This is a genomic window from Marininema halotolerans, assembly GCF_900116235.1.
In the GTDB taxonomy this organism is placed as follows: domain Bacteria; phylum Bacillota; class Bacilli; order Thermoactinomycetales; family DSM-45169; genus Marininema; species Marininema halotolerans.
In genome coordinates this window covers 1-57,671 of sequence record NZ_FPAA01000002.1, presented here as the reverse complement: position 1 = coordinate 57,671, position 57,671 = coordinate 1, and the positions used below count along the sequence as shown (strand labels likewise).

Here is a 57,671-nt window from a genome sequence, read left to right as displayed (position 1 = left end):
ATCCATAATGGAGGAGATTGATTGTGGAATTGCCATGCAAGGGTTGTAGGGGAGCATGCTGTGGTCCGGTTCCAATTACAGGACCTGAAGTGAAGAAAATTAAGAAGAAAATTAAATCGATGCCTGTGAAAATGCGGAATGAACTTAAAAACCAGCAGCGTTTTTATGGGACATGCATTTTTTATGATCAGGATAACGATAAGTGTGGGATTTACTCAGCAAGGCCAGCAATTTGTGATGCATTTGGTCATTATGCCAACCTGGTTTGTTTCCGTAAACCAGAAGCGGTAAAAAAGGAACATTGGAGTCCGAAGGAAGAACCAGCAGGTATTCTTTCTGTCGATTTCAAGTGGGAACACTTTGAGTAAGTTTTAAAACTGAGAAAAGGGGCGCCTTAGATATGGCGCTCCTTTTTTATGAAGTGAGCGATGCTGAATTGATTTTGTACCGGAAGGAAGTGGGGATGATGAAAAGAGGAATAACATTTGAGATTCCTGAGGGTCAGATGCAAGCCTGCATCGAAAATGCTGTGAAGGAGGCAAATAACGAGATTAATTCAGTTCGCTAGGATAATGCGGATTGAGAGAAAACATGAGTGGAGTGCAGAGCGTTCCTAGTAACCATTCCAAAGTATTATTGATATCACCAGACAAAGGCAAGTTGTATAATTAGTAGAAAATCATTGTGATACACCAGGGAGGACATCACCCATGAATAAAGAAGAAAAAACGGTTGGCTGGGACGCGATTGATGCAGCGTTGAAAACAATCTACCCTGAGGATGAGCCTAAGCACTACGCGCCGATGATTCCCTATTCTCTAGGGGGAGACGAGCCGTTAAATGGCATTAGTGTTTATGAGCGTATCGAGCCTATCCCCCACTGGCATTATGTAACCTATGGCTTTTCTGAGTTGTTTGAGAAGGAGAGCGAAAATCCAGCGGTCAGTGGGTATGGTTTTGAATTCACCTTTCGGTTGAAGAAAGAGGCGGTGCATTCCGAACCGCCAATGTGGGTCAGCCATTTTTTGAACAACCTTGCTCGGTATGTGTTTTCTTCTGGAAACGTGTTTGAGGTAGGCCATCATATGAACCTGAATGGACCCATTGTGGTCGATGAAGAAACGGAAATCCAGGCGATCACCTTTGTTGATGACCCTGAGTTAAAGCCAATTAATACTCCCAATGGTCGGCTAGCATTTCTTCAGATCGTAGGGATTACGTTGGATGAGGAAACGGCAATCAAAGCTTGGAATAGTCAGAATGTGATGGATTTATTGCTTCCTTACCTCCCACGCTATATGACGGACATTTCTCGTACGTCCCTCATGGAGCACGATGAGGTAAAACATGCAGTCCGTCAGGGCATTGAGAAGGATGGTTCCAGCACAGCCGCCCTGATTGTGGATTCAATGAAATGGAAGAAACAGAGAAAGTTCTTTGGGAATTCCACATACGAAGTCACACTTGGAGCTTACAAAGTGGGAACGATTGCTCAAGTGATTAAAGGACGTCTTCCAAAAGGAAAGAGCCTTTGGCTACAATGTGAGGATCAGTACGTGAAGTTTCTACCCGCAGAAAAGAATGCGGTTGAAGTGCGTGATGGGATTTTGCAAGTGAAAATGGAACCACAATGCTTTGACTCCTTTCTTCACTATTTGATTCCCAAAGAAAGTACGTTTGATTTACCAGAGTTCAAAGGAATTCAATTTAAAATTATCAAGTCATATATCAAGAACCACGAGGGTGAAGTTATTGAAGTGATTGGTTAAACAAGGGAAGCAATAAGTAAACCGCTATATCGGACGCTACACTTCTCTACAGGAATTGAGATATTGAGATATCCATTCGTTGATGGACTCTAGTGAACGACTCTACGATTCGAATCACACATTTTTCCTATAGTAACTCAATTGTCTAACCCGCTTGTTCATCTACTACATACACTGGTGGTGAAGCTCTGATTTAGAGATCAAGCAAGGGGAGTAGATGATAGAATGATCAATCATCATGTAACGGATACAGAAAAAAGTAATTATTATTTTAATATACCTAAAATCTATGTTAAAAAAGCATATTATCTTACGAAAGAGAGAAATATAGTAGGGATCGATGGAATAACCATTGAAGAATTCCAATCCAATTGGAACAAGAATATGTACAAGATATGGAGAAAACTTTCCTCTGGAAATTATCATCCACCTCCTTTTGTACGGGAGACTATCGATTTTAATGGGAAAATTAGAGTCATGGCGATCCCTACAGTATCCGATTCTATCGCACAATTTGCCGTTCGCCTTTATCTAAAGGATAAAATCGGATCGATATTCTATAATGAAATGTATCCTGTAAAATCGCAAAAATACTACCGGTCCGTCGTATTGGCTGTAGCATCCGCTCATAAAAAATGCCAAAAATATGACTGGGTACTACGTCTGGATCTAAGGAAATTTGGGTATTCCATTAATCAGCAACGGCTTTTACAAATGATAAGTATCCATTTAGATCCACAGTGGGTTGTACTAATTAATCGCTGGTTAAAAAATTGGCAAATTGATAGGAAAAGTTTTCAATTTGAAAGAACAAAAGGGATTGTACCTGGCACTAGTATCGGTAATTTATTGGGTGATCTCTACTTACATTACGCGTTTGATCATTGGATGAAAATTAACTTTGCGCATATCCCTTTTGAGAGATATGGGGATGATATTCTTTGTCATTGCAAAAATGAGCAACAAGCCCAGCAGCTATTGAGAAGGATAGATCAACGACTAAGACGATATCAATTGACTCTGAATAACGATAAAACAAAAATTATATATTGTAAGGATGGTAGAAGAACGGGCACATATCCCAATACGCACTTTAATTTTTTGAAGTACAGATTTCAAGCAAGGAAAGTAACGACACGGAAAGGGATATCGAAGGTGGTATTTTTCCCGTTAAAGTTCAAAAAACAATGAGGATAAAATCAATCCCATTCAATAAAGAACCCTTTTCCAGCGACGAGTCCCCGATGAGGGATCTGTCGTTTTTTAGCTTGTGCGTGCTTTTCTGAGGCCCGAAGTTAAGTAGTATAGGTGGCTTGGAGGAACTGGAAGCCTAATATAAAGCACATTTCTCTTTTTTGTGTGCTGCTCCTATTGCATCCAAACCCCTATAGAAGGTTCGTGTGCCAGGCGCAATAAAAACGACAGATTCGACCCCAAGGGACCTCTGTCGTTGAATAAGTTTCAGATGCAACGTATTCACCTTCTATAAGAAGGAAGATGGTACGCTTATTTCCTTCTTTTTGCACTAGAACCTTTTTTTCTTCTGCGTTTCGTACCAGAGCTTCTGCCTGGTGAGAAAATAAGCTTTTTGGTTCCTTTACGCGTCGTTACTCTCCTGGCTTCAAATCTATACTTTAAATAATCAAAAGTTGTATGAATATAATTACCTCTCCTTTTACCGTCTTTACAGTATACAATCTTTGATTTATCGCTATTTACCATCAAATGATACTTACTTAGTCTTTTTCTGGTTTGTGAAAATAGTTTTTCTGCCTGCATCTTACTTAAACAATGACAAACCATGTCATCCCCATATCTTTCAAAAGGGATATGCGCAAAGTTAATTTTCATCCAGTCATCAAATGCGTGATGTAAGTAGAGATCCGTCAATAGATGGTGAATACTTGGTCCTGCTAAAACCCCCTTTGTATGATGATAACGAACGCCCTTATGATCGATTTGCGGATTATTCAGCCATCGATTTAGTAATATCATCCATTTTGAATTCACATGCCTACTTGTCATTTGTAAAAGCAATTGTTGGTTAATGGAGTTAGAAAAATCTTTTATATCAAGACGAAGTACCCAGTCGCGCATCTGACAGTGCCGATGAACAGATGCTACGGCTATCTTCACAACTTTAGAATAATTGTGCTCTTCACCAATAAACAACCCACGGTGGAAAACGGATTTAAGCTTCTCTCTTAGATACAGGCGGACCGCTAGTTGCGCAAGATAGTCGGATACAGTAGGATTTCCTAAAACTCTACTTTTTCCATTTTTCAATATAGTAACTCTTCTATAAAGGGGCGGCTGGTAATTACCAGAAGAAAGGTTCCTCCATAGTCGACAAATATTACTGTTCAAATCAGACTGAAAATCCCTCAGTGTTTTCCCATCAATTCCTACTGCTATTTTTTTTGTTAGTTTCGCTTGATAATACGCTTTCCAAACATAGGACTGGGGTATATTTAATAAATTAATTTCGTTCCTTGGGCACGATAAACGATTGGTCACCCTATCATCCACTCCTCTTTGAATCCCGAATTAATGTTTATCTCTACTATATGTAGTAGACATACTAACGGATTGGATGATAGGGACCGAGTTGAATTTTGGCTAATCGAGCCATATAATTACGCTGTGAAATGCACTAGGGTATCACTTTGTTATTGTACAGACCAATGACAGCAGATAGATAAACAAAATGGCGATCGATCCCTAGGTAAGGGATGTCCGTCGTGGTAGTTTTAGATGACGGAGTGGGATGAAAAGTGGAATGGGGGATTTTTAATGCGTGAAATAGAGGTTTATTGGATAAAAGACATTAAGAGGATTACTAATGATTTTTTTGAATTAATAGGTGATGTTAGTTGTCTTGTCTCTATTAATAGTAATAATACGGAAGATGTTGCGGAGGATATATGTATCGAGCAAAAAAAATACCCGATAAACCTCATAATAGATGCGCATCGATCTGATTATGATGAATTGGATGAGGTGCTTACTGTGCAAGACATTAAATATTGTACGCATACAGTGAATTGGCGATATAAATATTATGATATATGGCTACAAAATGAAGATCATGTAAAGGTGATTTTTCCAATCGCTGCTAGGATAGCGCTAGCAAATCAATTTGTTGTATGGTCATTCCTCAATACTTTAAAATTTAATTACGAACCTAAGAGAAAAAATCTATCGATACTCATGGAAGAAGAATCAACGATTATGTGGTTTGATTATGATTGTGACGGTATCTATTGTTTGTCTAATCAAAAGGAGTGGAGTAATCTTAATGAAATAAGAGAGATCATGCCGAAAAATACTATGATTATTGACTAAACTACGGCATCCTCTTTAACTTCAATAACTCAAAGGAATAATTCACTGAAAAGTGCAGGATTAAATGATCCTGCCCTTTTTAATATCAATAATCTTGACCACAGGCTGTCATCACAGTAGTTATGCCAAATCGTTCTTGCAATAATTAAATGAACGTAGTGGGATGAAGAGTTAGTACGGTTTTGTAGGGGTTCGTGTGGAGTAACAAGTTAGGGTGTTCAATGCATGATAAAAAAGATAATCCCTAGAAGATATCTTCTAGGGATTATCTTTTTTAATTAAATATGGATAGGGTATATGTTGCATTGATGTTTGGGAACAGTCTCACAGTTTTGCTGGAAGTGGATCGGTTGAATTTACCCCCCTCTGTTATCAAGAATAAAATAGAATGATCAATGTAACAGCGAGCGTATTCCATAGTCCATGTGCCACCATGGATGCGGTCAATCGTTTTGTGTACAGGTAGAGTAGGGCGTAGGCTGTGCTTGGGATGAGAAGGTCGATCCATTCGACCAGGTTGGAGGGTAAGTGTCCAGCGGAAAAAAATATAATGGAGAGAATAGCAGATAGGTAGACAACAACGCGTGAATGGTTAAACGAAGCACTGAGGGCACCGATAAAGAAGCCCCGGTTATACAATTCTTCAGTGAGTGCACCGCCAATGACTCCAAGGGGAAGATACCATAAAATATTGTGCCAGTCGTGTTCTAACATCGTTAAAATTCCTTTGATATCCGCACGTTCTGCACCGCCTGTATGGGGAAAAATCCAAGCAAATTGTACAATGGCCCAACAAATGGCGACGATAGCGCCTAAGAGCGCGTCTTTTTTCCAGTTGTGTGCGGTCCAGCCTATGTCTCGAAAACGCAGTTTCAAACAGCGGAGCCCAACATATAGAAGTGAAATGATGCACACGGCTTGAATCAAGGCAATCAGGGTCAGGTTGCTACCACGAAACCCTCCTAGAAAACCCATCTGAAAGGGTATTTGAGACAGTACATAGAAGAGGAACCCCACAATGATAACGAAGAGCCATATGCTGATCTTTTTAATCAATTACCCCACCTCTGCTTTCTCTGGATTGGAATGCGATTTGGGATATTTCCCCCCTTGAATGGGCACTTCAGGCTTTGGAGAATGCCACTTTACATAATAATATGAAAAATCCACCGTGATAACCCCCTGAAGGGAGGGGATGAGGTCCTTTGAGGCTTTAACTGGTTCGAAGTAATATGCCCATACGGGTAGAAGAGATAACCACCCTAACAGGATAAAGCCGATTGGGTCTTTTCTTCATCCCCGTTACCTAATGTTTGATGGGAAGGTTGACTGTAAAGGTGCTTCCGTGACCTAACGAACTTTCTACCTCGATATTTCCGCCAAGTGTTTTGACAATCTCCTGTGAAATATACAGTCCGAGTCCAGTCCCGCCGTATTTCTGATTTCTTGATTTATCCACGCGATACAGTCGTTCAAAAATATGCGTTTGTTCTTCTTCGGATATGCCGATGCCAAAATCTTGAATCGATATTTGAATAACATCACCGGTACTCTTTCCCTTTACCTTGATGGGAGTACCAGGTGGCGAGTATTTTAGAGCATTGGCAATCAAATTGTAAAAAATGCGATTGACTCCTTCTTCGTCCGAGCAGACAAACAGTACCTCATCATCTAAATCAATCTCGATGGGGCGATCTTCCAGTTTGATTTGCACTTGAAAGCTGTTTAATGCAGCGACTAAGGTTTTATCAATCCATACTTTTTTACTTGTTGGTTTTTGTTTTTTTCTTTCTTGGGTAACCGTAAGGTCTAGTAATTCAGTGGACAACTGACTTAACCGCATGGCTTGGTTTTGTATGGATTCAAGATACAAAAGCTTCTCATCGCCACTTACCATATCATCCATGATGGCATCAATCTGAGACTTTATGGAAGTGATGGGTGTTTGGATATCGTGGGATAGCTGAGAAATCATCGTGTTCTTTTCATCTTCGGATTTTTTAATCTGGGCAAAGGACTCTGCTAGTCGTTCGGTCATGTAATTAAAGTCCCGGGCAAGCTCCGCTAATTCCTTCGGTGAACGAATATTGGCAATGGGCTCAAAATGACCTCGGGCCAGTTGATTGCTATGCTTACTTAACTTCGTTATCGAACGAAGTGTAGGTAGAAAAAGCAAATAACTAAAAAAGAACGCAATGGTGCAAGCGACCAACATGATTAACGAGACAATATAAGCGATTTCAGTTTGAAAGATCATATATTTTACACTAAAAAAGACGATTGTCATGACTAGAATAAGTGCAAAGGCATAAGATGCAAGGATTAAATTACGTAATTTCAACCTCATTGACCTCCATCTTATAACCAAGTCCCCAAATGGTCTTAATCACCGGGTGGGGTCGCTCAGCGGATATTCTTTCAAGCTTTTCGCGCAAACGATGAATATGAACACTTAAGGTATTGGCATCACCATAATAGTCAGCACCCCAAACCTTCTCATAGAGCTCTGACTTCGAATACACTCTTTCCATATCCAAGGCCAATACCCACAACAATTCAAATTCCTTTAACTTTAGATCGAGTGGTTCACCATAGAGAGTAGCTGCCCGTTTATCATATTGAATGGTTAATGGGCCCCGATTGAGTACTTTACTGGTATTTTTATTTATACGACGTAAGATATTCTTAATACGTAACACCAATTCACGCGGGCTGAAGGGTTTCGTGATAAAATCCTCCGCCCCAAGCGTTAATGAATACAGGCGATCCTTTTCTTGGGTTTTGGCACTGATAAATAAAAAGGGGATTTCTTTATCCATATCGAGCACTTGCAAAATAAAATCATATCCATCCACTTCAGGCATCATGATATCCGTCACAATTAGACTAATTTCATGGTTTTGACATAGGCGAAAGGCTTCTTTTCCATCCGAAGCAAGTAATACCTTGAAGTTTTCCTTTTCAAGATAACGCTTTGCCACATCAAGGATGGTTGGTTCGTCATCTACAATTAATATGGTATCATCCATGAGCGACACCCCTTTTTTCTATCGTATCAGAAGCCAGCGTTGATACAAGTACGTAACAGGCCCATCGAGAAATGGACCTGTTACGTACTTGTGGGTAAGAGAAGATAGGGTGGTTGTTAACTTCCCAGAACCTTTAATTTTCTCCATCGGTTTCGCCCATATTCATAAAGGCTTTGGATGGTAAAGGAGTTGGCTTGCTTTACACTCCATATTAAAAGGGTCGCTGACATTAACTGAATTGGATAAATGTAGATCATGTTGGCTAGCCAGTAATTCAAATTCATGAAAATGGCGCTTAAGAGCGCAGGGAAAGTGAGGATGCCTGTGATTAAACCTAAACCGACACATATCTCTCCCCATGGGATGATGAAATTAAATAAAGCGGTGTTCGGCTCGACAAATTGAAGCATGAACGCTTTAAACCAAGGTGGGGAAACGGTATTATGAACCACTGCATCGGTAAGGCCCACCATGGTAAATTGCGCTTGTATCTTAAAAATGCCTTCTTTTAGCCAACTGATACCCAGCCCTATTCGAATCAATGGCATGAGAATGCGACCCATCCAATTCCACTTGTTCATGAGAGACTCCTCTCATTGTAGTCACATTAGTTTTGCTTCACCAAATGATACATGGGCTTTATCACAATAAATGACCACGGTATCGTAATCATCGGGGTTCATCCCTTTTAATGAAAAGCTTTGTTCATCCATCTTCAAATCAACGGCTCCTAACGACTTACCCATCGAAACATCGCCACCTTTGGTTAAGTACACGTGGAGGTCTGGCCCTTTCGATGTTTTAAAATCACTTAACATTAATTGATCCTTACTGAACTTCACCATACCGGAAACCATTTTCTTATTTTTACCGTGAAATTCCCCGGTCATCATGGAGGATTCCGATTTCATCTCCATGTCCTCATCCTTTTTCATCTCCATGTCCTCATCCTTTGAATTCTCCATCTTACTTGTCATTTCTGTCTTGGTTGATTTTTTCGCATCCGCATTGCTCATATCAGTGTCATTTCCACACGCTGCCATAACACCTGAAAAAGTTAGCATTAAAACAAGTAATCCTACTTTTGTCTTCATAAAGGGTCACTCCTTTGGTTGTTGAATACAGCTCATACGATATCAGATCGAATTTACCTAACATTGATCTAATTCTTAATTAGTTCTTAATTGAATCCTAAACCTTAGATAACACCCTCCCAGAAGTAAGAAAAGGACATTGCAAATGATTAAACCGTGAATGGCATACAAAAATAGTCGTCCAATTCTCGTGACAACCCAGAAATTACGGGTCGTTAAGAGAAATGACGACTTTTTGAATAGGTAAAGAAAGTCAGGATTGGTTCCCTGGATTACCTCCCACTTTTAATGATTTGAAATGCCTTGAGCCCGATCATGATAGAGGGGATACACGTATTTCCGTCAGGGATGATCGGTGCGACGGAGAGGTCAACCACTTTTAAATGGTTCACCCCATAAACATTCAGGTTTTGATCCACGACCCCTGTTGCTTTGCTTCGACTCATTCTACATTGACCAGCATAGTGATAAAAGCTGCAGAGGGAAGCATTTGCATACTGCAGAAGTTGTTTGCTTTTTTCAACAGGGTCATTGATTTGAAAGACTTTCTCAGGTGGGAACACGGCTTTATATATGCCTCCGGGATCCAACTTTCTCGCCTCCTGAAGGACGCGATACACTTCGAGATAGGATTGCACAACAAAGGCGACTTCTGCTTGATTTTGAAGAGGATTAAATCGAACTTCTGGATAGGCCTCTGGATCGCTGTGCGCAACGATTGCAGAGTTTTCTCTTCCGGGATCGAGATTGACAAGTGCAATACTCATCACATTCGTTGGCTTCGCGGAATTAAAGTCCCAATTGTTTAATTTCACCTCTTCTTGCGGAATGAGAATCGCCCTGGGTAGGCTAAATAACTGTAGTTTTCGACTGGTGTTTTTTCGTTTATTTAAAAATGCACCGAATACATACGGGGCGACGGGGTCCGCATTATTTACTTGTAAGAGGCGACTGGTTTCTACTTCAATTCCCATGGCGATTCGGTATTGAGACTGCATATTTCGTCCGACATTCTCATTGACTACGATGGGTTTAATTCCTGCACGAAGGAGATCTTGTCTTCCTCCAATCCCGGAACGTTGAAGAACAATCGGGGACCAGATGCCTGCAGATACGATCACTCCTTTTCTAGCAAATGCCGTTTGTGAGTGGCCATTCTGAACAAATTGAACACCGGTGGCCACGATTTTTCCTTTCCTTTTTCGGAGCAACACTTTGTTAACGGTTGATTTTCCAAAGATTAGAAGTTGGCGACGAATGCCTCGTTCGATTGGGTTAAATGGATTGCTTTGTGTGACGATGTTGCGATTTAAATAAGCGGTGGCGGTACTTGAGCGAAGAAAGAGGTTTCCTACTTGCCGCTGGGTCAGTTGCGATTTAGTAAACGTACATTGACTAATCCCGGTATTATAATCTTCGACTATTGGGGCACCCGTCACGTTATGAATGGCAGTTGTAAAGACATTAGCGATGGTTCCTTTGTTAGGTAAATTTTCTTGTCTGACATATAAGGGACCATGCCTACCGCGCTGAAAGGGATTTTGTGTTTTTCCTGTATAGGTTTCCATTTCTTTAAACAATGGCAATAGACGATTATAACTCCATTGGGGTCCAACTCGTTGTGCCCAGCGATCATACAAGGCTCTGCTCCCGCGTACCGCATACATCGCATTGATCTGTGAACTGCCTCCGATTAAACGTCCACTCCAATAGGCTAATTGTCGGTCGATGACCGGCGATTCCGGCGAAAATATATTGTATAGAAACCGATTATTAGTAAAATTTTTATAAGTAAAGAGTAAGGCAGGATTAATCGTTTCCGTCGTGAGGTTGGTACCTGCTTCGAGTACGAGAACGGAAGTCGAGGGGTTATCCGTCAATTTTTTCGCGAGTGCTCCCCCAGCAGTGCCCGCACCGATAATAATATAATCCACACGGATCATCGTAACACCCCCTTCCTTAATGTATTGCGATGCTACAAATAAGGTTTGTGTATTCGCTGATAGAGGAGTGATGGGTGAGGGGGTAGAACCGAGGGGTGTAATGTGCAGTACGATAGGCGGGTTACCTCTTGTACGGTGGGCCTTCGTTGACGTAGTTACCATTGACTTTCTATCATTCTCATCATCCATGCCTACCCAAAATCATTAAAAAAACGTGGATTGTGATAGCAACGATTGGCTAAAAAAGCAGGGATTTCCCATACCAGAAGGGAGTCCATGCTCTTTAGCTGTATTTTGCAATTGTTACTAGTCAGTCGCTGTGTTTAAGAAAAAGTATATAAATCGAAGGACAATTTGTGGTAAGGATAGAGTTATCACACAAAACCTTACCAGAAATAGAATTGTCAATACATTGAGCAGTTGAACGTTATAGAACACTCTTCTCATCAGGCGTGTTGATTAGGCAGTATATTCCAGGTGGAGTGAACGAAAAACTACATGGCCCTCTTGGAAATTACGGCGTGCAATCGATGCATAAATATTGAAAACAATAACTAAAAAAGAAGTCTCTTTGTTTATAATGGATGAGTAGCTTTCAAACTCCAAACCCAAAACAAAGGAGACTTCTTTCATGAAACCAGATACCATTCTTTTTGACCACGCCTGTTAAGAACACACACAACTAACGTGATGTGTTATTGTCTTAGATATTATTATACAAGGGAAGATTACTTTCCGCAGGAACATCCAGAAGAATTTGCATTATTATTAGGAGAGATAGGCCTACCGTTTCTATCAAATGGCACTGTTATATTTACTAATTTTCCATTGCGTGTAGTCTGAATAAAGGCTCTTCTTTTATTCTCGTTCCTAAAATTAGGGAATCGAAATACTGTTTGTATAATCTTACCTTCTGATGTGCTGGTAAAAAGTATATACTGAAGAAACTTACTTGGTTTTAAAACAGTACCTATTCCTCCTGCACGGTTACGAAAGAATGCAACATCAGCATTAGATACTATAGAAGCCGGGCCCATACAGAAAAAAAATATACAATAACATGGCTCACCACCACAACTTTCTCTGAATGGGTTACATCCACCATCAGGACAAGCAACACGCCTTTGCCTTAAATTTAATATTATCTTTCTCACATCGACTGAAAATCTACTCATAAAATCACCCCTTTGTCTTCTAGTAGATGCATAAGGTGATACATTTGCGTGTGCTGGCATCTAATTATTAAACAAATGCAAAAAAAGCGTACCAGCGTTTATGAACTTCAAGAACACAGGCGTGTTGATCATTCATGTTATCACTAATCTACTAGCGTTCACCCCGCAGATGGTGGCTGATTTATATAAGGTCCGCTGGTCCATAGAACTCTTTTTCCGCTGGATTAAACAACATTTGAATGTGAAAACGCTGTTTGGACACAAAATGCAGTCTATGGGTAACTTCTCGGTGCTTGTATTGCCTATGTTCTCATCCATATGCTCTACTATTGGCAGAAACCTAAACGATTTCAAACCACTTCGATGCTCGAGTTTATGCGTAGTTTATGCATGTCCCATCTTCCAGCGGAATGGCTCCGTGCTCTATTCGATTGCCTGTATTCTCTCCGTTTTCAGCTTCCAAAAACAGGCTAATCAACACGCCTGTCTTCTCATATATCTCTTCTGTATTGAAGAAGTATGGTATTAGGTATCATTCAAATGGGCACTTGTTTAGATGATTTGATCAATTGGATAATAACGGGAGGATATATGAAAAAAGTTATTAAACGAAAATTATTAGTTACTATTTGTATGGTTTTTATTACATCACTATATATTTCTATCATTCCTTGGGAAGGATTACTCGCTGGATTTGGAACGCGGGTTTCCATTTTTATAGCTTTTCTCTTTTTTTCATCTCCTTTTTTGTTTCTATATGCATTGCCTGTTTCTATATATTCTGATTTTGTATCAAGAAGCTATCGATATCGATGGCTAGTATCGTTACTTATTCACATCGGGTTCTCAAGTATTTTATTACTCATATCTCCTATACTTTTTTCCAAGGAAGCAATTAATTATTATACATTTGATTATAAAATATTTTTATATGAATATACTTACTTTAATTTTATTGCCTTTCTATACTGGTTAGTTGATGAATTTTTTATACGATTATGGGACAGGAGGAGAAAATAAACTAAAAAGTGAGTGTTTTTGTGTGATTAGTGCAATTTTTAAAGAAATAAATAGTAGATTGTATTTGTGTACAGTATTGGAGTGTGAACCAAATAGTTCTTTTTATAAATGAAGAAAAGCAGATAACCCTTAACGCTTTTTGGAAGGGAAAAACAAACTTAACAATCTGTAAATCAAATTGGAATTTGTAATAGATAAATTTAATAAGATAATGAAGGAGGGACGTAAATGAAAAAAATAACATTAAGAAAATTATTAGTTACTATTTGTATGGTTTTTATTACATCCTTATATATTTCTTTATTTGCTAATGAATCAATACTATCTACATTCTCAACACGAGTTTCCATTTTTATAGCTTTTCTCTTTTTTTCAGCCCCTGTTTTGTTTCTATATGCACTGCCTGTTTCTATATATTCTGATTTTGTATCAAGAAGCTATCGATATCGATGGTTAGTATCGTTGCTTATTCACATCGGGTTCTCAAGTATTTTAATACTTATCTCTCCTATATTTATCGTTAAGGGAGGCGTTGGTTTTGAGGTATTTGATTCTGCATTCTTTTTTTATCTATTCATTCCTTTGAATTTTATTGCTTTCTTATATTGGTTGCTTGATGAATTGTTTCTACGATTATTGGGAGAGGGAAGGGAACACATCAAGAAATGAGTACGTTATTGTCACTAACGTAATTTTTGCAGGGGCAAATAAATCATCTTATCTTGTGTAGAGTGTTGGGGTGTGAACCGATCGAAGAATACCACGGAGGTAGAAACGAATTCATAGTGGGGTAAGGCGATTTCATCCATCATTTTGGGTAAAATTGTACTATGTTAAGATAAACCAAACATTAACGAGAGGGGGAAATCCAATGACTGAACCGAACCGATTGATCAAGGAAAAGTCCCCTTACCTGCTCCAACATGCATACAATCCAGTGGATTGGTACCCTTGGGGAGATGCGGCCTTTGAAAAAGCGAAGAAAGAAGATAAGCCCGTTTTTTTATCGATTGGTTACTCAACCTGCCATTGGTGTCATGTCATGGAGAAAGAATCCTTTGAAGATGAAGAAGTGGCCTATCTACTTAACGAGTGGTATGTTCCGATTAAGGTGGATCGGGAGGAGCGTCCTGATGTAGATCATCTGTATATGACCGTTTGTCAGGCACTCACGGGCCATGGTGGATGGCCGTTGACAGTGATCCTAACACCGGAGCAAAAGCCTTTTTTTGCAGGGACGTATTTTCCAAAAACCCCGCGTTATGGTCAGCCTGGGTTGATGGATATCTTGCATCGGGTTGCACAGGTGTGGAAAGATGAGCGCGAACAAGCAGAGAATGCCGGGGAGAAAATTACCCAAGCGCTTCAGACACAGTTGCTACATTCAGAGCAAGGGGAGTGGGCGGAGGAGGTTCTTGCGGAAGCCTATCATGAGTTCGCCTCTACCTTCGATGAACAATGGGGTGGATTTGGTGGAGCTCCTAAATTTCCTCGTTCCCATGATCTGATGTTTCTCCTACGCTATTGGCTGACTCATAAGGATTCCAAGGCATTGAGCATGGTGGAGAAGACCCTTGAAGGGATGAGGCAAGGGGGAATCTATGACCATATTGGCTATGGCTTTGCCCGCTATGCAGTGGATGAGAAATGGCAAGTGCCGCACTTTGAGAAGATGCTGTATGATAATGCGCTATTAGCTTATACATATTTAGAGGCGTATCAAGCAACGAAGAAGGAGACCTACGCCCAGACTGCTAGAGAAATTTTCACCTATGTCCTGCGGGATATGACGGCGCCTGAGGGTGGTTTTTATTCCGCAGAGGATGCGGATTCAGAAGGAGTCGAAGGGAAATTTTATGTCTGGACCCCGATGGAAGTGAAACAAGTACTGGGCGAGGTGGAGGGTGAGTTTTTTTGCCGTTGCTATGATATCCGAGAGGATGGGAACTTCGAGGGCAAGAGTATCCCCAATCGGATTGGCCAATCGATGGCATCCTTGGTGAGTCAGTTTAATATGACAGAAGAGGAGCTAAGTACCCGCTTGGAAGAAGGACGAAAAAGGCTATTTGATGTTCGGGAAGGGCGTCTTCGTCCCCATAAAGATGATAAGGTGCTCACCGCATGGAATGGTTTGATGATTGCGGCTTTGGCAAAGGGAGCGCGAGTGCTTGGTGAAGAAAAATACGCTGAAGCAGCGATCAGGTCCCTCACCTTTATTGAGCAAAAACTTGTGCGGGAAGATGGGCGCCTGCTCGCTCGTTGGCGGGATGGGGAAGCTGGAATTTTAGCCTATCTCGATGATTACGCTTTACTTTCCTGGGGATTGATTGAGCTTTACGAGGCGACATTCCAACCGCAGTATATACAGAAAGCCTTGAAGCGATCAGAGGAGATGCTCGCTTTGTTTGCTGATGAGGAGGAAGGGGGTCTCTTTTTTACCGGAGGCGATAGTGAACAATTATTAACCCGTACCAAGGAGACCACGGATGGTGCAATGCCCTCAGGCAATGGTGTAGCGACGCTAAATCTTCTGCGATTGGCGCGGATCACGGCGGATCCAGCCTGGGATCGACGGGCACAAAGGCAACTATCCGCCTTTGCCAAGACGATGAGCAATGCTCCCATGGCATATACCTTTACGTTGATGGCGGTTCAATTTACTTTTGCAAACCCCATGGAGGTTGTGATTTCGAGCAAAGCGAAGGATGCAACCACAAAAAAGATGCTCCGACTGGTTCAAGAAGCGTTTTTGCCAAATGCGATCCTTCTCTATCAATCAGAAGAGTTAAAGGATGAAATTGCTCACATCCTTCCCCACACCACCGAACAACTTCCGCTTGTCGAACAGGCAACGGCGTATATTTGTCAACAATATGCATGTGAACGCCCTATGACTTCCTTATCTGAACTGGAGGGACGACTCATTGGGAGATAGCTGGTCTGCCTACTCCCTCTTGTCACTTGATAGGAGTTCCCTAAAAAAAATGGGGGAAGAAAAATTCAAATTGGATGGCGAAAAGGGCGTAAGGGAAGGGCTGTTTTACAGATTGTGGTCTCCCTCATTTTCGCTGGCGAGTGGTTTCGAAAAGGGGCCGTTATACCTTAGCGGAGATAGAGACAGTAGACAATTCCCTATCAATATGGCAAAACAGGCGATTGAAAGGGGGTACTCGTCCCTTTCGATAAGGAAGCCTCCTACGTATTCTGTTACGGAAAACGCGATAGGAGGAATTGTCCATGAGTGGAAATTGTGGGGCTGGAAACTCTTACGGAAATTGCGGTTGGGGTGGCTGGGGTCTTAGACGTTTATTACTCTTCTTGTTAGTGATCGCTACGATCTTCTGTGTATTTGATGGTGGTTATGGCGGCGGCGGCGGTGGCGGCGGCTATGGTGGCGGCTGCGGCGGCTGGGGCGGCGGTTGCTGGTAAGCTGCTTGAAAAGGGGTCTTCCTTAACAGGGAAGACCCCTTTTTTATTATAATTAAAAGCGTTGCTCTTCCATTTTGGAAGGAGTAAACTTGTAGTGATATACATAGTGTTATTACTGTAGGGGGGCGATGTTTTTGCAAGATAAACTAAACGAGTTAAAGCGACATTTATCGGAAGCTTACGACTTATGGAACATTGGTGCATTGTTAAATTGGGATCAATCGACCTTTATGCCGAAGAATGGTGCGGCAGCTAGGGGACGACAGTTGGGATTGATGGGGAAGATTACGCATGAAAAGAGAACGGATCCCAAAATTGGCCGTCTTCTTGATGAATTATCCTCCTATGAAAAAAGTTTGCCAGCGGATTCCTTTGATGCCTCATTGATTCGTGTGGCTCGTCGTCAATATGAGAAGGACCTTCGGGTGCCGGCTTCCTTTATGGCAAAGATGATGAGTCATTTTACGGATACGTACCATGCTTGGGTAGAAGCTCGCCCAGCGAACGATTTTTCAAAAGTGCAAAATCACTTAGAAAAAACCCTTGATTTTAGTCGGCAATATGCTGAGTTCTTCCCGCATGACCATATTGCGGATCCCTTAATCGATGAATCCGATGAGGGAATGACAGTAGCGACTGTACGTCCCTTATTTGCGGATTTACGTAACCAGTTAGTTCCCTTGGTAAAGAAGGTGGCAGAGCAAGGGGCGATTGATGATTCTTGCGTAATGAAGCATTTTCCCGAAAAGGACCAGTGGGAATTTGGTCTTCAGGTGATTAAGCAAATGGGATATGACTTTGATCGCGGACGACTCGATAAAACCCATCATCCTTTTATGACCAAATTTTCTCTTGGCGATGTTCGCATTACCACACGGGTGAAAGAGAATAACTTGACGGAAGCCCTTTTCTCTACCATTCATGAGACCGGTCATGCTTTGTATGAACAAGGAATTTCGATGGACTTTGAAGGCACTCCCTTAGCAGAAGGCGCTTCTTCAGGTGTCCATGAAAGCCAATCACGTCTTTGGGAGAATCTTGTCGGTCGTAGCTATGGATTTTGGGAGCATTATTATCCGAAATTGCAAGCGACCTTTAAGGAACAGCTTGGAAATGTTCCGTTAGATTCCTTTTATCGCGCGATCAATAAAGTAGAACCTTCATTGATTCGTACCGATGCCGATGAGTTAACCTATAATCTTCATGTGATGATTCGGTTCGATCTGGAGTTGGATCTTCTCGAAGGAAAACTAGCGGTAAAAGACCTGCCAGAAGCTTGGCGTGCACGGTATAAGAGTGATTTGGGAGTATTTGACCCAAGGGATGAAAATGGTGTACTTCAAGATGTTCACTGGTATGCTGGTTATATCGGTGGGGCATTCCAAGGCTATACGTTAGGAAATATTCTCTCCGCACAATTTTATGATGCGGCCTTGCGTGCAAATCCGAGTATCCCCAATCAGATTCGAAATGGTGAATTTGGTTCGTTACATGGATGGCTGAAGGAGAACCTGTATCAATACGGTTCGCAATACTCACCTTCAGACCTGATACAGAAAGCGAGTGGATCTCCGCTCACTGTAAAGCCTTATATTGCTTACTTACAAGAGAAATTCGGAAACTTATACCGAGTATAATCAATAACGAGGTGGGGGATTTGCCCCACTTCTTTTTTTATAGGACGACAAGCGATCTCCTTTGATCACTGCTTCAAAGTTGTTTCCTGATCAGGTAGAAATTAAAAATCGATGATGAGGGCGGTGATCATGTACAATATAAAGAAAATGATGCGGGTCATCACGTGAAGGAAGGGAAGACTTGGAATGCCTAAGCATGAATTTCGCCTTACCGCGGATTGGTTTGGAGGAAGAGCGGGTGAGGGCCACATTGCTGCTGGGAATCTTAACACGAAAATATCGATCCCAGAGGTGATGAAGGGCCCGGGGATTGGTACAAATCCCGATGAAATGATGATTGGTGCAGCGGCAACGTGTTATTTGATTACGCTAGCAGCTATGCTGGAGCGAAAGAACATCCCCGTATCGAGCCTGACCCTTGAGACGATCGGAGTCGTCAGTGTGGAGATGACAGGCCAAATCTTCGAAAAGATGACCCATCGACCGCATGTGATTCTTCACTCGGGTGTCAATGTGGAACAAATGGAGGAAGCGAGAGCTGCTACGGAAGCTGCAGAAAGGCGATGTATGATCTCCAATGCCATGCGGGGAAATGTGGCGTTAGCTGTTGAGGCTACGGTGGTCATTGCATCATCAAATGGAGATTGAAAGCATAAAAAAAAAGACCCACATACCTGGGTCTTTTTTTGTTACTCGGTTACTTGGCTCTTGGCACTTTTCCCCTTTTGACTTGTAAAATCAACAAGTCGACCGGAGTCGTGGAGAATCCGATAAGCGAATCCTTCGGCTTCTTTTTCCTTTAGAATCGCAAATCCTTTCTCCTTGGCCTCATGATCATTTTGTGCCTCGATGGGTTGATCGACGAGCTTCTTTCCTTCATTGCTGTAGGCGGTAACATGATACATGGATCGGAGCCCCCTTGTGTTAAGTCATCGTTGACAAATATAAGGTGTGAGGATGAATATTTCCTATGTGAGAGAACAAGGTCGCTATACTCATCTCGATTCATCGTTCTATCATCATACCAAAAAGGCCGAATTCATGCGAGGGGGGCCCTTATCGCGGACCGGGTTTAAATCTCGTAAAAAAAAGTTCATTTTCTGTTAAAACAGAAAATGAACCTAGATGCTGGATACGGTAAGGGGGTTACCGTTGATACCAATCTAACGTTTCTATACGAATGATAGGTTAATGGGATGTAAATGTTTTGTTGATCTTTCTTGATGAGAGGGAGTGGCTAGGGTAAAGTGAGAAGAAAACGGATGGGTAGGGAAGATCCAAGGAGGGTTACCATGAGTATTGAGGTGACAGCAAGAGCTCTACAGTGGTTTCAAAGGGAGCTATCCCTGAAAGAAGGGGATGCCCTTCGCTTTGATGTACGGTATGATGATGCACATTCATCTGGAAGGAATCCTCATGGATTCTCCCTGCGATTGACAATGGAAAAGCCACGTCGTCCAGGGATTAAGACCATCGTAGAGGGAATTACCTTTTATATTGAGGAAGACGAATTGTGGTTTCTTGATGGCAATTCCCTTCGCGTCGATTATGATGTCGAGGATGATGAACTGTTATATGAGATCGAAGATCCAGTGTAACAGCCCTTATGTTTGTGAAGGGGGTTCCTTCGGGGGTGTGGTACTTGAAGCGACATCACCGATGGTTTTCGTTCGCGATTTCCTAAGGCAGAGTGCACCAGAGATAATAAGTAGAATTCCTGGGAGCAACCAGAGAATAAATGTGAGGCAAAAACCAAGAATGCCTGTAATGAGATGAATGACCCCACTTAATACATGATTCTTCTGAATCCGTGAGGGCATGGAATAAAGAATGGAGGCACCTGACAGGAGCAAGAGCAGAATACCTTCAATTAAGATGATATTTGAATTGATCGCTGAAAACTGTTCGAAGTCAACGAGGGTTGAGCTAATGTAGGCCCCAAAGATCATCAAGATGGCTAAACAGGCGCCAAGGATCCCACCGATCAAACCTAAAACGAATTCACTTGTACGGTTCATCATCTTCTCCCCTTTAACGGTAACATAGGTTTTCAAAACCATGATTGTTCTTATGCGATCGTGTTGCCAATTATGAACGAGCGACTTTGAATGTTGTACCATATCCCCCAGCATCCCTCCTATCTGTGTGATAGGAGGGATTTGTCGGTTGAATGCTACATCAAGGTATGAGGATAAGGGAATGATGGTGACAGGTTCGGTCAGACTATTGTTAAAGGAACATTCCTCGTTGAGTTTATCCTTGAGAAAAATGATAAAAACGATTATTATGGACGTGAGGTTGTTTTAATGTTCGTCTTTAAAGGGGGTAGGAGGGGTATTATGGAGCGTTTATTTGGTCTTGTGGATCGTGGAACGAACATTCCCCGGGAGATCTTGGCTGGATTAACTACGTTTTTAACCATGGTGTATATTGTCGTGGTGAATCCAACGATACTGGGTAAAGCGGGAATGGATTTTGGTGCGGTTTTTGTGGCTACAATATTAGCTTCAGTGATCAGTACCTTAATCATGGGGCTTTTCGCTAATTATCCCATTGCCATCGCACCGGGAATGGGACTTAATGCGTACTTTGCTTTTAGCGTCGTCGGTCAAAGTAAAATTGGTTGGGAAACCGCCATGGGGGCTGTATTTGTTGCTGGGGTTATCTTTTTACTTCTCTCCTTTACAAAGTTTCGAGAAGCACTCATCCATGCGATACCTTCCAGCCTGAAATATGGGATTACTGCAGGAATTGGGTTGTTCATTGCATTTATTGGCTTAAAATCTTCAGGTATTATCGTCAATGACGAAGTGAACTTAGTTGGTTTGGGTGATTTTCATCATCCGATGACCCTTCTTAGTTTAGGGGGATTGGTCATCACTTTGATCTTGATGACCTTGCGGGTTCCGGGTGCATTTTTTGTGGGAATGGTATTGATTGGCCTGTATGCTTGGATTGCTGGTTTCTTTCATATGCCATCCACGGTGCTGACCTTACCACCGAGTATGTCCCCTACCTTTGGCGCAGCCATAAGCTCTTTGCCTGCGGTGTTTGATCAGGGGTTATATGCGATCATTTTTGCATTTTTGCTAGTTACTTTATTTGACACCACAGGTACAATGATTGGAGTGGCTGAGCAAGCAGGGCTGATGAAAGATGGGACTTTTCCCAGAATGCGTTCAGCGTTAGTTGCTGATGCGGCAGGCATGACGGCAGGGGCTGTGATGGGTACAACGCCAACGAGTGCCTACATCGAGTCATCGACAGGAGTGGCTACGGGGGGGCGTACGGGGCTTACTGCGGTGGTTGTCAGCCTATTGTTTATGGGGACACTTTTTTTTGAACCATTGGTGGCTGCAGTCGCTGCCTTACCAGCCATTACAGCGCCTACCCTTATCATCGTCGGGTGTTTGATGATGGGAGGACTTTCAAAGGTACAGTGGAATGACTTTGATGAGGCCTTCCCAGCCTTTATCACCATGTTAAGTATGCCGCTCACGTTCAGTATTGCTACAGGGATTGCCTTTGGCTTTATTTCCTACCCCCTCTTAAAAATCGTGCGGGGACAAGGGCGTGAGGTGCATCCACTTTTATATCTCTTTATGATCTTATTTATCCTGCAAATGGCGTTTCTTCCTCATTAAGAAGAGGGTGAAAGAGGCTGATTCCCAGGAATCAGCCTCTTTTTGCGTTAGAACAATGGAGGAGGTGGAGAATGAAACCGCGGTCAGAAAGAAGATGGTTTCTCGTTTTGCTAGGCGTGGTCGCTACTGCGGGTCTTACACAAGGGCTGTTACTACCATTGGTCGCTACCCTGCTTGAAAAAAAAGGCGTCTCTTCGAGTATGAATGGGCTTCATGCCACTGCGCTCTATCTTGGTATTCTGTTGTCGACTCCCTTTTGTGGATGGCTTGTCAGGCGATACGGATACCGCTTTGTTATTCTTATAGGCATGGTGCTCTTACTAGGGTGCACTTTCTTGTTTCCGATTTTTACTGGTTTTGTTCCTTGGATGGTACTTCGATTTTTAATTGGGGTAGGCGATAGTATTTTGCATTATGCGACCCAGTTATGGATTACTGCAGAAAGTCCTGTTCATTTAAGGGGACGTCGTGTCTCTCAATATGGACTGGCCTTTGCCATGGGATTTGGACTGGGTCCCCTCGGGATGAATCTATTGAAGTGGGGAGAGTGGGTCCCCTTTATCACAATGGGTGTGCTTCTTCTCTTTGTCTTTGGCGGGACGTTTTTTCTAAAGGATCAACGGCCACCAGTGGACTCCCGAGTAGAAGCAAGTCGTAGCAGAATGTTGCGAATTTATCGGTGGAGTTTTGTTGCGCTTTGCCCTGCTTTTTTGTATGGGTTTTTAGAAGCGACGCTTTCGGGTAGCTTTCCCGTCTATGGGTTGCGGAACGGTCTTGGGACCTCGTGGGTATCGATCTTAATTAGTGCCTTTGTCTATGGCAGTCTACTCTTTCAATTACCCTTGGGTATTCTTTCTGATCGTTTGGGGAGGAAGAAGGTACTGGGTGGAATCTGTTTCATAGGGGCGATAGGAATGGCCGTCATCCCTTTGGTTATTGAGAATGCGTGGTTATTGTTGTTGGTTTTTGCGCTGGTAGGTGGATTGCTGGGTTCGTTGTTTTCTTTGGGGCTTGCTTTTTTGGCGGATATCCTGCCGATGGAGGATCTACCAGAAGGAAACGCCCTAGCGAGTGCACACTTTGCGATTGGATGTGTATTGGGGCCCTATATTGGGGGTGTGCTCATTCAGTCGGTGGGTGGGGATAGTCTCTTTTATCTAATAGCAGGAACGTTATTGGCCTTCGTCATCCTCACTCTTCGTTACCAGACACCTTCTCCGGTAAGGGCTTATGATGGGAGTGAAGGAGAGAAGATCACCTCAGAAGGATGAGGTGATAGTGAGTGGTTTATTGCGTGTTTTTGGCGAGAAAGAATCCAGCACTTTTTCGTAGACGAAAGGAACCGTGGGCTTCGATTTCCTGTTGAATGATCCGACTGACATCGGAGATTAATGTGGCCCGTTGCTCTGCTGAAATGCCCCCTCGTTCAACCATACCCGATGCATAGTAGTCGATAACCGGTGCTGACTCGAAAAAGACAAGGGAATCATCTAAAATATATCGCTCCCACCAGTTCACATAGGGACGTAAATATTGATCACCATTTTCTAAGGAGAAGCGAGCATATCCTTCGGTTTGTTCATCGACAAGGGGAAATCCCCAGTGTTCACGACAGTTTTGATCAATCGTCATCAGTTCGGTATAATTCGTACGGCTTCCCGTAGCAATCATCAGGGTTCCGCCTGGACGCAATACACGGATGAGCTCGCCCAGTGCTTGATTGATGTCGGGTACATGGTAAAGACAAAAGTTTGCCATGACTAGATCAAAAGTATGGTCGGTAAAGGGCAACATCTGTACATCACTGACAATCAATTGAATATTGTTGGTTTGATTTGCGCGTTTCTGAAGACCCTGGATCATGCCAGGGGAGAGATCGAGTCCAGTTACTTCTCCCTTGGGAAATAATCTGTTGGCAAGGGGGAATAGCCATCCACCTGATCCACATCCCGCGTCGAGTACCCGTTCATCGCCATTCAACGGGAGTTTTTGAAGTGTCCAATCGACAAAAGGAGTGGGGGATTGACTGTAGTGTTTGTGTATCTGGCGCCGGAGTTCCAGTTGTCGATCATCCCGATATTGTTCTAAAGCGATTGCCTTATGGTTCATGGATGAAAACTCCCTTTCTCTATGTACAAGATTTGGAGCAGATTCTATATTATCACATTCGATATGAAAATTGGTTAATATTTGGGAATATTCGTAGTAGCGAAAAGGGTACGGATTGTACAGCGAAAAAGTAGATAAGAGGGGGATTAGGGATTTATATTTTTGCTAAAGCCTAAAGGTCATCGTATAATGGAATCAATGAAATGAACGGAGGTATCCAAAGTATCGCGATGCGCACTTACTGATCGTACTCACGAACCATTAACTATGTAGCGTTGTAGTTATCGGTTTCTACCGGATGCACGGTAGGGGGTAGGGTTAGTGCGCCTTTTTGGTGCTTATGGATACAAAACGATGGACTTGAGCCGCAAGGGAACGAAATGCTGCGTTACCTGTGCTCAGGTTCATTTGTTCGGTGATCCATCGATAGAGTTACCCCCTCCTGCGCAGGTGAAACCTGGGTTTTTTTTATATCCAAGCACGGGAGGGATGTTCGTTGTTTGTCGTAAAAGCACAAGATCTTAGCAAAGAATGTAATGGGATCACCGTAGTAAAGGATGCGAATTTAGAAATACAGGCAGGAGAAAAGGTGGCATTAATCGGGGCCAATGGAGTTGGTAAGACATCGTTGTTGCGACTGCTTATGGGAGAGTGGTTACCCGATCAAGGGAAGATTCATCGGCAGTTGCCGGTCTCCTCTTGGGGGATGTTGGAGCAGACACCACACGTGGAAGAGAAATGGACCCTGCTGGATTTTGTCCAGGCAGGCTCGGTTAAGCACTATCACCTCCTTTTGAAGCTTCAAGATGCTGAACAAGCTTTGTCAGAAGCGGATGCAAATCAGTTGGAAAAATCCTTGGCTCACTATGCCCAATGCCAAGAAGCCTACCAAATGGTACAGGGGTATGAGTGGGAGCAAGAAGTAGATGAGACATTGAATCGGTTAGGGCTTCCGAAAAACCGATATCCGATTCCCTATGTTCATCTTAGTGGAGGCGAAAAAACCCGTGCACAGCTAGCTCGCATGATGATCCATCGACCGGATTTCATTTTGCTAGATGAACCTACCAATCATTTAGACTTATCGATGATGAATGGGTTAGTCGAATGGCTTAACAATTATAAGGGGGCTGTCCTACTTGTCTCCCATGATCGGTGGTTGATTGATCAGACTGTCGATGCCGTTGTGGAGCTAACACAGGATGGCACCCGCCGATATAAGGGGGGCTATAGCTCCTATCGGCGCGAACGCGATCGCGAAGAAAGTGAACAGCGTTCCCTCTATAAAAAACAAGTCCGAGAGCAAAAAAAGCTAGAGGAATCCATTCAACGTTACCGTACGTGGTTTAATCGTGCTCATCAAGCGGCAGGAGAGCGTAACCCTTTTTATAAAAAGAAGGCCAATAAAAATCAAACACGCTTCCGTGCCAAGGAAGAAGCATTAAAACGATTAAAACAGGAGATGACGGAAGCTCCGCATAAAGAAGCGACTTTGCGAATGGATCTTTCTGGTGGGAAATTTTCTCCACGTACCCTTTTACGTACCAAGGAAATGGCTTTATCCTTTGGCAAAGAACCCAAGTTCAAATTACATCCACTTACGTTTGCGCTTCAGCGTGGGGAACGTTGGGGAGTAGTTGGAGCGAATGGCAGTGGGAAAACCACCTTGTTGCGTTTACTGATCGGGGAGCTGCAGCCGAGTGCAGGAGAGGTTTTGATTCACCCGGAAGTTACGATGGGTTATTTTGCTCAGGAGTTAGAGAATCTGGACCCTGAGGGAACGGTGTTAGAGAGTCTTCTCTCCTTACCAGGGATGACGGTAGTAGAGGCGAGAAACCTGTTGGCCAGTTTTTTGTTTCCTGGGGATGCGGTACATCGCCGGATCAATGAATTAAGTATGGGGGAAAAATGTCGTGTTGCTTTCTTGCATCTTTATTTTTCCGGGGCGGATTTAATTGTCCTCGATGAGCCTACTAATTACCTTGATATCGTGACCCGGGAAAAAATTGAAGAAGCCTTGCTTCACTTCCCTGGCTCCATGATACTTGTTTCCCATGATCGACAACTGATTGAAGGCGTGACGAACCGAACATTGATTTTGGATCAGGGAAGGGTCGAGACCTTTGCAGGATCCTATGAGGAATATAGGGAACATCGAAGGGAAAAAGAAAGTTATCCCTCACAAAGTGATAGAGCCAACCGAATTCGTAGTCTAGAATGGCAACTCATTCAGTTAATGACAGCGACGGAAGCGAGTGATATAGCGACGGAAGACGAGGTTTTGCTTAAAATTAAAGAGGTGCAACATGAATTACATCGTCTCCGCCGGGACGAGTAATCATCGAGGCCTGCTACTCAACATCTTCATTTTTGAGTAGCAGGCCTTAAATTTCACAACGATAACGGAAGTGATTCCGTTAAATCACAGGCGTTTTATGGTGTTAGCATTGTCTAATGCGATAGATCGTCAGTTATTTGATTGAAATATTAAAATTAGTTATTCCAATTATTTGTAACCGTAGTGTAGAATAGGAGAGACTTAGTAATCATGAAAAGGAGTGTCTTAATGGAACCTTCGAAAATAAAAGATGTAGGGGAAGTTATACGAAGAGTTAGGAAATCGAAGGGACTCAGACTCGAGGATTTAGCCGATGACAAAATCTCTCCTGCGACGATCAGTAACATCGAGCGAGGGATTGCGCATGTCCATCAATCAAAAGTTTACTATATTGTCAATAAGCTAGGGATAAGCATGGAACATGTGCCTTCTATTTTGCTGGAGCAAAAAGAGGAACTGGATGAGGTAAGATTTAATCTCTTTTCAATTGACACGTTGATCAATTTAGAAGATGCAAGGGGAGCGTTAAAAGAGCTTGAGGAAATGGATTTAGATGATCATCATCCCTATGCAGCGATGTATCAGCACCTAAAAGGTAAAGCCTATCTATATCTTAAAAATTGGAAGCGAGCAGAGAGGTGCTTAGGAGCTGCCATAAATTTAAGTAGTCAAAATAATGATATAGAAAATACAGAAGCACTTTCGTTTTTAAATCTGAGCTCGTGTTGTTATTATCAAAATGAAATTGAGAAAGCGTTAGAATTTGTTTATAGTGGATTAGATGCATTTAAGAGAGAACATGGAAATAAATATATAAGGCTTTATCTTATTAGAAATGAAGTTACATTTCTTGACAGACTAGGAAGATCAGTAGAAGGATTACGGGTAATTCAAGATGTCTGGGATCAGTTAAAGGGATTTGAGGATACAGATACTGTTCTATTTTTCTATTTAGCAAGGGCAGAATTACTTAGTAAAACAGGGATGATAGATGAAGCCGCAGAATATGCTACGCAAGGATTGAAAATTGCCAAAATAAGCAAAACCCACATGTTTATTTTTAATTTATACCTTACATTGGGTAGTCTTTATACATCGAATGGACAATGGAAAAAAGCAGAACGGTGTATTCATACAACATTAGCTTCTAAACATTTAATGAGTAGTGAGAACCCCTTGACCGATGCATATATTAGATTAGGAAAATTAAATCTATTACAAGAGAAGCGAGTGGAAGCGAAAGAGGCTTATGAGATGGCAATTGCCAACGCAGAGAAACTGAATGATGCCCCGAGACTTATAACGGCATTAAAAGCGATGGGAGACTATTTTAAAACATGTGGCGAAAAATTAGAGGCAAGCCCATATTATGAACGAGCCCTGAAGTTGGCGCAACAATATAATTATAGAAAAGATGAGAGTGAACTGCATTTTTGTCTTGCATTATGCTATCAGGACAACAACCAGCAGGAATTCCAAAATAGCTTACTGAATATATATGAATCGAAGAAAAGATTAGAAAGTAGAGAGGAGGGTGCTTTTTGAAGAAAAAAATGATGATCATGCTAATGATACTTGTAGTCTCGGCACTAACACCAATTTTGCATGTTGATAAGCCGAATCATACAAGCTCTCAAGGTGTATCACAAGATGTTCTAGAGCCAACTGTAGGATAAAACCTTATTTTATAAAACTGTCATTTGACAGTTTTATTTTTTTGTTCATCTATGTTCTACTACAGGTATATCGAGTTTTAAGGATAGCGTACTTATTATAAAAATGTGTGGTGTGATGGATGTCCATATTGGAAGTGGAGAAGCTTTGTGTAAGCTATGGGAAGAAGAGTGTTGTTCAAGATCTTAGCTTCTGTTTAGAGGAAGGAGAGTTACTCGGGTTAATTGGTCCCAACGGTGCGGGTAAGAGTACGACCATTCGAGTCATTTTAGGGTTGATGAAGAAGACGGCAGGGGAGATTACGATAAAGGGGAGTGATCAGCGATATGGTTATGTTCCGGAACATCCAATTTTATATGATGAACTAACCTTGTGGGAGCATCTCCAATTGTTAGCAGCCACCCATGAGGTGCCTAACTTTGAACAAGAAGCCAATCAGTTATTGGAGCGATTTCGCTTGAGCAGTGTACGTCATCATCTTCCCTTAGGGTTTTCAAAGGGGATGAAGCAAAAGGTGATGATCGTCTTGGCGTTTCTGATGAAACCGGATTTGTATGTGATTGATGAGCCGTTTATTGGATTAGACCCGAAGGCGATTAAAGAATTGATCCAACTGTTACATGAAGAAAAAAAGCGTGGTGCTGGTATTTTAATGTGTACCCATGTCCTGGATACCGCAGAGAAGATCTGTGATACGTTTTTGTTGTTGGATCAGGGTCAATGTATTGCGCAAGGGAAATTAGGAAACCTACGTGATCAGTGTGGATTATCGGATGCTTCATTGTTTGACTGTTTTGACTATCTAACATCATAACGATTGGAGAATGAAATGTCTCCTGAAACCAGTTATCGACACCGTCGTAGTGTAGAGCGTTCAGAGTTTATCCGTACATGGAGAACCGTGATTGATTGGGTTGTGGCCCTTTACTTGCTTATCCCGGGCTTGTTGATTGCGGGTCAACAATATCTCTCATGGTGGGAGTATCCGCCTCCATGGTTTGCGAACATTCCGCCCGGGTTATTCTTCCTTGGATTTTATCTCTTTGTGAAGAGTAGTCATCTTCGGCTACGAATTAGAGAAGCGGATCAACTATTTCTTGTTCAAAAGCGGTCATGGATGAGGGGATTGATCCGTTGTGCAATGATCGATAAAGGCGCAAAGGAATTATGGGTCGTTGGTCTTTTTATGGTGGGAGTTTCCCCGCTCTTGATCCATGAATATCATCTGTCTACCTTCCTGATGATCGCCTTATTCATCTATGGTTGGCTGACCCGTATGAGTATTGCGCTGGGACGAAACATGATTTTTACCCGGATGACTGGCTGGAGGCAACACATTAATGCCTTCATATATTTGCTTATCAGTGGGATGGGATTTGTTGTGGTAGGGGTGGTGGGATTGAGAAACCCACTCTTACTTGGGATAGCCTTTATCGCCATGTTAGGTATGCTATGTCTACAAATAAAGCAACGGTTGGATCAGTGGGGCACCTTTCTACAAGATTGTAAATTGGATCAGATCCTACGCTTTAAATGGATCGGGCTTTTATTAGGTATAAGCGGGGTGCAACCATCTACACCCTTAGGATGGGTACGTAAAAATCCGTGGGTATTTCCGCAATCCGGATTTTTTTTCCCGCAAAAGACGGGCATGGACATATTAACGGGGAACGTATTAAAGGCGTTACTACGGAATCGACAACGAATGATTGAGTACGGCCAATTCATGGGCTTTGGGATGGTGGCACTTGGAAAGTCACCCGTTTGGTTAGGGTGGTGTGTATGGGTGGTATCTGCGATCCTCTTAACATTGTGGGGACGGCTGTTTTGGGTCGCTGTACAAAAAAATCCCTTCTTTGCGACGTGGATTGTCGATACACCCATCTTCTATCGAGGGTATACGAGAGTGCTTTTTTGCATTCAATTTCTGGGTTTTCTCCCGCTCTCGATCTTCTTTGGTGCCTTTCGCTATGGGTGGATAGGTGCCTTTATTTTGCCAATGGTAGGAGCAGGAGTGGGATGGTTTGTTGCAAGCACGGTGACAGCTGCTAAGCCACTAGCGGTTCCAATAAAACAGGCAAGGAAGGAAATGACCCACTGAGGGTCTTCCTTGGCAAAATTTCTTTCTGAGATAAAAAATTGGTTCATGGGAAATCGTCTACTACATAGTTATGGTAATGGACAACCGAGTACGCCTAAGGAGGATGCCCATGACTGAGTCGAGTGTTATTGCTCCCCCAGTATTGCCCAAGATCGGAGATCCAGCTCCGTTATTTACGGCAAAATCAACGATGGGAGAAGTTAGACTGTCTGATTATCGTGGAAAGTGGATTGTCTTTTTTTCGCACCCTGCGGATTTCACGCCGGTATGTACAACCGAATTTATTTCCTTTTCACGCAGTTATGAGGAGTTTAAACGACGAAATACCGAGTTGATTGGTCTATCGGTGGATAGTCTCCCTGCACACCTTGCGTGGCTGAATAACATTCGGGAAAAGATGGGGGTAGAGGTTCCCTTTCCCCTTATAGCGGATTTAACCACAGCGATTGCGACGCAATATGGTATGATCCATCCGGGTGCGGATGAAACAGCGACGGTACGTTGTGTATTTGTGATTGATCCAAAACAAACCATTCGTGCTGTGGTCTATTATCCACTCAATGTAGGGCGAAATATCGCTGAAATCCTGCGCTTATTGGATGCTTTACAAACAGCCGATGGAAATGCTGTGGCTCTTCCAGCAGACTGGCGACCGGGTGAAAAAGTAGTCGAGCCCGCACCTCAGAATATGAATGACGTCAAACAACGGTTACAGGGAGATCTTCGTGGAACGGATTGGTATTTAAAACGTAAAAAATTAGAGTTGAAACGATAGTCCACAATACAAAGAAAGCCCCAATTGGGGCTTTCTTTGTATTGTGGAGTCGTTAGTTTGTGTAATTGGCCCCATTGTAAAGCTGGCGCCACAGAATGAAAGGGGTAAACATGCCAGGCGCATTTAGCTGTTTACTAGGAATCGAGCGATATTGACGAGGGGTGCACATCTGTTTATAGATATATCTATCATCCCAGCCAAATGTTTCAATCTGCCAGCAGTTAGTAGCAAAGACAATCAGCGATATCTTCGCCCAGTAGGCTGCACTTAGACACATCGGACAGGGCTCGGAACTGCTATATAGGATGCAGCCGTTAAGGTTTGGTGAATGAAACCGTTTGCCGGTTCTTCGAATCACTTCAATTTCAGCGTGTGCAGTCGGATCATGTTTTGGGAGGACCTGGTTACGCCCTGTACTGACAATTTGCCCATCTTTTACTATTAGCGCACCGAAAGGACCTCCGCCTTGGCCCTGTAATACGTTTTCGATGGCTATTTGTATAGAAAGTTGTAGAAAATAGTGATGGTTATACAATCGATGACCTCCCATCAGTCGATGCAGTTTTCGAGGTGGAATTGAATTTTCAACAGTGTTGTTATGACGATTATTTTTTTGTAAGTTTGGACAGGGTCGATATATCCTAGGCAGCAAGTGGTTTCAATGTAATAAAAAGTATTCAGTAACGAAAGACTTCATACGGATTACGAACTTTTTCTCAATGAGTTTTTATGGGTGTAGGCAGATGGATGCAATGACTTGGTCATTGGGCACAAAAAAACTTCCTTCTTAAATGGATATTTAAGAAGGAAGTTTTTTTAATAAATGAAGTCTAGCAGAGGCTAGTACTATGTTTAGCCGAGCGTTTTTTTGTACGGTTTTTTTGCCGTTTCTCATATAAGTGGTAAATCACAAAGTAGGAAGCAATCCCTAAGATGAGACCGAAGATGGTCATGCCAATTAAAATGTGAAGGCCACTGTGGAGAATATTATACAGAATATGAAAATCACCAGTGAAAATGGATGCCATTTCAGAAAGAGAGTATTCTTGCACGTTATTGCCACTGGTTTGTACAGGACTTATCCATCCTCCAATAATTTTGGCAAAGGGCAAGAGAAGGATCGGGAGGAAAGAAAGTTTTCCGATAATATTGCCAATAATCGATGCCGGGAGAGAGGCGCGTGATAAGCGTACAATCGGATAAAAGATTAGATAGATCAAGGAAGCTGTACATAAAACGATCATTTCTAAGCCAAACCCGATTGCGAAGCCCCGTGCTACTTTTTTCGCTCCTCCTGGAGAACGGAAAAGCCGGATAAAGTGATAACGAAAAGTACGCTTCAGGCGTTGAGAGAAAGAGTGTTTTTTATTTGGACGCATCACAGGCAACATTCCGTTTCACTGTGGGGTAAGTTCGACAACTTCGTCCTATCTATTTTACCAGAGAGACAGGGTTCGTCAAAAGTCAAAACTGCCGGAGAATATCCGATGAAAGAATTCTCAATCGCTTTCTCTTTAATCGATTACCATTAAATGTTTGTAAAGATAAAAAATAGTTCATTGATGCATAATTATTAAAATCTAGCTTGTTGGATGAGGTGTATCTCATGAGTTGTTTTTGACGATAACACTTGTCAAGTTTTGTCGATTGAAAGCGGTTTTTTTGTTTTTGTGACTGGTAAACCCTCAAAGGTAGAACTTTGTGTCATTTTATCTTGACATATAAAAGAATCCAAGTGTAGCCTATTTATAAACTGGATACAAGAAAATATTACATATGAAGAGTGGTGGATATGACTACGATCCAAGAGGTTGCTAAACGGGCACGAGTATCAGTTGCTACTGTATCACGTATTCTTAACGAGACTGGATATGTTCAATCGACCATAAAAGCTCGTGTACGACGCATTATAAAAGAAATGGATTATCATCCCGATATCCCCCGCTATGATTATTCAAATACAGCGACGATTGCGATGATCCTTCCTGATATCAGCAATCCTTTCTTTGCTGAATTAGCAAGAGCGGTCGAGGATAAAGCGAGAGAAAATAATTACGCTGTTATTTTATGTAATTCGGATGATTTCGGATATAGAGAAAAGACCTATATTCATCTTCTACACAAACGAGAGGTTGCAGGGATTATCTTTGTCTCTCGAACGCTTGGCGAACGAGAGATGAATTTGATGGAAGAACAGGGGCTGCCTTTTGTTCTTCTTGATCGAACACCGCGCATTGGGGATACATCGGTAATTCGTTCAAATAATGTAGGCGGTGCACGAATAGCCGTTCAGCACCTCCTCGAGGAGGGCTGTCAGCGGGTTGCTCATATCGCAGGCCCCGCTGAGTTGATACCTGCTGTGGAGCGAAAACGAGGGTACCTCGAAGTTGTAGAATCGCTTCCATGGTTTCATCCTAATTGGATTGTACCAGGAGGGTTTTCGGTAGCCGGTGGCATGAAGGCGACTCAAATATTGCTGGAACGATTTCCTGATATGGATGGGATTTTTGCGGGCAATGATCTGATGGCAGTGGGTGCACTTAAAGCATTGCACCGAGCGGGTGTGGATGTCCCCTGTCAAGTGTCATTATGTGGATTTGATGGCATCTCCGTAACGGCACTCACTGAACCGGAGTTAACCACCATCGCACAACCCATTGAAGAAATCGGAAAAGCAGCAGTCTCTCAGTTGATTCGTCAGATTAATGGGGAAGAAATGGAGCCGGCAACAGGAGATTGGGAGGTTACGTTATTGAAACGGGCATCGACGAGGAGGAGTCAACGTTGACGAAGGCTCCAGTGTCTATAGTCGTTGTGGGTAGTTTAAACATGGACATCGTTGTGCGTGCGCCAAAGCAGCCTCGAATGGGAGAGACGATTCAAGGAGATGAGGTGCATATGGTTCCTGGAGGTAAAGGGGCCAATCAAGCGGTTGCTTCCGCCCGCTTGGGAGCAAAGACCACGATGATTGGGGCAATTGGGGACGATTCCTTTGGTGAAACACTACAAGGGACATTGACAAAGGAAGGGATCGACACGAAAGTGCAGACTTTCCCTGAGACCTCTACTGGCGTCGCTACGGTTCTTTTAGCGGAAGGGGATAATGCGATCGTCGTCATTTCTGGAGCCAATGCATTGTTAGGAGCAAAGGAAGTGGAGCAGGAGAGAGCGTTGATTGAAGCGGCAGATGTTCTGCTACTTCAATTAGAAATTCCATTAGAATCGGTATGTTTGGCGGCGAAGATAGCAAAGGAAGCAGGTACGAGGGTCATTCTCAACCCTGCCCCTGCGAAGAAACTGCCACCCGAATTATTCAAGCATGTCGACCTTCTTACTCCCAATGAAACGGAACTTCAGTGGCTGAGTGGGTGTTCATTGGATGAGGTGGGGATCGAAGCAGCGATGAAAAAGCTGTTGCAGATGGGAGTGGGGAGTGTTGTAGCCACCCTGGGCGCACGCGGGGCGGCGATTTTGGAACCGGACAGTCCCGTGATGTACCTGCCAAGCAATCCAGTGAAGAATGTGGTGGACACGACAGGTGCGGGGGATGCCTTTAATGCTGGATTAGCTTGTGCATTAGGCGAAGGGAAGTCCTTAGTGGAAGCGGTGGACTTTGCTGGAAAAACCTCTGCCATTGCCATCACACGTTTAGGGGCCCAAGCGGGTATGCCCTTCCGTTCAGAGGTAGATGGGAGAGGTTCCCAGGGGTAAGGTGGGATGTGAATGACTCTGTTACAGATGTCGGGGATTGAAAAGTCCTTTGCCCATGTTCAGGTTCTTAAACAGGTTCGGTTTACGTTGGAAGCGGGGGAAATTCATGCCCTACTTGGCGAAAATGGAGCAGGGAAATCGACGCTGATCAAGATTTTAAGTGGGGGTTTTCCCGCCGATCAGGGGAAGATTTTGATCGACGATAAAGAGGTGACCTTCCAATCCCCGCGTGCAGCGATGAAAGCGGGGATTGGTGTGATCCATCAAGAGTTGCATCTTGTCCCGCAACTGAGTATCTGTGAAAATCTCTTTCTTGGTCGTGAACATTCCTTTGGATTTGGATGGATTCGTTGGCGAAAAATGAAGGAGGAAGCGCGCCATTGGCTAAAGAAAGTCGGACTGAATAAAGACCCATTTTGTAAGGTCGGTGGGTTATCAGTCGGACAACAACAGCTGGTGGAGATTGCAAAAGCGCTTTCTTTACAAGCGAAGATTCTCATTTTAGATGAACCCACCGCTGCACTGACGCCCTTAGAGGTCCGCTCTCTTTTTGCAACGCTACGGGCATTACGTGGGAAAGGGGTAGGGATGATTTATATTTCCCATCGATTAGAAGAGGTACAAGAATTAAGTGATCGCATCACGGTATTACGTAATGGGGAGATCATCGCTACACATCCTACCCACGAAATTGCTTTGGATCACGTTGTGCAAATGATGGTAGGGAGAGATCTAGCTGAACGGTTTCCGCAAAAGACGGCGGTGAAGACACCCGTTGATCGCTTGCGTGTGAAAGGGTTAACGCAGACCGGAGTGGTGGAAGGGGTTTCCTTTCATATTCAAGCCGGGGAAGTGCTTGGATTAGCAGGGCTGATTGGAGCCGGTAGGACCGAGCTGGCTAATTTGCTTTTTGGTGTGAGTAAGCGGGATGCAGGCGAGATTTGGTTGGATGGAAAGCCGGCCACATTTCGTCATCCGCGTGAGGCTGTTCGTCTAGGAATGGCCTATGTTACAGAAGACCGAAAGGGTAAAGGATTGGTTCTTACTCAATCCGTAAAAGAGAACCTATCCCTTGTGGCAATGAACGCCTTTACAACCATGGGTGTGATTACAAAGAAGTTGGAAGAAGAGCAAGCGACTACGTTAAGTAAACAACTAGGGATCAGGGCGACTAGCCTGGATCAACCAGCTGCTTTTCTATCGGGTGGAAATCAACAGAAAGTAGCCATTGGGAAATGGTTGGTTCAACCGCCAAAGGTACTTATTTTAGATGAGCCGACACGTGGCGTTGACATTGGGGCAAAACAAGAAATCTATCAATTAATGAATCAGTTGTCAGCACAAGGGGTTGCGATTTTGCTTATTTCCTCGGATTTACCAGAAGTACTCGGAATGAGTGATCGGGTGATGGTGATGCGTAAAGGGAAGCAAGTCGCTACGTTTACGCAAAAAGAGGCTACTGAACAGAGGGTACTAGAAGCTGCAGCTGGAGGAGGTGGCCTGCTTGCGGAGGGAATTGAACGTGCGGAACATGCACGTTAGTGGGCTGCAAAAATTGGGTCCGATGGCGGGGTTACTTCTCATGGTAATCCTACTGGCCATCATTAGCCAAGATTTTCTGAGTATAACGAATATTTTCAACATTTTTCGACAAATTTCGATTAATGCTTTGCTAGCCTTTGGAATGACCTTGGTGATCTTGACCGGTGGGATTGATTTATCTGTCGGTTCGATATTGGCGCTTGCAGGGGTTTTAACTGCCAGTATGGTAGGCATGGGACTCCCCCCTTGGTTAGCCATTCTGCTTGGCATTTGTACAGGTGCTCTGATGGGTTCCATCAATGGGTTGTTTATCGCCATCGGTAGGGTGGCTCCATTTATTGTTACATTAGCCACCCTGTCATTGTATCGGGGATTAACATTGGTCTATACCGATGGACGACCGCTTCTGAGCGATAATCCAGACTTTGTCATCTTAGGACAAGGGTATTTATTCGAAGTGCCTGTTCCTGTGATTTGGATGCTTGTTCTCTTCTTTTTATTGAGTTTCCTTTTAAAGAATACCCCCTTTGGCCGCCATATTTATGCGTTAGGGGGCAATGAAGAAGCGGCTTTGCTCTCAGGTGTTCGTACAACGCGGGTGAAAATCATGGCATATACCCTATGTGGTGCTTTTGCTTCCTTGGCAGGGATCATTCTAACAGCGCGATTGAGTTCTGCCCAACCCACGATGGGTTCAGGGTATGAGTTGTCTGCAATCGCTGCGGTTGTCCTCGGGGGGACAAGCTTAGCTGGAGGAAAGGGGTGGATTACGGGTACGTTGATTGGTGCAATGATTATCGGTGTACTGGACAATGGGTTAAATCTATTAAATGTATCGACCTTTTACCAGCAAGTCGTAAAAGGAGCTGTGATTTTACTGGCTGTATTAGTGGATCGCTCTGAGAAATCGTAGATTGAGAGATTGCCTGATTTTCAGGCGACAAGATTCCCACCCGTCCGGATTGAACGGAACTTATTAGGAGGCGGATATGATGAGAAGACAAGGGATTCTTTTAATAGTTGCCATGCTTTTGTTTAGCATGGTCGTCGGTTGTTCGACGAAATCAGCACTCGAAACGAAGGAAGACGATCACCCATTAAAAGTAGGGTTGTCCTTATCCACATTAAACAATCCATTCTTTGTCAGCCTACGGGATGGAGCAAAAAAAGAAGCGAAACAGAAGGGGATCGAGTTAGTCGTCGCGGATGCCCAGGATGATACGGCAAAGCAGGCAAGTGATGTAGAGGATCTGATTCAAAAGAAAGTGGATATCCTATTAATTAACCCAACAGATAGTAAGGCGGTTGCCGCTGCGATCCAATCAGCAAATCAAGCGAAGATTCCTGTGATTACCGTTGATCGGGCTGCAGAGGGTGGGAAAACCCTCTCACATATTGCCTCCGATAACGTTGAGGGTGGAAAGATGGCTGGAGATTATCTACTGAGTCAGATTGAGGACAAAGGCAAGGTAATTGAGCTTGAAGGGATTCCTGGTACCACTGCTGCTCGGGATCGCGGAGAGGGCTTTCATGAAGCCCTTCAGGATCATGATGGGGTGAAAATTGTCGCTTCCCAACCGGCTAATTTTGATCGAGCGAAGGGTCTAACTGTCATGGAAAACTTGTTGCAAAGAGAAAAAGGTGTAAAGGCAGTATTCGCTCATAATGATGAAATGGCCTTAGGTGCGTTAGAGGCGATTCGTGCATCGAAGAAGGATATGATCGTTGTGGGATTTGACGCGACGGCGGATGCTGTCAAAGCCGTACAAAAGGGAACGCTGTCAGCAACGATTGCCCAAAAGCCAGAAGTGATTGGGAAAAAGGCCATTGATGTCTCTTCACTTGCTGCAAAAGGCAAGAAGGTAGATAAGTTTTATCCGGTTCCGCTAAAGTTAGTTACAAAAGAACAATGATAAAAGGAAATAAAAAAACCGATCAGATTTTGATCGGTTTTTTTACGCTTATGTAGGCGAGAGGTTTACTTGGGGACAGCTTTAATGTGTCCTTCGGATTCACTTGTCGCACGGTGAAGGCGCTCTTTTAATTGTCGTGTTTCATTGAGGCTATGCCAGTCGTTAAACAAATTTCGCATCATTTTTTCTACGCGAGGAGCATGTTTTTCGCCGACGATTTCATGAAAGCGATCCTCCATTGCATCGAGGATTTTTTCCTCACGAGAGCCCAGGCTCATCATTAATAATTCACGTTCACTTTGGGAAAATTCTAATGGTTTGGATCCCATCATGATCCACCTCCTCAAAAAAAGATTCGTTGTAGTCAGTGTACATGAAATATTTCAATTGCGGAACCCGATGAATCTCGTTTTGATCAGAAAAAATGTTATTTTACTATTCCTATTGGTTAAGTTGGTATATTGCTATCTGATCGTGGCTTCGATATGATGGAGAATAATAAAGCAGGAAGGGGTGGCGTGGATGGCACAGGCTACTTTTGGAGCTGGTTGTTTTTGGGGAGTGGAAGAACTATTCCGCAACATCGAGGGAGTTACAGCCACGGCGGTTGGGTATATGGGTGGACAAAAGGAGAATCCTACCTATCAAGAGGTTTGTACCGATGAGACGGGACATGCTGAAGTCGTTGACCTCGAATTTGATCCAACGCAGGTTTCCTATGATCAGTTACTGGATATCTTCTGGGAAAATCACAATCCGACAACACTCAATCGGCAAGGCCCTGATATGGGAAGCCAATATCGCTCCGCGATCTTCTACCACACACCGGAACAAAGGGAAATCGCTGAAAAGTCAAAGCGAGAGTTGAATGCTTCGGGACGGTGGAAAGATCCGGTGGTAACCGTCATTGAAGAGGCGAAAACCTTTTACCGCGGAGAAGAGTATCACCAACGCTATCTACAGAAGCGGGGCCAGTCTTCTTGTCAGATATGAAGTCAAAGCAATCCCCGCTTCACTGGATGAAACGGGGATTGCTTTTTTATTAGACAATGGCAAGTGGACGAATGGTTAATAGTGAGAGGGCGATAAAGAAGACATTGAATAGGGCAACTATCCACGGGAATGCACCAAATCCAGAAATTTTCCCCGATAGACCGGGTATGCCCATACTTTCTCTCCTCCTTAAATCAAGGCATCCTTCCTTGTAAGGTATGGAAAAGTCTTTACATGGGTGCAATGGTTAGGAAGAATGTGCACGTTAATTAACGGGTAATAGGGATGAAGGACAACCATTATGGAATGGATATACGATGGATGTAGCGATCCATTCTGAACACGATATTTACAGTTGGTACCCCTTCGGGGTATGCTGTAGGGGAAAGGGTTCAAATGGCAATAGGAGGTTATAGTGACCATGCATAAGGTAATTATTTTAGGCACCGGCCCTGCTGGTTTGACGGCAGCAATCTATCTTGCCCGTGCCAACATGGCTCCGGTTGTAATTGAAGGACCTGAACCGGGTGGCCAATTGACAACAACAACGGATGTCGAAAATTTTCCGGGATTTCCAGACGGAATTATGGGACCGGAATTGATGGATAACATGCGAAAGCAAGCGGAACGTTTTGGTGCAGAATTTAAACGCGGTTGGGTTACCGAAGTGGATCTTTCAAAGCGGCCCTTTACCCTTTCGGTGGATAGCCTAGGTGAGGTAAAGACGGAGGCCCTTGTGATCTCTACTGGGGCATCTGCAAAGCTATTAGGAATTCCTGGTGAGAAAGAGAACATGGGTCAAGGTGTTTCCACCTGTGCAACGTGCGATGGATTCTTCTACCGCGGTAAAAAGATTGCCATCGTAGGGGGTGGAGATTCTGCGATGGAAGAGGCGACTTTCCTGACGAAATTTGCCTCAGAAGTGACAGTTGTTCACCGCCGTGAGGAACTGCGTGCTTCTAAGATTATGCAGGATCGTGCCCGGGAAAATGACAAGATTAAATGGGCCTTGAATCGCTCCCCAGTTGAAGTCGTGAAAAAGGAAGAGGGCGGCGTTAAAGGACTGAAAGTGAAAAATAGCCAAACGGACGAAGAAGAGCTCATTGAAGTGGATGGCATCTTCGTTGCGATTGGTCATCACCCCAATACGAAGTTTTTAGACGGTCAATTAAACACCGATGAACTGGGTTACATTGATGTCGAGCCTGGAACGACGAAAACCAGTATTGAGGGAGTATTTGCTTGTGGGGATGTACAGGATCATACCTACCGGCAAGCAATTACAGCAGCTGGAACAGGTTGTATGGCTGCGATGGATACAGAGAAGTTTCTAGAAGGTTCTGCGACCATTGATTGGAGCCAAAACCTTTAAACGCTCAGAACTTAGGCTGTCGAGATGTTCTCGACAGCCTATTTTTATTGCTGTCAATCAGCCCCCAATCAGAATCCCTTTCGCCGATTACTTTCCACGTGAGCACGTGTGTATGAGACAAGAACGCGAAGGGAAATTCGGTTTCTCCACACGCTGATGACAGGAAGCTGGTACCTTTAATATAGCCTATGCATCGGACGACATGTCTGTGGAGGCGGAGGCCAATCCATTGGTCCAGTTGGTCGAGTTGGTGCAGGTGGTATGGGAAGTGGAGGCGGTGGTGGAAGACGATTCAACCGATCCATCCAGTATGAAGGGAAAACAAGAGTAAGAGGGGAAAAACGAGATGTAAGCCGTCGTATGTATCTAAATGATTACATTGATTGGAATCAAATCGATGAATCGGGGCGAACAAATGCCCAACGTGCCAAAGAAGGGCGTGCGCACCTCTTAGAAAAGATGGTAAACCAATTAATTTACATCATTTTACTCAAAGGGAACCAGGATCTATGGTGGAATTGGAAGCATCGGTGCATGGGAAATTCTACAAGCCTCTGCATGGTTTAGTTGAAAAGGGAGGTAGTTTTAGGAACAGTCCTATACTAAAACCTCAGTATGATTACTTTCGAAGGCAATACTGGAAATGGAGATATAAACAACTGAATTTAAAATAATTTTTTGGTGGTGGGATCAGTAATGAGCAAACAGGAAATGATTGTACAGATGATGAGAGATTATGCTGTAAAGGGTGAGGACTATTTCGACCCAATGCCCGAGAGTAAATTAAAAGAAGCGGAAGCGTTGCTAGAGGTTAATTTTCCAGATAGTTACAAATGGTATATTCAGAACTATGGTCATGGAGGCCTTGAGGGGGTAGAGATCTTAGGGATCGCCCAAATTGCCATGCCTGTTGTAGAGACAACTATTGATTACAGACAATACGGATTGCCTCAACAGTATATTGTAATTGAGGATTGTGGCGAATATGTGTACTGTTTGGATACATCACGAATGGAAAATGAGGAGTGCCCTATAATAAACTGGGCAATATGGGAACCTATCCCTATCGATGAATTTGATGATTTTTATAGTTTTTTGATAGATAGGTTTCAAGGAACAATTGATAATATGGATGACGATGACGAGTTGTAATTACTATAAATGAATCCCTTCTATATGTTTTAAGCTGTCGATAATTTTTCGACAGCTTTTTTTTCAACATTGGAATCTAGCCACCTATTCTGGAAACTGTGTCCGCGGCACCTACGGGTCACGCTATACGGGGAAGACCAGAAGGAAGCCTTCACTGGCGTAGACAAGCCTGGCTCCCCCATGTACAACCCCTATCGCTATACCGCAAAGCGCTGGGATCCGGATGCAGAAAGCTACGACATGGGCTTCCGCAACTACGATCCAAGTATCGCCCGCTTTGACACCCGGGACGCCTATAGCGATGCTTCTCAGGATCTCGGTCTTGCGATGGACATGGCAACGGGTAGCCGTTATGCCTTTGCTGGGGGGAACCCGGTAAGCTATAGTGAGCTGGATGGGCATATTCCTGATCTTACGAGTCGAGGAGACCCTGATGCAGCGGCTACATGGGTCGCGGTAACCGGCACCTTTTATAATCCGAGAACAGGTCATGGCAGAAAAGCCCCCAAGAAAACGGTGAGAAGGGCCCGGAAGTCGTCGAGGGCGTATCAGGCACATTCACACCGAAGTAGATCCTCGAACAGTAAATCGAGTAGTTCCTCTAACAGTAAACCAAAACCGAAACCAAAACCCAAGGCACCTCGTGTGAGTCTTGATACCAAGGGATGGCTAGATTACATTGTAGGTCTAAATATCTTTAAGGTAGAAATAGCCTATGCAACGGAAGACACGTCTATTGGTGGAGGTGGAGGCCAGTCCATTGGTCCAGCTGGTCGAGTTGGTGCAGGTGGTGTGGGAAGTGGAGGCGGTGGTGGAGGACGAGTAGTAGGCAGATGGCGAGTAAAGAGTCCAGAAGTAGCAAGAACAAGGACTGGATATATAAGACTTGATAGATTTCCAAAGGCTAAAAATCATTCGGTTTGGAGTGAGAGAGTGTATAATCAACTACCTGCTCGCGGGCAAAAACCAAATTCATCTATGGATTGGATTGATAAACGCGGTAATCTAGATACAAGAAGATATTTTGATGAAAATGGTGATGCTATATTGGATATTGACTTTTCAAATCATGGCCATCCTAAATATCACCCAGTAGTACCACATGCTCATGATTGGGATTGGACGATAAAGGGTGACCCAAGAAGTGGCTGGAGAATACCTTAGGAGGTTAGACTGTAATGGACGATAGATATAGAGGCCGAAAAAGAGGCGAAAAATATAGCTTTGATCTGTTTTTGACCCATTTGCAAATGGGTCATGAAATAGAGTTCTCATATAAAGGTGAGCAGTATGCTGCTTGTAAAACCAGAATTGATGAAGAAAAAGGTCGGTACGTACTATACCGTTTTTACGATGACTCCTCGGTCCAACATTTTGAGAGTGTAGAATTTCTGCGTGAAAATGCTGTTATAAATGGCGAAAAACTGAAAGATTTATGGGAAATAGTGGAAGTGGACAAAATATTCTAGTCATAATTGCATAAGAGTATGTAAATTCCCTGGAAATCTAAATGTTCTGGAGTGTGTAAAAGGATATAGGTTTATTGAACAATAAGATCCAGTTAGAAAATCAACCGGGAAAAGTGCGGAAAAAGACCGAAAAAAAATAAGGTCAAAAGGATATACTATATAATGAGCAGGTTTTCAAAGAGGTATTGAGAGCATTCGGGTTGCTCCGGATGCTCTTTTTTGTTGAGGGGGGCCTCCAATGTAAAAGATCACATCATCCATAGTAAAAAGAAAATATTCCATGAAAAGGCGTTTAACCAACGTCTTTTTTTATGTGAAAGGGAGAGATGCCGTGAAGAAAATAGGAAAAAGAAACACGACAATATTTGCCGCATTCACCGCAGTTGAGAGAAAGATAGTACCTTGGTTAATTTGGAAACAAATAGAATAAAATGCGAGATTGAGACCATAGAACTGAGGCGATTGATTCTACAGTGGTTGGAGATAAAGGAGAGAATTCAACAGATTGTACAGAAATACAACTCCTAATCAGTAAGGAAGAAGGATATGGTTTGTCATTTGTAAAGGAGGGCAACACGAGTAAACCATTTGCAATTAAGTGAATGGATCATCATCGGTTAAATCTTCAATAGCATAGATCAATTTTCCCCTTGAACGCTTCTTATAAAAAAAGTACGGAGAAAATGGCTTAGTTTCTCCGCACTTGCTGAAGCCCTTCTCCACACAGGATGGAGAGGGGGTCTTTTTTGACTTACATGATCAAGGTATTCAATAGAAGTCCGGCTGCAAGAAGAATGCCAAACAAGGAATTTAATTGTGCGGTAGCTCCCATTGCTGGCATCATTTCTACATTGGTACGTTGTCCGGCGAAGCCTCGCACCGCCTCCACTGCTTTGGTGACGCTCAGTAAAACGAGCAGCAGAGTGGGGGGGAACATGCCAAGAATGATCAGGACAAGAACCCATAAATAAGCCAGGATAAACATGCCTGCGAGGAAACGTACCGCTCCCTCGTGTCCAAGAAGAATCGCTAACGTTTTACGACCGTTCTTCTCGTCCCCTTCACGGTCACGAATGTTGTTGGCCATGAGGATGGCACCCACAAGGATCGAAGTGGGGCCAGAGATGAGGAGACTTGAAGTGGTGATGGTATCGGTTTGAATAAAAAAGGCAATTTGGATAATGATGAGCCCCATAAAAAGTCCAGCAACGATCTCTCCGAAGGGGGTATAGGCGATGGGCCAGGGCCCCCCTGTATAAAAGTAACCTGCGGCGATGCATAGGGTACCCATCGCCGCAAGCCACCAACTGGTGGACATACAGATATATACCCCGAGTAAAACGGCTAACACACAACAACTAATTGCGATATTCATTACGGTCCGGGGGGAAACGCCATATCGGACAATTGTTCCCCCAATCCCCACGGAATCCTTGTTATCGAGTCCGCGCTTGTAATCATAGTACTCATTAAACATATTGGTTGCGGATTGAATCAAGATGGAAGCGAGTAACATGGCGATAAAAAGGGGAAGGTGAATGGGCGTACTTGGAAGGGCAAGGGCCGTTCCGATTAGTACTGGGATAAAGGAAGCCGTTAAGGTATGTGGACGGAGCAATTGCCACCACACTCGCCACCCGACGGGTTGATTTTGTTTCGTATGGGATCGTTGGTTCAAATCGATCGCTCCTTTTCAATCTTCAACAGGAAGAGTAAGTTCGTCTGGACGAAGACCATTATACCGTTCTCCACTTCTTCTGGGAACTGTGTGCAATGACGCATGAATTGAAATCATGCGCTTGTTTGAGACAAGGGGGCTTTGTAGAAATGGCTCTTCCTTTCCTGTATACTGAACGTGGCTTCACTTGGATAAGAAAAAATAGGGAATAGGTAGCGGATTCGATAGGGTCTATTTCCTTAACGTTAATACACGTGAATTTTGAAGCGGTAACCAAAAGACAACAGGAATCGTGTTCATATGGGAATGAGTTCCCTTTTTGCAAGGCTGTGCGGGTTATGTACATAAATTGTCAAAGAGACGAAAGGGAAAAAAGTTCCCTTACGATCAGTGTTGGGAGATGGAGATCGTTGCAAGACTATCCGGCAGATTTGACTGGCTATACAGGTGCTTTTGTAGATGAATTAGTAGAGAGTGGCATCTTTGAAGTCGTTGTAAGCCCAGGTTCCCGTTCGACCCCATTGGCGATGGTGATGGCAGCTCATCCGAATCTCCAGGTAAGAATTCATGTGGATGAGCGATCCGCTGGTTTTTTTGCTTTAGGGATTGCCAAGGCATCAAGAAAACCGGTTGCTTTGTTATGCACTTCAGGGACAGCTGCTGCAAACTACTACCCTGCAGTAGTAGAGGCGAAGTTGGCACGTGTTCCCTTAGTGGTGATAACATCGGATCGCCCCCATGAGCTTCGAGATGTAGGGGCCCCGCAAGCCATTGATCAAATTGGCATGTTCGGCTCCCATGTAAAATGGTTTGCAGAAACGGCTTTACCTGAGGCTTCTCACACCATGCTTCGATATGTGCGAACCATGGCTGCTCGTGCAGCGGAGACCGCATCGGTAGGTCCAGCAGGACCTGTCCATCTAAATTTCCCTTTTCGGGAGCCTCTAGTTCCCGATGTGGATTCCCCGACGTTATTTTGTGGGGGAAAAAGGCCACTTGACGAAACCCGGTTTGTACAGATGAGTACGGGACAACGTGTGTTACCTGCGGCTCATTTGGATAAGCTCGCCGAAGAATTGGCGGGGATGGAGAGGGGTTTGATTATTTGTGGTCCACAGGAGCATCGCTCCCTAGGAAAAGCGCTAGATCGGTTAGCTACGAGCCTCTGCTGGCCGATTGTGGCGGATCCCTTATCGCAATTACGCCGGGGGGACCACAATCATCAATGGGTTGTGGATAGTTATGATGCGTTCTTACGTCATCCACTAGTGAAGGAACGGGCGATCCCCGAAGTGGTGATTCGATTTGGTGCAATGCCTATCTCAAAGGCACTCATGTTGTTCGTGAGGCAGTTTCCCAATTGCCGGCAACTGATTGTGGATCCGGATGGTGGTTGGCGAGAACCTACCTTAATGGCAACGGATATGATCCATAGCGATCCCGAACACTTTGCCAATGAAGTGGCGAAAAGGGTTGAGATCCACTCCCCAAAACGAGAGGGAACATGGAGTTCCACTTGGTTGGAATTAGATCAGAGAACCCGGGAGGAGATGATGGCGGGGTCTCTTCAAGTGGAAGGGCTCTTTGAAGGGAGAGTCTTTACCGAATTAGGAAAAGCATTGCCGACAGGTAGTCTGTTGTTTACCGGGAATAGTATGCCTGTAAGGGATATGGATAGCTTTTTTACAAAAGCGGGGGCTCAGGTGCGAACGATGGCGAATCGGGGTGCCAATGGAATCGATGGGGTGACTTCGACGGCATTGGGAGCTGCTCTAATTGAAGCACCTGTGGTACTCGTTGTTGGAGATCTTTCCTTTTACCATGATTTAAATGGCCTCGTGGCAGCGAAACTTCATGGGATTGACATCACCGTGATTGTAATCAATAACGATGGGGGTGGAATTTTTTCTTTCTTACCCCAAGCCCAACAGGCAGAGAAAACGACCTTTGAGACGCTTTTTGGCACGCCTTTGGGACTTGATTATGAACCGGTGGTCAGGATGTATGGTGGAGACTTTACTCGCATTACGAATTGGGAGGACTTTCACACTTCCTTGCAACAGAGTGTAGGGCATAAAGGATTGCATGTGATGGAAATCCCAACGGATCGTTCCACCAATGTCGCTGCCCACCGCACTTTATGGGAACGTGTCCAGCAATCTTTACATGAATGGTTGGACGAGGTGAGCTTTTAAATGGAGATGAACATCCACGGCCTACGTTATCGCGTACAGGTCAAGGGGAGAGGGACAGCGATTCTCTTGCTCCATGGATTTACAGGTAGCGGAGACAATTGGGATTCCCTGGTTCCTTATTTTACCCCCCATTTTCGTACGATCCAGGTGGATTTACTGGGACATGGTAGGACGGAATCCCCGGGGGATTCCAAGCGGTACACAGTGGAACATGCAGTAGCGGATCTTGCAGCCATATTGGATGAGCTAGGGGAAGAACGGGTTCACCTCCTTGGGTATTCCATGGGTGGGAGATTAGCGTTATCCTTTGCGATGATCAATCCTGATCGCGTCGGGCGTTTGATCTTGGAGAGTAGCTCACCAGGCTTGAAGACGAAGGAAGAACGAAATGAGCGGATAGCACGGGATCAAGCCCTTGCCGATCAGATTGAGACTGAGGGAATGGCTCCTTTTGTTGAAAGATGGGAAAACCTTCCGCTCTTTGCGAGCCAACAGCGTCTCCCTGAAAAAATAAGAGAAGCCATTCATAACCAACGCCTAGAAAATGATCCCAAGGGGCTGGCGAATAGCCTGCGAGGAATGGGGACCGGAAAGCAACCTTCCTGGTGGGAAAGCCTCCCGCAATTCAATATCCCCATCATGCTCCTTGTAGGAGAGCTTGATACAAAGTTTCAAGGGATTGCAAGGGAAATGATGAAATGGCTTCCGAAGGGGCGGATGGAAACAATTCCTGGGGCAGGTCATACGATTCATGTGGAAGAACCGCAACACTTTGGTACAATAGTGATGGACTTCCTCCAGGAGGAGGTTTGATATACTAGGTGAATAAGCAGTTCATCCACGGCTGCCTATCTGATTTGAATGAGATCGATTCAACTCAGATAAGTCGTATCATTCTTCGCAAAAGCACAGGGAATGACTACGTGGGTGACTGACAATTTGTATCGCTGGGTGTTGATCGCACTGGCGTCTCAATGGAGGGAAAGAGAATGGCTGTAGAATGGAAAGCAGTACGCCAATATGAAGACATTTTGTATGAACATTATAACGGCATCGCCAAAATCACCATTAATCGACCGGAAGTACATAATGCCTTCCGTCCACAAACCGTTATGGAATTGATCGATGCATTTTCACGTGCACGGGATGATTCTGAGGTTGGCGTAATTATCCTAGCAGGTGCAGGTGGAAGAGCATTCTGTTCAGGTGGAGACCAATCGGTACGCGGTCATGGTGGATATGTTGGGGACGATCAGATTCCTCGCCTCAACGTACTCGATTTACAACGGTTGATTCGTGTGACGCCAAAACCAGTCATTGCTATGGTTGCAGGTTATGCAATTGGTGGGGGGCATGTATTGCATGTCGTATGCGACCTGACGATTGCAGCCGATAATGCCATTTTCGGTCAAACAGGTCCCAAAGTGGGTAGTTTTGATGCGGGATATGGTGCAGGTTATCTGGCGCGTATTGTTGGACATAAAAAAGCCCGGGAAATTTGGTATCTCTGCCGTCAGTATAACGCGCAAGAAGCGGAAGAGATGGGCTTGGTCAACACAGTGGTGCCTTTGGAACAGTTGGAGGAGGTCACCCTGCAATGGTGTGAAGAAATCCTTTCTAAATCCTCCACAGCTCTTCGTTTCTTAAAGGCTTCCTTTAACGCGGATACGGATGGTTTGGCAGGTCTTCAACAATTGGGTGGAGATGCTACTTTACTCTACTACACCACCGATGAAGCAAAAGAAGGTCGTGACGCCTTTAAGGAAAAACGGTCACCGGAATTTGATAAATTTCCTCGTTTTCCTTAAACAACAAACAAGAAAACCCCTGCGAGGGGGTTTTCTTGTTTTACCTATCAAGTTTCTACCGAAGTTAGTTTTAGGCCAATAATGCTGAGGATGATCAAGGAAAGAAAGAGAATCCGTAATCCATCGCGAGGTTCCCCGAATGCAATCATCCCCACAATAATGGTTCCGATCGCACCAATGCCTGTCCAAATGGCATAGGCAGTACCAATGGGAAGGGTTTTTAATGCAAGGGAAAGTAGATTGAAACTGATGATCATCGCTATAATCGTAAGTACACTTGGTAGTGGTTTTGTAAATCCATGGGTGTATTTTAGGCCAATGGCCCAGGCCACTTCAAATAGGCCAGCAATGATGAGATATGTCCATGCCATCTGGATAACCATCCTTTTTGGTATCGAATGTCCTACCCAGTATAGCTGATTGCGTGAGCTCATGAAATATCCTGCCGGATGTTGGCTACGATAGGGTTTTTTTCTTTTCCACGATATAATAAAAAAAAACGGATGAAGAAAGGGGCGATTAGTCGATGCAATCTAACCAGATGAAAATGCCCCTGTGGCTAGATAAACGAGCATTTCTAACTCCCGAGCGCATGGCACTGGAAGAGAACGGTGAAAAGTGGACATGGGCTCATTTGCAAAGGGGTGCTCAAGAGCTGGCTCGCCGCCTTAGAAGTGCGGGGGTTCTTGAAGGTGATCGCGTGGCCCTTCTGATGGAGAATCGTTTACAGACCGTCGCAATGATTCATGCACTATCCTATCTGGGCGCTGTATTCGTGCCCTTAAATCATCGCTTAGCCCCCCCTGAAATTGCTTGGCAGTTAGCTGATTCTGAAGCGAAGCTGTTTCTATTTGATGGGAGCTATCAGGAGAAGGTAGAAGGAATCGAAATAACGGGCACTATGGTGGTGGAATGGAGTCAGTTAAAGGACTATCCTGCATCCGAAGGTTCCCTTAAAACACATATCCAACTGCATGAGCACCACACGATTATGTACACCTCTGGAACGACAGGGCGTCCCAAAGGGGTGATCCTTACCTATGGAAATCACTGGTGGAGCGCGACCGCTTCGATGCTGAATTTGGGGTTGCATGCAGAGGATCGATGGTTAGTGTGTACTCCGATGTTTCATATGAGTGGCCTTTCCATCCTCATCCGTGGGGTGATCTATGGCATGACTTCGGTGATTCATCAGCGCTTTGAGCCTCAAAAGGTTATTCACTCCATCCATCATGACAAAATCAGTATGGTCTCTGTGGTGAGTGCGATGGTATCCCAAATGATCAGCGATCCATCCTTTCAGGGGGTTCCTGATCATTTTCGATGTATGTTGCTAGGAGGGGGACCGGCTCCTCGCCCCTTGTTGGAGAAATGCAGAGAGCGATCGATCCCTGTTTTTCAAACTTATGGGATGACCGAGACAGCCTCGCAGATTGTGACACTTTCACCAGAGGATAGTTTGCGAAAGCTGGGATCTGCAGGAAAAGCTCTTTTTCCCGCTGAATTACGGGTTGTTGATGGTACGAGGGAAGTGGAACCGGGGGAAGAAGGAGAGATCATTGTACGTGGACCCAATGTGACGGAAGGGTACTGGAAGAGAAGCGATGCGACGGAGGAAGCGATTCAGAATGGTTGGCTTCGTACGGGAGATATTGGGCGCATCGATGAAGAGGGTTATCTCTATGTATTGGATCGGCGTAGTGACCTAATCATTTCGGGGGGAGAAAATGTTTATCCGGCTGAAATTGAAGCGGCACTGCTGTCACACAGTGCAGTAGCAGATGCGGGGGTAACGGGTTACCCCGACGAACGGTGGGGAGCCGTTGCAATAGGCTTTGTGTGCCTTCAAAAAGGTCAAGTCGTATCGGAAGAGGAGCTCATGAATCATTGTAAAGGTCGATTAGCCCCTTATAAAATCCCTCGACAAATTTATCAGGTGGAGGAATTACCTCGGAATGCGGCTAATAAGTTGATGCGTAGACAACTCATCCAACTCCTTTCGGATTCAACGGATGAGGGGGGAAGTATGGAATGAACATTCAAGCAATCACGTTTCATCACCTTGGGATGCGCCTTACCACTCCCTTTGTAAACAGCCTGACCACCATTCAGGATCGTGAAGTCATCCTCATCGAGATGATCGATGAGGAAGGTGTTACGGGTTGGGGAGAGTGTGTTGCATTTTCTTCACCCTGGTATACCGAAGAGACTTGTGGTACAGCCTGGCATGTAATGGGGGAGTTTTTAGCCCCTCGATTGTTGAAAGAGTCAATCTATCACCCTGAAGAGGTCAATGAACGTTTTTCTATGGTTCGGCGAAATCCAATGGCGAAGGCTGCATTAGAAGGGGCGGTCTGGGATCTCTGGGCGAAAAGAGAAGGGAAGTCGCTCTCGGTCGCGTTAGGTGGTGTAAAGGAGGCTGTGGCGGCAGGTGTGGCTGTCGGTGCACAGGAATCCATCCCTCATATGATTGAGGCAGTACGAGAGCGAGTTGAGCAAGGGTACCCACGTGTGAAAGTGAAAATTAAGCCAGGGGCCGATGTGGAAGTGCTAGAGCCCCTTAGAAATGCATTTCCCGATCTCTCTTTGATGGCCGATGCGAACGCTGCTTACACGCTTCGAGACATCGAGCGCTTGAAAGCGTTGGATGAATTTCAATTGCTGATGATTGAACAACCCCTAGCAGTGGATGACATTATCGATCATGCCAAACTGCAGGAGAAGATACGTACCCCCATCTGCTTGGATGAGAGTATTACCTCGTTTGAGGATGCGCGTCAGGCCCTTGAATTGGGTAGTTGTCAAGTGATCAATGTGAAATTAGGGCGGGTCGGTGGCATTGTTGAAGCGCTGCACATTCATGAATTAGCTGTACAGAAAAAAATTCCGCTGTGGTGTGGTGGCATGCTAGAGACAGGCGTTTCCCGTTCACAACACATTGCATTAGCCTCCTTACCTGGTTTTACATTGCCTGGGGATCTCTCTGCCTCATCCCGTTATTGGAAACGCGATGTGATTACTCCGCCAACGGTGGTGAAGAATGGACAGATCCATGTACCCACCGAACCCGGTATAGGGGTAGCCATTGATCGTGATCAATTGCAAGCGGTGCGGATCAAAAGTCAAACCGTTGTCGCTGGTTAACAGTGGATGCATCACCTGGGAGCATCATCCATCGTTACGAGAACATAGAGAGAAATATGAAAGAGGGTCATACCATGATGAGGCGGATCATATGGATTTCTCTGTTGGCTTTTGGAGCAGGTCTTGCCGTTCAATTAATCTTTTGTGGTCTCTATGTTTCTTCAATCATTAATGATGTGAAGCTACTCGATTGGTTACTGATTACGTGTTATGTGGTATCGGAGCGGTTATTGTTGGGGACTCTCTTGTTTTTTATGGTGGCGGTGCCGGTTGGTAGTATCCTTTTGCAGTGGTTAAAGCAAAAGGAGCCTCTGATCTATCCAGCGATCCCTCTTGGAATTGCGATCCTGATTACAGGCTTGATGGGGAAATGGACGGATGGATTTGACTGGCAACTATTGTTCTTTCTTATGTCTGCGACTTTTTTCTTTGGGGGGTTCTGGTGGAATCGAATCGAGGGAGAGCATATGACGAGTTAACAAGTGATCGTTAAAGTCGCAGTAATGGATCAATAGCATACCTGATAGAGAGTTGGAAGAGATGGGGGAATTTTATGCATTCAATTAGAAGCCTACATGCTCGTCCATATGATCCACAGAAAGATGAAGCGGTGGCAATGGATTTTCACCTTGAATTAATGCGAAATCATTATCAACTATGGGCAGAAATAACGGGCGAGGAGTATGATTCGGCTTACTGGGAACATACATTAACGGTTGAGAAGGCTGGCAAGCAATGGACGGAGGAATTAGCCGAGCGGCATGAGGATGAGAATACCTATATCCAAATGTATTCACTGACCTCATCGGATGAGCCCATTGGAATTCTTTATCTGGACATCAGGCGAGATCATTTAACCTTTCAAAATGCGGGTTATATCAATGAAATTTACCTTGCACCAGAGTATCAAGGTCAAGGTCTTTCTCGACAAATATTGCTGGATGGAGAGACGTGGTTCGCTAAAAAAGGAATCTCCTCACGGCAAGTCTTTGTGACTTCTAATAATCTAGCAGCTGTTCGTCTTTATGAAAGCATGGGTTACCGTGTTGCGGATTATCGCATGATAAAAACAGAAGGATAATGGACGGAACACCCATCGCAATGTCCATCATTGCGGTGGGTGTTTTTTAATTGAGAAAAAATTTATTGCGGCAGGGGTGAGGGGTTAAAAAAAAGAAAATGAGTATTTATCAATAATTTTAAAAATAACAAAAATAAGGAGGGCGTGAGATGAAGCGTTCAGTAAAATATCTTGCTATCCTGTTGCTCTGTTCTTTGGTGATTTCTGCCTGTGTAAATGGAGAAAAGGGGGCGGGTAGGAATTCATCCATTACCCTCAATGCGCAAACAGAACCACCCACCTTGGATCCTGCGCTGGCGACTGATACAACCTCAGGGTGGATTCTTGATTATCTTTTTGAAGGATTGTTTAAAAAAGATGCCAATGGTAATTTGGTGGAGGGATGCGCCAAGGCGGTTAAGGTATCCAAAGACAGGAAAAACTACACATTTATTTTGAAGAAAAATGCTCGGTGGTCCGATGGAAGTCCGCTCACTGCTCACGACTTTGAATATGCGTGGAAACGTGTGCTAAATCCCAAGACAGCCAGTCAGTTCGCCTTTTATCTCTATTATCTAAAGGGTGCAGAGGCCTATAACAAAGGGAAAGGAAAAGCAGAGGATGTGGGAGTACACGCCCTCGACGACCTTACGTTAAAGGTTTCGCTAAATGCCCCTGTCGCGTATTTCCCAGAGTTATTATCCTTTTGGATCACATACCCTGTAAAACAAGAGATTGTAGAAAAAAATCCGAAGAATTGGTGGGGAGGTACTCAATCACTGGTAAGTAATGGGGCCTACCAATTAACCCAGTGGAAACATGGGGATCACCTGATGGTGAAGAAAAACTCACTGTATGAGGGAATAAAGAAAATTCAAGTGGAACAAATTGAGTGGAAAATGGTAGGCGATGCAAAAACAGCCTATCAGATGTTTAAAACGAAAGAGCTTGATGTGGTAACCGATTTACCAGCGGATTTGTTAGAAAAAGAAAGGGGAAGTAAAGAGTTTCAAACAACGCCCTATTTTGGGACGTATATGTATCTGTTCAATGTAAAAAAGAAACCCTTCACCAATGATAAAATCCGGCGAGCTTTTAATTTGGCGATTCGGCGGCAATCGATTGTGGACCATGTATCCAGGGGCGGGCAAAAACCAGCAAGGGCCTTTGTACCTTATGGGTATAAAACTCCAGAGAATCGTGATTTTCGTGAGGCAGCACCCTCTTATCTAGATGAGGATATAACGAAAGCGAAGAATCTATTAAAAGAAGGCATGAAGGAAGAAGGATGGCGGGAGCTCCCTTCTGTAGAAATTGCCTATAATTCGGATGAGAATCACAAGGCAATCGCTGAAGCGATACAAGGCATGTTGAGAAAGAATTTGGGCGTAGAGGTTTCTTTGACCCATCAGGAGTGGAAAGTATATTTAACAACGGTTTCGCAGCAAGACTATCAGATGGCACGAATGGGATGGGTCGGAATCATCGTCGATCCGGTCATCTTTCTTGATTATTTCTTAGGGGACTCACCAAACAATCAGACCGGGTGGAGCAATAAAAAATATGATCGACTCCTTGCGAAGGCAAAACAGGAGAAAAATGAAAACCGTCGATTAAGCCTATTGCATCAAGCAGAAAAAATATTGATGAAAGACCTTCCTTATATACCGATATATTACTATTCGCAAAATAGTATGATTCAAAGAGATTGGAAACACATTGTTCTTCGTAGCAATCGATATCCAGATGTTCGCTGGGCCATAAGGAAACACTAAGGGTGTGATAGCACAGTATAAATCCATGAATAAAGATGATGCAGTATGAGGTGTGTGGGTTTCGTGGATAATATTTAAGAATGTGTTTTTTTGTTATCGGTAGATAATGGAATGAAATTATGGAGAAGGTCTGTTATAATCTCTTGGTGTACGTATTGTTCTAGTACCGAAATAAAACGTAACGAAGATGGGAGCGATGAATCTTGTCTAAGAACCGCCAAATCTATTTTGTACAACGTCCAAATGGGATGCCGGATGAAAATACCTTTGATCTACGTACATCCGAAATACCTGAGCCGGGTGCAGGAGAAGTGCTAGTACGTACCGTTTATCTCTCGGTGGATCCTTATATGCGTGGGAGAATGAGTGATCGAAAATCATATGTTGCGCCCTTTGCCCTCAATGAGGTTTTGAGTGGTGGCGTTGTGGGACAGGTGGAAGTTTCAAAGGATGATCGTTTTCAGGCAGGCGATCTTGTAACGGGTCTACTTGGATGGCAGGATTATTCGGTTGCAAAGGCGGATGAATTAAATAAAGTGGATCCTAACTTAGCGCCTCCCTCTGCCTACCTCGGTGCACTTGGTATGCCAGGACTCACTGCTTACTTTGGATTGCTTGATATTGGGCAACCAAAAGCAGGGGAAACGGTTGTCGTATCTGGTGCAGCGGGTGCAGTAGGTACCATTGTAGGCCAGATTGCAAAGATCAAAGGAGCGCGTGTAGTAGGGATCGCTGGTTCGGCGGAGAAGAACCGGTACCTAAAAGAAGAACTCGGTTTTGATGCCGTTATTAATTACAAGACCGAAGATGTACAAAAGGCATTAGAAAAAGCTTGTCCAAATGGTGTCGATGTCTACTTTGACAATGTGGGCGGCCCGATTTCAGATGCGGTTGCGACCTTGCTTAATAAATTTGCTCGCATCCCTCTCTGTGGTCAAATTTCGATGTATAACCTCAAGGAACCCGAACAAGGCCCAAGAATCCAAACGAGTCTTCTGATCAATAGTGCGCTAATGAAGGGCTTTATTGTGAGCGATTATCAATCTCGTTCGGCAGAAGGTACCAAGCAGTTAGGGGAATGGGTGTCCCAAGGAAAGATTGTTTACCAAGAAAATATTGTTGAAGGTCTTGAGAACACGCCTGAAGCATTTCTTGGTCTCTTCTCAGGGGAAAACCTGGGTAAACAGTTGGTGAAAGTATCGGATATTCAATAATAAGTTGGGTTAGTAAGAAAACCTCTGCTTGGAAGCAGAGGTTTTCTTGTGTACAATAATCAGGTTCAGTTCTGGATATTGAAGGGGGAACGTGCTTCGATGCTAAACAAGCTAGCGCATGTATGTATTGTTGTAAGAGACTATGATGAAGCGATCCAATGGTATACAGAGAAGTTAGGATTGGAACTACGAAGTGATCATCCTTTTGGAAATGGATACCGGTGGGTTACTCTAGGAGTCAATGGGGGTACTATGAAGCAGGATACGGAAATTGTTCTATATCAACCCGGTCCGAGGGAAGAAGATAGCCGAATGTCGCGTTTGGGACAGGTGTCGAAATGGGTGTTTGGGACGGATAACTGCCAGCGGGATGTGGAAGTGTTACGTTCACGGGGAGTCAACGTTGTCGACGGGCCCTCTGAGCTACCCTGGGGGATCCAAGCGATGTTTGAGGACCTTTATGGAAATACCTTTGTGATGGTGGAAACCAAAGAAATGAAGGGGTAAGCAAAAACTTTCCGAGAAATGGTCTCGGGAAGTTTTTTTAAGGTTGTTTACGACGGGTGCGATACCAGATGATAGATAGAATGCATACGATAGCGAGACCAATATAGACGATTTCTGAATAAATTGCGATGTATTCAACGATTTTAGTCCAAGATTTACCCAACATCGCTCCTGTTCCTACCAACATGATATTCCATAGCGCTGTTCCCAAGATCGTGAGGAATAAAAATAACGAAAAATTCATGTTGGACATTCCTGCTGGGATGGAGATCATGCTTCTCACAAGGGGGATCATTCGCCCGAAAAATACGGTCCATTTTCCATAACGATCAAACCAAGCATCAGCGCGATGAATATCTTTTTTTTGTAAGCGAAGGACCGATCCCCAGCGATCCACGAGCTTTTCAAGTCGTGTTACATCCAGAAGTAGACCCAACCCATAGAGGATGATCGCACCGATAACCGATCCAGATGTAGAGGTTACCACGACTCCAGTGAGCGTCAAATCGCTATGTGTGGTCATAAATCCTCCGAAGGGGAGAACCAGTTCGGAAGGGATTGGTGGAAAGATATTTTCAAGCACCATAATCACAAAAATACCCAGATAGCCGTATTGTTCAATGAAACTGGTGATCCACTGTTCCATGAAACACCCCTCCTGGTACGTAAACAATCAAGTTGTTTCCATCATATTATTAGATTTCGTAGAACATGTCCGTGGCAATTCTGTAAATAAACAGGGAGCATTCCTCTCACAAAAGAGAAGGAATGCTCCCTGTTTATCTTATTTGCGCCGAGAATACTCCCACCTCAACGAAGTAGGTGGGGGATGAATCGGCGTGACAGACTTGAGAGGGGTGTTTTTTCCCCCTCGCAAGTCTGTCCATCCCCGTATATAATTAAGTGCAAGGGGGTGAACTTTTGCACAAAGCGTTTCAATTTCGGTTATATCCAACCAAGGAACAAACGATTCTTATTAACAAATCCATTGGATGTAGTCGTTTCACGTTTAACCACTTTCTAGCGAAATGGAACGAAACCTACGATCAAACGGGC

The 57,671-nt window shown here is 44.0% G+C and carries 58 protein-coding genes and 1 pseudogene; 41 read left to right on the top strand and 18 right to left on the bottom strand.

Features of this window, described 5'->3' with window-relative positions; translation table 11 throughout:
• Nucleotides 1–20 precede the first annotated feature (20 nt).
• The 4 genes from CHX35_RS02875 to CHX35_RS02865 all read left to right on the top strand — a co-directional run bounded on the left by CHX35_RS02875 (nt 21) and on the right by CHX35_RS02865 (nt 2,960).
• Nucleotides 21–368, top strand: coding sequence for a YkgJ family cysteine cluster protein (locus CHX35_RS02875; RefSeq protein ID WP_091834437.1), 348 nt, complete (start codon nt 21–23; stop codon nt 366–368).
• A 32-nt stretch (nt 369–400) separates the two neighbouring features.
• Nucleotides 401–568 (top strand): hypothetical protein, encoded by a 168-nt coding sequence (locus CHX35_RS17385; RefSeq protein WP_176391842.1) that lies wholly within the window; start codon nt 401–403, stop codon nt 566–568.
• A 142-nt stretch (nt 569–710) separates the two neighbouring features.
• Nucleotides 711–1,769 carry a suppressor of fused domain protein gene (locus CHX35_RS02870; RefSeq protein WP_091833645.1) on the top strand — a complete coding sequence of 353 codons (1,059 nt, stop codon included), beginning with the start codon at nt 711–713 and terminating at the stop codon, nt 1,767–1,769.
• A 225-nt stretch (nt 1,770–1,994) separates the two neighbouring features.
• Nucleotides 1,995–2,960, top strand: a complete 966-nt coding sequence (locus CHX35_RS02865; protein ID WP_091833643.1) for a reverse transcriptase domain-containing protein — start codon at nt 1,995–1,997, stop codon at nt 2,958–2,960.
• Between the two features lie 315 nt (nt 2,961–3,275).
• On the opposite strand, the gene CHX35_RS02860 is transcribed toward CHX35_RS02865, so the two are convergent.
• The gene (locus CHX35_RS02860) at nt 3,276–4,286 is read right to left on the bottom strand and encodes a reverse transcriptase domain-containing protein (protein ID WP_176391841.1); all 1,011 of its coding nucleotides are present in this window, start codon (nt 4,284–4,286) and stop codon (nt 3,276–3,278) included.
• Between the two features lie 237 nt (nt 4,287–4,523).
• On the opposite strand from CHX35_RS02860, the gene CHX35_RS02855 reads away from it, so the two are divergent.
• Nucleotides 4,524–5,114 carry a hypothetical protein gene (locus CHX35_RS02855; protein WP_140413535.1) on the top strand — a complete coding sequence of 197 codons (591 nt, stop codon included), beginning with the start codon at nt 4,524–4,526 and terminating at the stop codon, nt 5,112–5,114.
• Between the two features lie 372 nt (nt 5,115–5,486).
• On the opposite strand, the gene CHX35_RS02850 is transcribed toward CHX35_RS02855, so the two are convergent.
• From CHX35_RS02850 to CHX35_RS17205, 7 genes are all read right to left on the bottom strand, one after another.
• A complete protein-coding gene (locus CHX35_RS02850) occupies nt 5,487–6,170 on the bottom strand; it encodes a CPBP family intramembrane glutamic endopeptidase (protein WP_091833634.1) in 684 nt (227 codons plus the stop codon).
• 250 nt (nt 6,171–6,420) lie between these two features.
• Nucleotides 6,421–7,455 (bottom strand): HAMP domain-containing sensor histidine kinase, encoded by a 1,035-nt coding sequence (locus CHX35_RS02845; RefSeq protein ID WP_176391840.1) that lies wholly within the window; start codon nt 7,453–7,455, stop codon nt 6,421–6,423.
• Nucleotides 7,442–8,143 (bottom strand): response regulator transcription factor, encoded by a 702-nt coding sequence (locus CHX35_RS02840; protein WP_091833627.1) that lies wholly within the window; start codon nt 8,141–8,143, stop codon nt 7,442–7,444. Before CHX35_RS02840 ends, CHX35_RS02845 begins: the two co-directional genes overlap by 14 nt.
• Before the next feature lie 116 nt (nt 8,144–8,259).
• On the bottom strand, nt 8,260–8,724 hold the full coding sequence (locus CHX35_RS02835; protein WP_091833625.1) for a DoxX family membrane protein: 465 nt from the start codon (nt 8,722–8,724) through the stop codon (nt 8,260–8,262).
• Between the two features lie 21 nt (nt 8,725–8,745).
• A complete protein-coding gene (locus CHX35_RS02830; RefSeq protein ID WP_091833622.1) occupies nt 8,746–9,237 on the bottom strand; it encodes a DM13 domain-containing protein in 492 nt (163 codons plus the stop codon).
• A gap of 272 nt (nt 9,238–9,509) precedes the next feature.
• Nucleotides 9,510–11,180 carry a GMC family oxidoreductase gene (locus CHX35_RS02825; protein ID WP_091833617.1) on the bottom strand — a complete coding sequence of 557 codons (1,671 nt, stop codon included), beginning with the start codon at nt 11,178–11,180 and terminating at the stop codon, nt 9,510–9,512.
• Nucleotides 11,181–11,908: 728 nt separating this feature from the next.
• Nucleotides 11,909–12,355: a hypothetical protein gene (locus CHX35_RS17205; protein ID WP_140413534.1), complete on the bottom strand. Its 447-nt coding sequence runs from the start codon at nt 12,353–12,355 to the stop codon at nt 11,909–11,911.
• A 100-nt stretch (nt 12,356–12,455) separates the two neighbouring features.
• On the opposite strand from CHX35_RS17205, the pseudogene CHX35_RS18080 reads away from it, so the two are divergent.
• From CHX35_RS18080 to CHX35_RS02795, 5 genes and pseudogenes are all read left to right on the top strand, one after another.
• Nucleotides 12,456–12,614, top strand: a pseudogene (locus tag CHX35_RS18080) (transposase); the annotation flags it as partial.
• Between the two features lie 989 nt (nt 12,615–13,603).
• Complete coding sequence (locus CHX35_RS02815; RefSeq protein WP_091833610.1) at nt 13,604–14,044, top strand: hypothetical protein; 441 nt, start codon at nt 13,604–13,606, stop codon at nt 14,042–14,044.
• Between the two features lie 202 nt (nt 14,045–14,246).
• The gene (locus CHX35_RS02810; protein WP_091833607.1) at nt 14,247–16,310 is read left to right on the top strand and encodes a thioredoxin domain-containing protein; all 2,064 of its coding nucleotides are present in this window, start codon (nt 14,247–14,249) and stop codon (nt 16,308–16,310) included.
• Nucleotides 16,311–16,938: 628 nt separating this feature from the next.
• Nucleotides 16,939–18,441 carry a carboxypeptidase M32 gene (locus CHX35_RS02800; protein WP_425435290.1) on the top strand — a complete coding sequence of 501 codons (1,503 nt, stop codon included), beginning with the start codon at nt 16,939–16,941 and terminating at the stop codon, nt 18,439–18,441.
• A gap of 186 nt (nt 18,442–18,627) precedes the next feature.
• Nucleotides 18,628–19,089 (top strand): OsmC family protein, encoded by a 462-nt coding sequence (locus CHX35_RS02795; protein ID WP_091833595.1) that lies wholly within the window; start codon nt 18,628–18,630, stop codon nt 19,087–19,089.
• Between the two features lie 41 nt (nt 19,090–19,130).
• Here CHX35_RS02795 and CHX35_RS17190 read toward each other — a convergent pair whose 3' ends face one another.
• Nucleotides 19,131–19,346 (bottom strand): YhzD family protein, encoded by a 216-nt coding sequence (locus CHX35_RS17190; RefSeq protein WP_140413532.1) that lies wholly within the window; start codon nt 19,344–19,346, stop codon nt 19,131–19,133.
• 387 nt (nt 19,347–19,733) lie between these two features.
• On the opposite strand from CHX35_RS17190, the gene CHX35_RS02785 reads away from it, so the two are divergent.
• On the top strand, nt 19,734–20,039 hold the full coding sequence (locus tag CHX35_RS02785) for a HesB/YadR/YfhF family protein (RefSeq protein ID WP_091833591.1): 306 nt from the start codon (nt 19,734–19,736) through the stop codon (nt 20,037–20,039).
• A gap of 6 nt (nt 20,040–20,045) precedes the next feature.
• On the opposite strand, the gene CHX35_RS02780 is transcribed toward CHX35_RS02785, so the two are convergent.
• The gene (locus CHX35_RS02780; RefSeq protein ID WP_176391839.1) at nt 20,046–20,561 is read right to left on the bottom strand and encodes a DUF4064 domain-containing protein; all 516 of its coding nucleotides are present in this window, start codon (nt 20,559–20,561) and stop codon (nt 20,046–20,048) included.
• Nucleotides 20,562–20,780: 219 nt separating this feature from the next.
• On the opposite strand from CHX35_RS02780, the gene CHX35_RS02775 reads away from it, so the two are divergent.
• Together CHX35_RS02775 and CHX35_RS02770 are read left to right on the top strand one after the other, a co-directional pair.
• On the top strand, nt 20,781–22,085 hold the full coding sequence (locus CHX35_RS02775) for an NCS2 family permease (RefSeq protein ID WP_091833584.1): 1,305 nt from the start codon (nt 20,781–20,783) through the stop codon (nt 22,083–22,085).
• 71 nt (nt 22,086–22,156) lie between these two features.
• A complete protein-coding gene (locus CHX35_RS02770; RefSeq protein WP_091833581.1) occupies nt 22,157–23,356 on the top strand; it encodes an MFS transporter in 1,200 nt (399 codons plus the stop codon).
• 16 nt (nt 23,357–23,372) lie between these two features.
• Here CHX35_RS02770 and CHX35_RS02765 read toward each other — a convergent pair whose 3' ends face one another.
• On the bottom strand, nt 23,373–24,194 hold the full coding sequence (locus CHX35_RS02765; RefSeq protein ID WP_091833578.1) for a class I SAM-dependent methyltransferase: 822 nt from the start codon (nt 24,192–24,194) through the stop codon (nt 23,373–23,375).
• Nucleotides 24,195–24,690: 496 nt separating this feature from the next.
• On the opposite strand from CHX35_RS02765, the gene abc-f reads away from it, so the two are divergent.
• The 6 genes from abc-f to CHX35_RS02740 all read left to right on the top strand — a co-directional run bounded on the left by abc-f (nt 24,691) and on the right by CHX35_RS02740 (nt 31,082).
• Entirely contained in the window at nt 24,691–26,532 is a 1,842-nt protein-coding gene (gene abc-f / locus CHX35_RS02760) for a ribosomal protection-like ABC-F family protein (protein ID WP_091833575.1), read from the top strand.
• A gap of 228 nt (nt 26,533–26,760) precedes the next feature.
• Nucleotides 26,761–28,077: a helix-turn-helix domain-containing protein gene (locus CHX35_RS02755; protein WP_176391838.1), complete on the top strand. Its 1,317-nt coding sequence runs from the start codon at nt 26,761–26,763 to the stop codon at nt 28,075–28,077.
• Nucleotides 28,074–28,208 (top strand): hypothetical protein, encoded by a 135-nt coding sequence (locus CHX35_RS17955; protein WP_281252042.1) that lies wholly within the window; start codon nt 28,074–28,076, stop codon nt 28,206–28,208. The genes CHX35_RS02755 and CHX35_RS17955 overlap by 4 nt, the downstream gene beginning before the upstream one ends.
• 119 nt (nt 28,209–28,327) lie before the next feature.
• Entirely contained in the window at nt 28,328–29,020 is a 693-nt protein-coding gene (locus CHX35_RS02750; RefSeq protein WP_091833569.1) for an ABC transporter ATP-binding protein, read from the top strand.
• Nucleotides 29,021–29,035: 15 nt separating this feature from the next.
• Complete coding sequence (locus tag CHX35_RS02745) at nt 29,036–30,307, top strand: ABC transporter permease (protein WP_091833566.1); 1,272 nt, start codon at nt 29,036–29,038, stop codon at nt 30,305–30,307.
• 109 nt (nt 30,308–30,416) lie between these two features.
• On the top strand, nt 30,417–31,082 hold the full coding sequence (locus CHX35_RS02740) for a peroxiredoxin (RefSeq protein WP_091833563.1): 666 nt from the start codon (nt 30,417–30,419) through the stop codon (nt 31,080–31,082).
• A 52-nt stretch (nt 31,083–31,134) separates the two neighbouring features.
• Here the strand turns inward: CHX35_RS02740 and CHX35_RS02735 are convergent, their stop codons facing one another.
• Both CHX35_RS02735 and CHX35_RS02730 read right to left on the bottom strand, forming a co-directional pair.
• Complete coding sequence (locus CHX35_RS02735) at nt 31,135–31,632, bottom strand: nucleoside deaminase (RefSeq protein ID WP_091833560.1); 498 nt, start codon at nt 31,630–31,632, stop codon at nt 31,135–31,137.
• Nucleotides 31,633–31,912: 280 nt separating this feature from the next.
• Entirely contained in the window at nt 31,913–32,461 is a 549-nt protein-coding gene (locus tag CHX35_RS02730) for a DUF2062 domain-containing protein (RefSeq protein ID WP_091833557.1), read from the bottom strand.
• Nucleotides 32,462–32,874: 413 nt separating this feature from the next.
• On the opposite strand from CHX35_RS02730, the gene CHX35_RS02725 reads away from it, so the two are divergent.
• The 5 genes from CHX35_RS02725 to rbsB all read left to right on the top strand — a co-directional run bounded on the left by CHX35_RS02725 (nt 32,875) and on the right by rbsB (nt 38,248).
• Nucleotides 32,875–33,870, top strand: a complete 996-nt coding sequence (locus CHX35_RS02725; RefSeq protein WP_091833554.1) for a LacI family DNA-binding transcriptional regulator — start codon at nt 32,875–32,877, stop codon at nt 33,868–33,870.
• Nucleotides 33,867–34,793, top strand: coding sequence for a ribokinase (gene rbsK / locus CHX35_RS02720; RefSeq protein ID WP_091833551.1), 927 nt, complete (start codon nt 33,867–33,869; stop codon nt 34,791–34,793). Before CHX35_RS02725 ends, rbsK begins: the two co-directional genes overlap by 4 nt.
• A 12-nt stretch (nt 34,794–34,805) precedes the next feature.
• Nucleotides 34,806–36,335: a sugar ABC transporter ATP-binding protein gene (locus CHX35_RS02715; RefSeq protein ID WP_091833548.1), complete on the top strand. Its 1,530-nt coding sequence runs from the start codon at nt 34,806–34,808 to the stop codon at nt 36,333–36,335.
• A complete protein-coding gene (locus tag CHX35_RS02710; protein WP_091834435.1) occupies nt 36,325–37,248 on the top strand; it encodes an ABC transporter permease in 924 nt (307 codons plus the stop codon). The genes CHX35_RS02715 and CHX35_RS02710 overlap by 11 nt, the downstream gene beginning before the upstream one ends.
• Nucleotides 37,249–37,327: 79 nt before the next feature.
• Nucleotides 37,328–38,248, top strand: a complete 921-nt coding sequence (gene rbsB / locus CHX35_RS02705; protein WP_091833545.1) for a ribose ABC transporter substrate-binding protein RbsB — start codon at nt 37,328–37,330, stop codon at nt 38,246–38,248.
• Between the two features lie 65 nt (nt 38,249–38,313).
• Here rbsB and CHX35_RS02700 read toward each other — a convergent pair whose 3' ends face one another.
• Nucleotides 38,314–38,577 carry a hypothetical protein gene (locus CHX35_RS02700; RefSeq protein WP_140413530.1) on the bottom strand — a complete coding sequence of 88 codons (264 nt, stop codon included), beginning with the start codon at nt 38,575–38,577 and terminating at the stop codon, nt 38,314–38,316.
• A gap of 193 nt (nt 38,578–38,770) precedes the next feature.
• Here CHX35_RS02700 and msrA point away from each other — a divergent pair, with 193 nt between their 5' ends.
• Nucleotides 38,771–39,241 carry a peptide-methionine (S)-S-oxide reductase MsrA gene (gene msrA / locus CHX35_RS02695; RefSeq protein WP_091833539.1) on the top strand — a complete coding sequence of 157 codons (471 nt, stop codon included), beginning with the start codon at nt 38,771–38,773 and terminating at the stop codon, nt 39,239–39,241.
• 49 nt (nt 39,242–39,290) lie between these two features.
• On the opposite strand, the gene CHX35_RS17950 is transcribed toward msrA, so the two are convergent.
• Nucleotides 39,291–39,416: a hypothetical protein gene (locus CHX35_RS17950; protein ID WP_281252041.1), complete on the bottom strand. Its 126-nt coding sequence runs from the start codon at nt 39,414–39,416 to the stop codon at nt 39,291–39,293.
• A 246-nt stretch (nt 39,417–39,662) separates the two neighbouring features.
• Here CHX35_RS17950 and trxB point away from each other — a divergent pair, with 246 nt between their 5' ends.
• The 5 genes from trxB (at nt 39,663) to CHX35_RS02670 (ending at nt 43,234) form a co-directional block, all read left to right on the top strand.
• Nucleotides 39,663–40,613: a thioredoxin-disulfide reductase gene (trxB, locus tag CHX35_RS02690; RefSeq protein ID WP_091833536.1), complete on the top strand. Its 951-nt coding sequence runs from the start codon at nt 39,663–39,665 to the stop codon at nt 40,611–40,613.
• A 401-nt stretch (nt 40,614–41,014) separates the two neighbouring features.
• Nucleotides 41,015–41,287 carry an HNH/ENDO VII family nuclease gene (locus CHX35_RS17785; protein ID WP_342743098.1) on the top strand — a complete coding sequence of 91 codons (273 nt, stop codon included), beginning with the start codon at nt 41,015–41,017 and terminating at the stop codon, nt 41,285–41,287.
• Nucleotides 41,288–41,309: 22 nt separating this feature from the next.
• On the top strand, nt 41,310–41,765 hold the full coding sequence (locus tag CHX35_RS02680) for an SMI1/KNR4 family protein (protein ID WP_091833533.1): 456 nt from the start codon (nt 41,310–41,312) through the stop codon (nt 41,763–41,765).
• Nucleotides 41,766–41,834: 69 nt separating this feature from the next.
• On the top strand, nt 41,835–42,929 hold the full coding sequence (locus tag CHX35_RS02675) for an RHS repeat-associated core domain-containing protein (protein WP_140413529.1): 1,095 nt from the start codon (nt 41,835–41,837) through the stop codon (nt 42,927–42,929).
• A 14-nt stretch (nt 42,930–42,943) separates the two neighbouring features.
• On the top strand, nt 42,944–43,234 hold the full coding sequence (locus CHX35_RS02670) for a hypothetical protein (RefSeq protein WP_091833527.1): 291 nt from the start codon (nt 42,944–42,946) through the stop codon (nt 43,232–43,234).
• Between the two features lie 751 nt (nt 43,235–43,985).
• Here CHX35_RS02670 and CHX35_RS02665 read toward each other — a convergent pair.
• Entirely contained in the window at nt 43,986–44,912 is a 927-nt protein-coding gene (locus tag CHX35_RS02665) for a 1,4-dihydroxy-2-naphthoate polyprenyltransferase (RefSeq protein WP_245838594.1), read from the bottom strand.
• Between the two features lie 410 nt (nt 44,913–45,322).
• Between CHX35_RS02665 and menD the strand changes: the two genes are divergently transcribed.
• The 3 genes from menD to menB all read left to right on the top strand — a co-directional run bounded on the left by menD (nt 45,323) and on the right by menB (nt 48,915).
• The gene (menD, locus tag CHX35_RS02660) at nt 45,323–47,107 is read left to right on the top strand and encodes a 2-succinyl-5-enolpyruvyl-6-hydroxy-3-cyclohexene-1-carboxylic-acid synthase (protein ID WP_245838592.1); all 1,785 of its coding nucleotides are present in this window, start codon (nt 45,323–45,325) and stop codon (nt 47,105–47,107) included.
• Nucleotides 47,108–47,920, top strand: coding sequence for a 2-succinyl-6-hydroxy-2,4-cyclohexadiene-1-carboxylate synthase (gene menH, locus CHX35_RS02655; RefSeq protein WP_091833519.1), 813 nt, complete (start codon nt 47,108–47,110; stop codon nt 47,918–47,920).
• A 176-nt stretch (nt 47,921–48,096) separates the two neighbouring features.
• Entirely contained in the window at nt 48,097–48,915 is an 819-nt protein-coding gene (gene menB / locus CHX35_RS02650) for a 1,4-dihydroxy-2-naphthoyl-CoA synthase (RefSeq protein ID WP_091833516.1), read from the top strand.
• Nucleotides 48,916–48,962: 47 nt separating this feature from the next.
• Here menB and sugE read toward each other — a convergent pair whose 3' ends face one another.
• Nucleotides 48,963–49,286, bottom strand: a complete 324-nt coding sequence (gene sugE / locus CHX35_RS02645) for a quaternary ammonium compound efflux SMR transporter SugE (protein ID WP_091833513.1) — start codon at nt 49,284–49,286, stop codon at nt 48,963–48,965.
• 155 nt (nt 49,287–49,441) lie between these two features.
• On the opposite strand from sugE, the gene CHX35_RS02640 reads away from it, so the two are divergent.
• The 7 genes from CHX35_RS02640 (at nt 49,442) to CHX35_RS02610 (ending at nt 56,615) form a co-directional block, all read left to right on the top strand.
• Nucleotides 49,442–50,950: an o-succinylbenzoate--CoA ligase gene (locus tag CHX35_RS02640; protein WP_245838591.1), complete on the top strand. Its 1,509-nt coding sequence runs from the start codon at nt 49,442–49,444 to the stop codon at nt 50,948–50,950.
• Entirely contained in the window at nt 50,947–52,059 is a 1,113-nt protein-coding gene (gene menC, locus CHX35_RS02635; protein ID WP_091833510.1) for an o-succinylbenzoate synthase, read from the top strand. The genes CHX35_RS02640 and menC overlap by 4 nt, the downstream gene beginning before the upstream one ends.
• Nucleotides 52,060–52,133: 74 nt before the next feature.
• Nucleotides 52,134–52,538, top strand: coding sequence for a hypothetical protein (locus CHX35_RS02630; RefSeq protein WP_091833507.1), 405 nt, complete (start codon nt 52,134–52,136; stop codon nt 52,536–52,538).
• Nucleotides 52,539–52,612: 74 nt separating this feature from the next.
• Nucleotides 52,613–53,140, top strand: a complete 528-nt coding sequence (locus tag CHX35_RS02625; RefSeq protein WP_091833504.1) for a GNAT family N-acetyltransferase — start codon at nt 52,613–52,615, stop codon at nt 53,138–53,140.
• Nucleotides 53,141–53,289: 149 nt separating this feature from the next.
• Nucleotides 53,290–54,894, top strand: a complete 1,605-nt coding sequence (locus CHX35_RS02620) for a peptide ABC transporter substrate-binding protein (protein ID WP_091833501.1) — start codon at nt 53,290–53,292, stop codon at nt 54,892–54,894.
• 203 nt (nt 54,895–55,097) lie between these two features.
• Entirely contained in the window at nt 55,098–56,108 is a 1,011-nt protein-coding gene (locus tag CHX35_RS02615; protein WP_091833498.1) for an NADP-dependent oxidoreductase, read from the top strand.
• A 99-nt stretch (nt 56,109–56,207) separates the two neighbouring features.
• Nucleotides 56,208–56,615, top strand: coding sequence for a VOC family protein (locus tag CHX35_RS02610; protein WP_091833496.1), 408 nt, complete (start codon nt 56,208–56,210; stop codon nt 56,613–56,615).
• Nucleotides 56,616–56,652: 37 nt separating this feature from the next.
• On the opposite strand, the gene CHX35_RS02605 is transcribed toward CHX35_RS02610, so the two are convergent.
• Nucleotides 56,653–57,261, bottom strand: coding sequence for a DedA family protein (locus tag CHX35_RS02605; RefSeq protein WP_091833493.1), 609 nt, complete (start codon nt 57,259–57,261; stop codon nt 56,653–56,655).
• 275 nt (nt 57,262–57,536) lie between these two features.
• On the opposite strand from CHX35_RS02605, the gene CHX35_RS02600 reads away from it, so the two are divergent.
• A partial coding sequence (locus CHX35_RS02600; protein WP_176391837.1) for a helix-turn-helix domain-containing protein occupies nt 57,537–57,671 on the top strand: 135 nt, incomplete at its 3' end.

Coding starts and splice junctions, on each gene's coding strand:
- CHX35_RS17385 (WP_176391842.1), top strand. CDS start 401: ATGGCGCTCCTTTTTTATGAAGTGAGCGATGCTGAATTGATTTTGTAC.
- CHX35_RS02870 (WP_091833645.1), top strand. CDS start 711: ATGAATAAAGAAGAAAAAACGGTTGGCTGGGACGCGATTGATGCAGCG.
- CHX35_RS02865 (WP_091833643.1), top strand. CDS start 1,995: ATGATCAATCATCATGTAACGGATACAGAAAAAAGTAATTATTATTTT.
- CHX35_RS02855 (WP_140413535.1), top strand. CDS start 4,524: ATGACGGAGTGGGATGAAAAGTGGAATGGGGGATTTTTAATGCGTGAA.
- CHX35_RS02840 (WP_091833627.1), bottom strand. CDS start 8,143: ATGGATGATACCATATTAATTGTAGATGACGAACCAACCATCCTTGAT.
- CHX35_RS02835 (WP_091833625.1), bottom strand. CDS start 8,724: ATGAACAAGTGGAATTGGATGGGTCGCATTCTCATGCCATTGATTCGA.
- CHX35_RS02830 (WP_091833622.1), bottom strand. CDS start 9,237: ATGAAGACAAAAGTAGGATTACTTGTTTTAATGCTAACTTTTTCAGGT.
- CHX35_RS02825 (WP_091833617.1), bottom strand. CDS start 11,180: ATGATCCGTGTGGATTATATTATTATCGGTGCGGGCACTGCTGGGGGA.
- CHX35_RS17205 (WP_140413534.1), bottom strand. CDS start 12,355: ATGAGTAGATTTTCAGTCGATGTGAGAAAGATAATATTAAATTTAAGG.
- CHX35_RS02815 (WP_091833610.1), top strand. CDS start 13,604: ATGAAAAAAATAACATTAAGAAAATTATTAGTTACTATTTGTATGGTT.
- CHX35_RS02810 (WP_091833607.1), top strand. CDS start 14,247: ATGACTGAACCGAACCGATTGATCAAGGAAAAGTCCCCTTACCTGCTC.
- CHX35_RS02795 (WP_091833595.1), top strand. CDS start 18,628: ATGCCTAAGCATGAATTTCGCCTTACCGCGGATTGGTTTGGAGGAAGA.
- CHX35_RS17190 (WP_140413532.1), bottom strand. CDS start 19,346: ATGTATCATGTTACCGCCTACAGCAATGAAGGAAAGAAGCTCGTCGAT.
- CHX35_RS02785 (WP_091833591.1), top strand. CDS start 19,734: ATGAGTATTGAGGTGACAGCAAGAGCTCTACAGTGGTTTCAAAGGGAG.
- CHX35_RS02780 (WP_176391839.1), bottom strand. CDS start 20,561: ATGGTACAACATTCAAAGTCGCTCGTTCATAATTGGCAACACGATCGC.
- CHX35_RS02775 (WP_091833584.1), top strand. CDS start 20,781: ATGGAGCGTTTATTTGGTCTTGTGGATCGTGGAACGAACATTCCCCGG.
- CHX35_RS02770 (WP_091833581.1), top strand. CDS start 22,157: ATGAAACCGCGGTCAGAAAGAAGATGGTTTCTCGTTTTGCTAGGCGTG.
- CHX35_RS02765 (WP_091833578.1), bottom strand. CDS start 24,194: ATGAACCATAAGGCAATCGCTTTAGAACAATATCGGGATGATCGACAA.
- CHX35_RS02755 (WP_176391838.1), top strand. CDS start 26,761: ATGGAACCTTCGAAAATAAAAGATGTAGGGGAAGTTATACGAAGAGTT.
- CHX35_RS02750 (WP_091833569.1), top strand. CDS start 28,328: ATGTCCATATTGGAAGTGGAGAAGCTTTGTGTAAGCTATGGGAAGAAG.
- CHX35_RS02745 (WP_091833566.1), top strand. CDS start 29,036: ATGTCTCCTGAAACCAGTTATCGACACCGTCGTAGTGTAGAGCGTTCA.
- CHX35_RS02740 (WP_091833563.1), top strand. CDS start 30,417: ATGACTGAGTCGAGTGTTATTGCTCCCCCAGTATTGCCCAAGATCGGA.
- CHX35_RS02735 (WP_091833560.1), bottom strand. CDS start 31,632: ATGGGAGGTCATCGATTGTATAACCATCACTATTTTCTACAACTTTCT.
- CHX35_RS02730 (WP_091833557.1), bottom strand. CDS start 32,461: ATGCGTCCAAATAAAAAACACTCTTTCTCTCAACGCCTGAAGCGTACT.
- CHX35_RS02725 (WP_091833554.1), top strand. CDS start 32,875: ATGACTACGATCCAAGAGGTTGCTAAACGGGCACGAGTATCAGTTGCT.
- CHX35_RS02715 (WP_091833548.1), top strand. CDS start 34,806: ATGACTCTGTTACAGATGTCGGGGATTGAAAAGTCCTTTGCCCATGTT.
- CHX35_RS02710 (WP_091834435.1), top strand. CDS start 36,325: ATGCACGTTAGTGGGCTGCAAAAATTGGGTCCGATGGCGGGGTTACTT.
- rbsB (WP_091833545.1), top strand. CDS start 37,328: ATGAGAAGACAAGGGATTCTTTTAATAGTTGCCATGCTTTTGTTTAGC.
- CHX35_RS02700 (WP_140413530.1), bottom strand. CDS start 38,577: ATGGGATCCAAACCATTAGAATTTTCCCAAAGTGAACGTGAATTATTA.
- msrA (WP_091833539.1), top strand. CDS start 38,771: ATGGCACAGGCTACTTTTGGAGCTGGTTGTTTTTGGGGAGTGGAAGAA.
- CHX35_RS17950 (WP_281252041.1), bottom strand. CDS start 39,416: ATGGGCATACCCGGTCTATCGGGGAAAATTTCTGGATTTGGTGCATTC.
- trxB (WP_091833536.1), top strand. CDS start 39,663: ATGCATAAGGTAATTATTTTAGGCACCGGCCCTGCTGGTTTGACGGCA.
- CHX35_RS02680 (WP_091833533.1), top strand. CDS start 41,310: ATGAGCAAACAGGAAATGATTGTACAGATGATGAGAGATTATGCTGTA.
- CHX35_RS02670 (WP_091833527.1), top strand. CDS start 42,944: ATGGACGATAGATATAGAGGCCGAAAAAGAGGCGAAAAATATAGCTTT.
- menH (WP_091833519.1), top strand. CDS start 47,108: ATGGAGATGAACATCCACGGCCTACGTTATCGCGTACAGGTCAAGGGG.
- menB (WP_091833516.1), top strand. CDS start 48,097: ATGGCTGTAGAATGGAAAGCAGTACGCCAATATGAAGACATTTTGTAT.
- sugE (WP_091833513.1), bottom strand. CDS start 49,286: ATGGCATGGACATATCTCATCATTGCTGGCCTATTTGAAGTGGCCTGG.
- CHX35_RS02640 (WP_245838591.1), top strand. CDS start 49,442: ATGCAATCTAACCAGATGAAAATGCCCCTGTGGCTAGATAAACGAGCA.
- menC (WP_091833510.1), top strand. CDS start 50,947: ATGAACATTCAAGCAATCACGTTTCATCACCTTGGGATGCGCCTTACC.
- CHX35_RS02630 (WP_091833507.1), top strand. CDS start 52,134: ATGATGAGGCGGATCATATGGATTTCTCTGTTGGCTTTTGGAGCAGGT.
- CHX35_RS02625 (WP_091833504.1), top strand. CDS start 52,613: ATGCATTCAATTAGAAGCCTACATGCTCGTCCATATGATCCACAGAAA.
- CHX35_RS02620 (WP_091833501.1), top strand. CDS start 53,290: ATGAAGCGTTCAGTAAAATATCTTGCTATCCTGTTGCTCTGTTCTTTG.
- CHX35_RS02610 (WP_091833496.1), top strand. CDS start 56,208: ATGCTAAACAAGCTAGCGCATGTATGTATTGTTGTAAGAGACTATGAT.
- CHX35_RS02605 (WP_091833493.1), bottom strand. CDS start 57,261: ATGGAACAGTGGATCACCAGTTTCATTGAACAATACGGCTATCTGGGT.